The sequence below is a fragment of the Cobetia sp. QF-1 genome (genome assembly GCF_002213105.1).
Classification (GTDB): Bacteria; Pseudomonadota; Gammaproteobacteria; order Pseudomonadales; family Halomonadaceae; genus Cobetia; species Cobetia crustatorum.
In genome coordinates, this window is record NZ_NBVS01000006.1 from 173,014 (window position 1) to 226,529 (window position 53,516).

At 58.0% G+C, this 53,516-nt stretch carries 47 protein-coding genes (1 of these 47 running past the window's edge); 20 read left to right on the forward strand and 27 right to left on the reverse strand.

Going from position 1 to position 53,516, the window contains the following annotated elements:
• Positions 1–254, forward strand: the 3' end of a protein-coding gene (gene dapE, locus CFN46_RS12715; protein WP_035159090.1) for a succinyl-diaminopimelate desuccinylase. It extends 943 nt beyond the left edge of the window; 254 of the gene's 1,197 nt are visible here — the last part of the coding sequence; its start codon lies beyond the left edge, outside the window; it ends in the stop codon at positions 252–254.
• The gene (locus CFN46_RS12720) at positions 251–676 is read left to right on the forward strand and encodes a hypothetical protein (protein WP_024951239.1); all 426 of its coding nucleotides are present in this window, start codon (positions 251–253) and stop codon (positions 674–676) included. Before dapE ends, CFN46_RS12720 begins: the two co-directional genes overlap by 4 nt.
• A 131-nt stretch (positions 677–807) precedes the next feature.
• On the opposite strand, the gene CFN46_RS17815 is transcribed toward CFN46_RS12720, so the two are convergent.
• A complete protein-coding gene (locus CFN46_RS17815) occupies positions 808–1,272 on the reverse strand; it encodes a cold-shock protein (protein WP_024951238.1) in 465 nt (154 codons plus the stop codon).
• Positions 1,273–1,769: 497 nt separating this feature from the next.
• On the opposite strand from CFN46_RS17815, the gene CFN46_RS12730 reads away from it, so the two are divergent.
• On the forward strand, positions 1,770–2,027 hold the full coding sequence (locus tag CFN46_RS12730; RefSeq protein ID WP_051510737.1) for a SlyX family protein: 258 nt from the start codon (positions 1,770–1,772) through the stop codon (positions 2,025–2,027).
• A gap of 106 nt (positions 2,028–2,133) precedes the next feature.
• Here CFN46_RS12730 and trxB read toward each other — a convergent pair whose 3' ends face one another.
• From trxB to CFN46_RS12745, 3 genes are all read right to left on the reverse strand, one after another.
• Positions 2,134–3,090, reverse strand: coding sequence for a thioredoxin-disulfide reductase (gene trxB / locus CFN46_RS12735; protein ID WP_088743720.1), 957 nt, complete (start codon positions 3,088–3,090; stop codon positions 2,134–2,136).
• A 438-nt stretch (positions 3,091–3,528) separates the two neighbouring features.
• Positions 3,529–4,131, reverse strand: coding sequence for a peroxiredoxin (locus CFN46_RS12740; protein WP_024951235.1), 603 nt, complete (start codon positions 4,129–4,131; stop codon positions 3,529–3,531).
• Positions 4,132–4,374: 243 nt separating this feature from the next.
• Positions 4,375–4,740: a CPXCG motif-containing cysteine-rich protein gene (locus CFN46_RS12745; RefSeq protein ID WP_024951234.1), complete on the reverse strand. Its 366-nt coding sequence runs from the start codon at positions 4,738–4,740 to the stop codon at positions 4,375–4,377.
• 10 nt (positions 4,741–4,750) lie between these two features.
• Between CFN46_RS12745 and CFN46_RS12750 the strand changes: the two genes are divergently transcribed.
• Positions 4,751–5,008 carry a hypothetical protein gene (locus CFN46_RS12750; protein WP_024951233.1) on the forward strand — a complete coding sequence of 86 codons (258 nt, stop codon included), beginning with the start codon at positions 4,751–4,753 and terminating at the stop codon, positions 5,006–5,008.
• A 17-nt stretch (positions 5,009–5,025) separates the two neighbouring features.
• Positions 5,026–7,770 carry an aconitate hydratase AcnA gene (gene acnA, locus CFN46_RS12755; protein WP_176426472.1) on the forward strand — a complete coding sequence of 915 codons (2,745 nt, stop codon included), beginning with the start codon at positions 5,026–5,028 and terminating at the stop codon, positions 7,768–7,770.
• A 107-nt stretch (positions 7,771–7,877) separates the two neighbouring features.
• Here acnA and CFN46_RS12760 read toward each other — a convergent pair whose 3' ends face one another.
• From CFN46_RS12760 to radC, 11 genes are all read right to left on the reverse strand, one after another.
• Positions 7,878–9,557 (reverse strand): NAD-dependent malic enzyme, encoded by a 1,680-nt coding sequence (locus CFN46_RS12760; RefSeq protein WP_024951231.1) that lies wholly within the window; start codon positions 9,555–9,557, stop codon positions 7,878–7,880.
• A gap of 292 nt (positions 9,558–9,849) precedes the next feature.
• The gene (locus tag CFN46_RS12765; protein WP_254918487.1) at positions 9,850–11,094 is read right to left on the reverse strand and encodes a YeeE/YedE family protein; all 1,245 of its coding nucleotides are present in this window, start codon (positions 11,092–11,094) and stop codon (positions 9,850–9,852) included.
• Positions 11,095–11,371: 277 nt separating this feature from the next.
• The gene (locus CFN46_RS12770; protein ID WP_024951230.1) at positions 11,372–12,385 is read right to left on the reverse strand and encodes a tryptophan--tRNA ligase; all 1,014 of its coding nucleotides are present in this window, start codon (positions 12,383–12,385) and stop codon (positions 11,372–11,374) included.
• 151 nt (positions 12,386–12,536) lie between these two features.
• Complete coding sequence (gene ald, locus CFN46_RS12775; protein WP_024951229.1) at positions 12,537–13,652, reverse strand: alanine dehydrogenase; 1,116 nt, start codon at positions 13,650–13,652, stop codon at positions 12,537–12,539.
• Between the two features lie 219 nt (positions 13,653–13,871).
• The gene (locus CFN46_RS12780; protein ID WP_024951228.1) at positions 13,872–14,381 is read right to left on the reverse strand and encodes a thioesterase family protein; all 510 of its coding nucleotides are present in this window, start codon (positions 14,379–14,381) and stop codon (positions 13,872–13,874) included.
• The gene (locus CFN46_RS12785) at positions 14,378–14,746 is read right to left on the reverse strand and encodes a DUF2007 domain-containing protein (RefSeq protein WP_024951227.1); all 369 of its coding nucleotides are present in this window, start codon (positions 14,744–14,746) and stop codon (positions 14,378–14,380) included. Before CFN46_RS12785 ends, CFN46_RS12780 begins: the two co-directional genes overlap by 4 nt.
• Positions 14,747–14,890: 144 nt before the next feature.
• Positions 14,891–16,081: a class I SAM-dependent rRNA methyltransferase gene (locus tag CFN46_RS12790; protein ID WP_024951226.1), complete on the reverse strand. Its 1,191-nt coding sequence runs from the start codon at positions 16,079–16,081 to the stop codon at positions 14,891–14,893.
• A gap of 116 nt (positions 16,082–16,197) precedes the next feature.
• Positions 16,198–17,013, reverse strand: a complete 816-nt coding sequence (gene mutM / locus CFN46_RS12795; protein WP_024951225.1) for a bifunctional DNA-formamidopyrimidine glycosylase/DNA-(apurinic or apyrimidinic site) lyase — start codon at positions 17,011–17,013, stop codon at positions 16,198–16,200.
• A gap of 158 nt (positions 17,014–17,171) precedes the next feature.
• Positions 17,172–17,327, reverse strand: a complete 156-nt coding sequence (rpmG, locus tag CFN46_RS12800; RefSeq protein ID WP_024951224.1) for a 50S ribosomal protein L33 — start codon at positions 17,325–17,327, stop codon at positions 17,172–17,174.
• A 92-nt stretch (positions 17,328–17,419) separates the two neighbouring features.
• Complete coding sequence (gene rpmB, locus CFN46_RS12805) at positions 17,420–17,656, reverse strand: 50S ribosomal protein L28 (protein WP_024951223.1); 237 nt, start codon at positions 17,654–17,656, stop codon at positions 17,420–17,422.
• 397 nt (positions 17,657–18,053) lie between these two features.
• The gene (gene radC / locus CFN46_RS12810) at positions 18,054–18,728 is read right to left on the reverse strand and encodes a DNA repair protein RadC (RefSeq protein WP_024951222.1); all 675 of its coding nucleotides are present in this window, start codon (positions 18,726–18,728) and stop codon (positions 18,054–18,056) included.
• Positions 18,729–19,058: 330 nt separating this feature from the next.
• Here radC and coaBC point away from each other — a divergent pair, with 330 nt between their 5' ends.
• The 5 genes from coaBC to slmA all read left to right on the forward strand — a co-directional run bounded on the left by coaBC (position 19,059) and on the right by slmA (position 24,154).
• The gene (gene coaBC, locus CFN46_RS12815; protein ID WP_088743721.1) at positions 19,059–20,426 is read left to right on the forward strand and encodes a bifunctional phosphopantothenoylcysteine decarboxylase/phosphopantothenate--cysteine ligase CoaBC; all 1,368 of its coding nucleotides are present in this window, start codon (positions 19,059–19,061) and stop codon (positions 20,424–20,426) included.
• Positions 20,426–20,884 (forward strand): dUTP diphosphatase, encoded by a 459-nt coding sequence (gene dut / locus CFN46_RS12820; RefSeq protein ID WP_024951221.1) that lies wholly within the window; start codon positions 20,426–20,428, stop codon positions 20,882–20,884. The genes coaBC and dut overlap by 1 nt, the downstream gene beginning before the upstream one ends.
• 110 nt (positions 20,885–20,994) lie before the next feature.
• Entirely contained in the window at positions 20,995–22,377 is a 1,383-nt protein-coding gene (locus CFN46_RS12825; protein ID WP_024951220.1) for a phosphomannomutase/phosphoglucomutase, read from the forward strand.
• Between the two features lie 128 nt (positions 22,378–22,505).
• Positions 22,506–23,423 (forward strand): acetylglutamate kinase, encoded by a 918-nt coding sequence (gene argB / locus CFN46_RS12830; RefSeq protein WP_024951219.1) that lies wholly within the window; start codon positions 22,506–22,508, stop codon positions 23,421–23,423.
• 113 nt (positions 23,424–23,536) lie between these two features.
• Complete coding sequence (slmA, locus tag CFN46_RS12835; protein WP_024951218.1) at positions 23,537–24,154, forward strand: nucleoid occlusion factor SlmA; 618 nt, start codon at positions 23,537–23,539, stop codon at positions 24,152–24,154.
• 136 nt (positions 24,155–24,290) lie between these two features.
• On the opposite strand, the gene CFN46_RS12840 is transcribed toward slmA, so the two are convergent.
• The 5 genes from CFN46_RS12840 to ftsY form a co-directional block, all read right to left on the reverse strand.
• Entirely contained in the window at positions 24,291–26,921 is a 2,631-nt protein-coding gene (locus CFN46_RS12840) for a bifunctional diguanylate cyclase/phosphodiesterase (RefSeq protein ID WP_024951217.1), read from the reverse strand.
• 175 nt (positions 26,922–27,096) lie between these two features.
• Positions 27,097–27,972: an RNA polymerase sigma factor RpoH gene (gene rpoH / locus CFN46_RS12845; RefSeq protein WP_024951216.1), complete on the reverse strand. Its 876-nt coding sequence runs from the start codon at positions 27,970–27,972 to the stop codon at positions 27,097–27,099.
• Positions 27,973–28,220: 248 nt separating this feature from the next.
• Complete coding sequence (gene ftsX / locus CFN46_RS12850) at positions 28,221–29,249, reverse strand: permease-like cell division protein FtsX (RefSeq protein WP_088743722.1); 1,029 nt, start codon at positions 29,247–29,249, stop codon at positions 28,221–28,223.
• The gene (ftsE, locus tag CFN46_RS12855; RefSeq protein WP_024951214.1) at positions 29,246–29,914 is read right to left on the reverse strand and encodes a cell division ATP-binding protein FtsE; all 669 of its coding nucleotides are present in this window, start codon (positions 29,912–29,914) and stop codon (positions 29,246–29,248) included. The genes ftsX and ftsE overlap by 4 nt, the downstream gene beginning before the upstream one ends.
• Entirely contained in the window at positions 29,911–31,338 is a 1,428-nt protein-coding gene (gene ftsY, locus CFN46_RS12860; RefSeq protein ID WP_254918488.1) for a signal recognition particle-docking protein FtsY, read from the reverse strand. The genes ftsE and ftsY overlap by 4 nt, the downstream gene beginning before the upstream one ends.
• A gap of 394 nt (positions 31,339–31,732) precedes the next feature.
• On the opposite strand from ftsY, the gene rsmD reads away from it, so the two are divergent.
• Together rsmD and zapB are read left to right on the forward strand one after the other, a co-directional pair.
• The gene (gene rsmD / locus CFN46_RS12865; RefSeq protein ID WP_088743723.1) at positions 31,733–32,407 is read left to right on the forward strand and encodes a 16S rRNA (guanine(966)-N(2))-methyltransferase RsmD; all 675 of its coding nucleotides are present in this window, start codon (positions 31,733–31,735) and stop codon (positions 32,405–32,407) included.
• Between the two features lie 229 nt (positions 32,408–32,636).
• Positions 32,637–32,891 (forward strand): cell division protein ZapB, encoded by a 255-nt coding sequence (gene zapB, locus CFN46_RS12870; RefSeq protein ID WP_024951847.1) that lies wholly within the window; start codon positions 32,637–32,639, stop codon positions 32,889–32,891.
• 134 nt (positions 32,892–33,025) lie between these two features.
• Here zapB and CFN46_RS12875 read toward each other — a convergent pair whose 3' ends face one another.
• The 6 genes from CFN46_RS12875 to prfB form a co-directional block, all read right to left on the reverse strand.
• A complete protein-coding gene (locus CFN46_RS12875) occupies positions 33,026–33,520 on the reverse strand; it encodes a GNAT family N-acetyltransferase (RefSeq protein WP_051510841.1) in 495 nt (164 codons plus the stop codon).
• Positions 33,517–34,494: a hypothetical protein gene (locus CFN46_RS12880; RefSeq protein WP_088743724.1), complete on the reverse strand. Its 978-nt coding sequence runs from the start codon at positions 34,492–34,494 to the stop codon at positions 33,517–33,519. The genes CFN46_RS12875 and CFN46_RS12880 overlap by 4 nt, the downstream gene beginning before the upstream one ends.
• Positions 34,495–34,496: 2 nt before the next feature.
• On the reverse strand, positions 34,497–34,820 hold the full coding sequence (locus CFN46_RS12885; RefSeq protein ID WP_024951844.1) for a BolA family transcriptional regulator: 324 nt from the start codon (positions 34,818–34,820) through the stop codon (positions 34,497–34,499).
• A 181-nt stretch (positions 34,821–35,001) separates the two neighbouring features.
• Complete coding sequence (locus CFN46_RS12890; protein WP_035159577.1) at positions 35,002–35,385, reverse strand: hypothetical protein; 384 nt, start codon at positions 35,383–35,385, stop codon at positions 35,002–35,004.
• A 313-nt stretch (positions 35,386–35,698) separates the two neighbouring features.
• On the reverse strand, positions 35,699–37,237 hold the full coding sequence (gene lysS, locus CFN46_RS12895; protein ID WP_088743725.1) for a lysine--tRNA ligase: 1,539 nt from the start codon (positions 37,235–37,237) through the stop codon (positions 35,699–35,701).
• A gap of 168 nt (positions 37,238–37,405) precedes the next feature.
• Positions 37,406–38,504 (reverse strand): peptide chain release factor 2 gene (prfB, locus tag CFN46_RS12900; protein ID WP_141103657.1). Its coding sequence is split into 2 segments (ribosomal slippage): positions 37,406–38,428 and positions 38,430–38,504, totalling 1,098 coding nucleotides; the frame shifts between segments, so codons are not numbered across the junction.
• Between the two features lie 543 nt (positions 38,505–39,047).
• On the opposite strand from prfB, the gene CFN46_RS12905 reads away from it, so the two are divergent.
• From CFN46_RS12905 to CFN46_RS12930, 6 genes are all read left to right on the forward strand, one after another.
• Positions 39,048–40,682, forward strand: coding sequence for a peptide ABC transporter substrate-binding protein (locus CFN46_RS12905; protein ID WP_024951840.1), 1,635 nt, complete (start codon positions 39,048–39,050; stop codon positions 40,680–40,682).
• Positions 40,683–40,838: 156 nt separating this feature from the next.
• On the forward strand, positions 40,839–42,533 hold the full coding sequence (locus CFN46_RS12910; RefSeq protein WP_176426473.1) for a peptide ABC transporter substrate-binding protein: 1,695 nt from the start codon (positions 40,839–40,841) through the stop codon (positions 42,531–42,533).
• 119 nt (positions 42,534–42,652) lie between these two features.
• The gene (gene oppB, locus CFN46_RS12915; protein WP_088743727.1) at positions 42,653–43,579 is read left to right on the forward strand and encodes an oligopeptide ABC transporter permease OppB; all 927 of its coding nucleotides are present in this window, start codon (positions 42,653–42,655) and stop codon (positions 43,577–43,579) included.
• A gap of 12 nt (positions 43,580–43,591) precedes the next feature.
• Positions 43,592–44,515 carry an ABC transporter permease gene (locus tag CFN46_RS12920; protein ID WP_024951839.1) on the forward strand — a complete coding sequence of 308 codons (924 nt, stop codon included), beginning with the start codon at positions 43,592–43,594 and terminating at the stop codon, positions 44,513–44,515.
• 181 nt (positions 44,516–44,696) lie between these two features.
• Positions 44,697–46,280, forward strand: a complete 1,584-nt coding sequence (locus tag CFN46_RS12925; protein WP_035159586.1) for an ABC transporter ATP-binding protein — start codon at positions 44,697–44,699, stop codon at positions 46,278–46,280.
• Positions 46,281–46,551: 271 nt separating this feature from the next.
• Positions 46,552–47,766: a porin gene (locus CFN46_RS12930; protein ID WP_088743728.1), complete on the forward strand. Its 1,215-nt coding sequence runs from the start codon at positions 46,552–46,554 to the stop codon at positions 47,764–47,766.
• 113 nt (positions 47,767–47,879) lie between these two features.
• Here CFN46_RS12930 and CFN46_RS12935 read toward each other — a convergent pair whose 3' ends face one another.
• Positions 47,880–49,151, reverse strand: a complete 1,272-nt coding sequence (locus CFN46_RS12935; RefSeq protein WP_024951835.1) for an OmpP1/FadL family transporter — start codon at positions 49,149–49,151, stop codon at positions 47,880–47,882.
• Between the two features lie 435 nt (positions 49,152–49,586).
• Here CFN46_RS12935 and CFN46_RS12940 point away from each other — a divergent pair, with 435 nt between their 5' ends.
• Positions 49,587–50,042, forward strand: a complete 456-nt coding sequence (locus CFN46_RS12940; RefSeq protein WP_024951834.1) for a MerR family DNA-binding protein — start codon at positions 49,587–49,589, stop codon at positions 50,040–50,042.
• Positions 50,039–52,834: a heavy metal translocating P-type ATPase gene (locus CFN46_RS12945; protein ID WP_088743729.1), complete on the forward strand. Its 2,796-nt coding sequence runs from the start codon at positions 50,039–50,041 to the stop codon at positions 52,832–52,834. The genes CFN46_RS12940 and CFN46_RS12945 overlap by 4 nt, the downstream gene beginning before the upstream one ends.
• Positions 52,835–53,516: the final 682 nt, after the last annotated feature.

Sequence of the window (53,516 nt, forward strand, 5' to 3'; positions counted from 1 at the left end):
TGGTCGATGCTGCCATCCACGGCGTGGCGCGTGCACTGGGTCGCAAGCCAGTGTTGTCCACCTCTGGCGGCACCTCCGATGGACGCTTCATCGCAACCCTCGGCACTCAGGTCGTTGAGCTAGGCCCGGTCAATGCCACCATTCACAAGATTGACGAACGTGTGATGGCCAGCGATCTGGATCAACTCTCCAGCGCCTATGAGCACATCCTCGAATACCTGTTCGTCCCCACGACCCGTGAGGCCACGGCATGAGCCATACCATTGACACTATCGACGCCGATGCTGGCGATGAGCAGTATCCAGATATCGAAATCTATCTGAAGCCGCTCAGCCTCGAGGCGCTCGGTGCCTGGCTGAGCGAACTGTTCGGGCAGGTGGTGGTATTTCAACCCGCAGGCAGACTTCAGCATCGCACACGCCTGACACGTGATGGTGACGACATTGCATTGCTGGTGGTAGAAAAAGTGGCCAATGGCTTCGCTAGTCTATGGTTCGACAGTGCAGCAACACCATGGGCACGTGATGTGGACTGCGCCCGCGCTGTTGCCGCTGCCCTACAGGTAGAGAGCCGCTGCTCGCTAGGCAGCTGGCAGCCCGGCGATGAGCCAGACCGCTTTTATCGCATCTTGCCGGATGGTAGCGAAGAGGCCTTTACCTGGCCCGACAAGGGTTGAGCAAATACGCCGCTCTTGCTCGTTAGCCAATGCATCATCGCCAGATACAAGAACGCCCCGCAGACAGAGCCTGCGGGGCGTTCTTGTTTTCACCATGGTCTCCCGTACTGCTCAGGAGACCATGTCACTGATCAGGTGATGACAGTGACATCATCAGCCTGCAGGCCACGTTCATTACTGATGATGTGATAACGCACTTTCTGACCTTCAGCCAACGTGCGATGGCCCTTGCCACGAATGGCACGGAAGTGAACGAAAACATCTTCACCACTCTCACGAGTCACGAAGCCGTAACCCTTGTTGACGTTGAACCACTTGACCTCGCCGATCTCACGATCGTCGTCTTCGACTTCAGCCATGGCAGCAGTACGCGGTGACAGCGCCGGAATGGCTAGCGTCGCGACCAATAGCAGAATAAAGACAGCAGCAGCGGCAGCTGCATAAGCCAGCTCAAAACCCGGCACACTCAATGCATCGTTCAGCGTGGTAGCCAACTCGCCACCGGTCAGCGTAATGAAGACAGCAATCAGCAACGGTGCCGGCAGTGCCAGCAACACACTGATGATGAAACAACGGAAGAACGTCTTGGAACTCATCAAGATAAACTCTCTCAAGTAATGGATGTAGGTAGATCGCGACAGGGCAGAAGGCAGTGCTTCAGATGATCCGTATCAGAATATTCTGCCTCAGTCGCAGCAAGGACAGCGACCCGGATACCCGGCGGTGACTTGCAAAAGGCCCGCTGGGGTGTCGGGAAATCTGTCTGAACGCAGCGCCTCACGGCGGTGCCCGTAGCCCGCACTGACACAAGGAGTGACAGGTTGACCACGTCTTGGCTCGTGGTGCAGGTTACCCTGCATCAGTCGATGGAACCGGCAGTAGAAAGCTTCGAGGAGACCTCGACGCCATCTTTTACCGTCAACAGGTGCGTTACACGAAAAAGGAGTAAATCGCACCATAATCAGTCTATCACGGCTCACCCATGCACGCCTGATGCTACTCAGGTGCAATACTTCAACCCTTATCATTCTTCATGGCACGACAGCACTTCTGACTCGACGCCTTAACTATCACATCTCAGCGGAGCGCATTGATGATGCCAACCTCTCTCGATCCTGAGCTTGAAACCCGCTTGGAAGCTCTCGAGTCTCGTCTCGCTCATCAGGATGACTGGCTCGACACGCTAGACCGTACGGTGATCACTCAGCAGCGTCAGATAGAGTCACTTGAGCGTCTTAATGCATTGATGGCGACTCAGCTTCGCTCCCTACGTGAGCCAGTCAACGAGGGAGTCCAGAGGGAAAGCGAAGATCACACGCCGTTGCAAGACGAGCTGCCGCCTCACTACTGATCTTTTCAGGATCGAGTCAGGCAAACCCGCTCTGCAACGTAAACCGGCCCCGCAGCAAGGCCGCGGGGCCGGTCAGTCATTCTGTCGGGCATGAGCTAGTGGCTCATCAGGCGATCAGATCATCCAGATAACGTTCGGCATCCAGCGCGGCCATGCAACCAGTGCCTGCTGACGTGATGGCCTGACGATAGACGTGATCCATCACATCGCCGCAGGCATATACGCCAGGGATACTGGTCTGGGTAGCATTGCCTTCCAGACCAGACTGCACCTTGAGATAGCCGCCCTGCATATCAAGCTGGCCTTCAAACAGGCTGGTGTTCGGACGGTGGCCAATAGCGATGAACACACCCATGACATTCATGTCCTTGGTGGCACCACTCTCGACCTGACGGAGACGCACGCCGGTCACACCAGAGTTGTCGCCCAACACTTCATCAAGCGCGTGATGCCATTCGATGGCCATGTTGCCGTTTTTGACCTTCTCGAACAGCTTGTCCTGCAGAATCTTCTCAGCACGCAAGCTGTCACGACGGTGCACCAGCGTGACCTTGGAAGCGATATTGGACAGATACAGCGCTTCCTCGACGGCAGTATTGCCGCCACCGACGACCACGACTTCCTGATTGCGATAGAAGAAGCCATCGCAGGTTGCACAGGCCGATACGCCCTGGCCCATGAACTGCTGCTCGCTCGGCAGGCCCAGATACTGGGCACTGGCACCGGTGGCGATGATCAGCGCATCGCAGGTATAACTGCCATTGTCGCCCTTGAGCATGAACGGACGCTCGCCAAGCGTGACTTCATTGATGTGATCAAACAGCACTTCGGTCTCGAAGCGCTCAGCATGACGGCGCATGCGCTCCATCAGCTCTGGCCCCTGAACGCCAGCGTCATCACCCGGCCAGTTATCGACATCAGTCGTGGTGGTCAGCTGACCACCCATCTGCAGGCCAGTGATCAGCAGCGGCTTGAGGTTGGCGCGCGCAGCATAGACGGCAGCGGTGTAACCCGCTGGGCCGGAACCGAGAATGATCAGGCGTTCGTGACGGACATTACTCATGGATGACCTCGATAACAGATAAAACAGATGGCATCGGCTTGCCATCCGCGCGCGGGACAGCAAGCCAGTCAATGTACTGAGCGATGCAGGCCATCGAATGGCACACCACGTGATGACAGGCGATCAACATGGCTCAGTGCACTGCATGTAGTGATAAGACACCTGATGCTCGCGCAACAGGATTGGCAGGGTAGCGCAGACAGCGACGGCTTTCAGCATTGGCCTCAGACCGGCATGGCAGAAGCTTATGACTGACGCCTTCCTCCCTTGATATGCAGACCAAGCATTCAGATCAGAAATGCAGATCAGAAATGCAGATCAGAAATGCAGAAGCCGCCGCCAGAGGCAGCGGCTTCTGCGTCATCTACCTCGCGAGAGTGTCGAGAGGTAGATGACAAGTCGCTCGGCAATCAACTTACCGAAGGACAGCCTAGCGGCTTACAGGCTGCTGGAGTGGCCTGCCAGATACTTGGCGACGCCTTCAGCAGTATCCTTCATGCCTTCCTGACCTTCTTCCCAGCCTGCCGGGCAAACTTCGCCGTTGGTCTGGTGGAACTGCAGGGCCTTGACCATGCGGACCATCTCGTCGACGTTACGGCCCAGTGGCAGGTTGTTGACGACCTGGTGCTGAACGACACCATCTTCGTCGATCAAGAAGGAAGCGCGCAGCGCGACGCCTGCTTCCGGATGCTCAATGCCGTAGGCCTGGACGATTTCGTGCTTGACGTCAGCCACGATCGGGAAGCCGACTTCACCGATGCCGCCAGCGTCCGGAGAGGTCTTGCGCCATGCGTGGTGAGTGAACTGGGAATCGATGGACACACCGATGACTTCAACGCCGAGTTCCTTGAACTTCGCCAGACGGTTGTCGTGGGCGATGATTTCAGACGGGCATACGAAGGTGAAATCCAGCGGCCAGAAGAACAGCACGCGTAGCTTGCCCTTGGAATCGGACAGCTTGTAGTTGTCAACGATGGTGCCGTCGCCCAGTACTGCTGCGGCTTCGAAATCCGGGGCTTGACGTCCGACCAATACGCTCATGGTGATCTCCTGAGGAAATGATGATGTTAAAGGCAGCGGGCTGCCTTTGTGATGAATCGCCACACAGACTAATCGTCACACGTGGCGGATGCCAAATGTTTGCCACAATCAGCATCATAGAAATTGGCTATGGCAGCTCAATGACAGTGCTACCAAACACCTTCCGGCAAGGGTACTCGCACTATGAAGCCAAAGCACTGCATGACCAGAATATCCTGCTAGAGGAATCGTGCGGCGTCTGGATTATAGAACGTCGTCGTCCTGACCGATATCCAACCCCTCCAGCTCACCACTGACCGGATCGACATGCTGGCGTACCTGAATCGGCTGACAGCAACGTTCGCAATCGACAATATTCAGCAAGCTGCCTTCATCGAGATCAAGAAACAACGTGAAGGGAGTATCGCAGTAAGGGCAGTTGATCTCGGCTTCATGCAGCGCATCATTGGTCGCCTCCTCTCCTTCACTCTCGAGTAACTCATGCCCTGGCCATTCATCGGGCTGGCCAGCAGAATGCTCCGCCAGCCATTGCTCAACGGCAGCATCCAGCACTTCATCATCATCCGGCAGCCCCGTGGGCTCCGGGCGTTCAGTGGTATCATTACGCATGGCAACCTCCATGACTTCAGTATCGGCGACCGCCGACTCTCACCTGTATGGCAGCGAACGCGACGCGGGGTTCCTTACTTATACTGCGGCCAATGCGTTGCGAATGCTTGAATTCCTGTCACATGATGACCATAGCTTTAACTATGCCGACATTGGCGATTTGGATATCGCTCGCCTGCGACGCTTCGCATCCGGCCAGACAGCACCTGACATCGCTGTTCGAGATAGCTGCGTGATGAATCATCAGTTGTCGGACCGGGCAAGATAATGACAAGGAGGAGAATCATGGGTTCCCAGCACTCTCAGTCACTGGATTCGCTCAACACGCTCTCGGAACTGAAAGTTGGAGACAAGCAGTATCACTACTACTCGCTGAAGAAAGCGGCCGAGACGCTGGGTGACCTGACGCGCCTGCCCTTCACGCTCAAGGTACTGCTGGAAAATCAGCTGCGCTTTGAAGACGGCGAGACCGCTACCAAGGCTGACATCAAGGCATTGGCAGACTGGCAGAAGACCGCCTCCAGCACACATGAGATCGGCTATCGCCCCGCTCGCGTGCTGATGCAGGACTTCACCGGTGTGCCGGGCGTGGTTGATCTGGCCTCGATGCGTGATGCCGTCAAGAAGCTGGGCGCTGATCCAGAGAAGGTCAATCCGCTGACGCCAGTTGATCTGGTCATCGATCACTCGGTGATGGTGGATCACTACGGTGATGCCTCGGCCTTCAAGGACAACGTGCGTATCGAGATGGAGCGCAACCGCGAGCGCTACGAGTTTCTGCGCTGGGGCCAGCAGGCCTTCGACAACTTCTCCGTCGTACCGCCAGGCACTGGCATCTGCCACCAGGTCAATCTCGAGTACCTGGGACGTGCGGTCTTTACCCGTGAAGAAGACGGCAAGACATTCGCGTATCCCGATACCCTGGTCGGCACTGACTCTCACACCACCATGATCAACGGTCTGGGTGTACTTGGCTGGGGGGTTGGTGGCATCGAAGCGGAAGCTGCCATGCTCGGTCAGCCGGTATCGATGCTGATTCCCGAAGTGGTCGGCTTCAAGCTGAACGGCAAGCTCAACGAAGGCATCACCGCCACGGATCTGGTGCTGACCGTCACCCAGATGCTGAGAAGCCGTGGTGTGGTCGGCAAGTTCGTCGAGTTCTATGGTGATGGCCTCGATGACCTGCCGCTGGCAGATCGCGCCACCATCGCCAACATGGCACCGGAGTATGGGGCTACCTGCGGTTTCTTCCCTCTGGATGGCGAGACGCTCAACTACATGCGTCTGTCTGGCCGCTCCGACGAGCAGATCGCGTTGGTCGAGGCCTATGCCAAAGAGCAAGGCCTGTGGCGTGAGCCCGGTCACGAGCCGGTGTTCTCCGATACTCTTGAGCTGGACATGACTGAAGTCGTGGCCAGCCTCGCGGGCCCCAAGCGTCCGCAGGACCGCGTCGCACTGACCGACATCAAGCAAGTCTTCGAAAAGATTCTCGATGAGCAGCTTGGTGAGGTGCCGGATATCGAAGAAGGCAAGTGGCTTTCCGAAGGCGGCCAGACCGCCGTCGATGTCGAGCAAAGCTATGGCAAGGACGCCGGTTACAGTGAACTTGAGGGCGAAACCTTCCGCCTTGATCACGGTGATGTCGTCATCGCGGCCATCACCTCCTGCACCAACACCTCCAACCCCAGCGTAATGCTGGCCGCTGGTCTGGTGGCACGCAAGGCGCGTGAGAAGGGCCTGCGCAGCAAGCCATGGGTCAAGACCTCGCTAGCACCGGGCTCCAAGGTGGTCACCGAATATCTGACGTCCGCCGGTGTGCAGGAAGATCTCAACGCGCTGGGCTTCAATCTGGTCGGCTACGGCTGCACCACCTGTATCGGTAACTCCGGCCCACTGCCTGACCCCGTCGAAGCTGCCATCAACGAGCGAGACCTGACGATCGCCTCGGTGCTATCGGGCAACCGCAACTTCGAGGGCCGCGTGCATCCCAACGTGCGCACCAACTGGTTGGCGTCGCCGCCCTTGGTGGTCGCCTATGCGCTAGCCGGCACCGTGCGTACCGACCTCTCCAAGGAGCCGCTGGGCAAGGATACCGAGGGCAATGATGTCTTCCTCAAGGACATCTGGCCGACCCAAGCGGAAATTGCCACGGCTGTCGAGCAGGTGCGTACCGACATGTATCGCAAGGAGTACGCCGAGGTCTTCAATGGCGACGAAACCTGGCAGGCCATCGAAGTCCCGGAAGCCGAGGTGTATGAATGGAAAGACTCCACCTACATTCAGCATCCTCCATTCTTCGAAGGCATGGGCCGTGAGCCGGAACCCATCAAGGACGTCGAGAACGCCCGTGTACTGGCCATGCTTGGCGACTCGGTGACCACCGACCACATTTCGCCGGCTGGCGCCATCAAGCCGGATAGTCCAGCGGGTCGCTACCTCAAGGAGCACGGTGTCGAGGTCAAGGACTTCAACTCCTATGGTTCACGCCGTGGTAACCACGAAGTGATGATGCGCGGCACCTTCGCCAACGTGCGTATCCGTAACGAGATGCTCGATGACGTCGAGGGCGGCGAGACACGTCACGTGCCGTCCGGCGAACAGATGGCGATCTACGATGCTGCCATGAAGTACGCCGAGGACAAGACCCCTCTGGTTGTGGTGGCGGGCAAGGAATACGGTACCGGCTCCTCACGTGACTGGGCAGCCAAGGGCACCCTGCTACTGGGCGTGCGTGCGGTGATTGCCGAATCTTACGAGCGCATCCACCGCTCCAACCTGATTGGCATGGGCGTGGTACCGCTGCAGTTCCCTAAAGGCGAGAGCCGTCAATCGCTGGGGCTGACTGGTGACGAAGAAGTCAGTATCAGCGGATTGAATGATCTGAGCGCTGGCGGCAAGGTCAAGGTGACTTTCAAGGGCAAGAAAGGCGAGCAGAAAGTCGAGGCGCTGTGCCGCATCGATACCGATAACGAGCTGGAGTACTACCGCCACGGCGGTATCCTTCAGTACGTGCTGCGCGGCATGCTGTAATCCTCAATCCCATTGAAGGTGGTTGAATCTTAAGTACCAGAAAGACAAAAACCCCCGCAGGCTGAGCCTGCGGGGGTTTCTTTATGCGGCACTCTCATGATGAGAGTTTAGAATGCCTTGCGACGGTAGGAGCGATAGCGTGGCTGCCAGAAGTTCTTCTCGATGTTGGCGAGAACCACTTCTTCGCTGGAGGCCAAAGCCACACCATCGGTTTGTGCCTGACGCGCCACATCAAAGGCGATCTGGCGGCTGATGGACTGGATGTCGCCCAGAGACGGCAGCAGTGCACCTTCACCCTTCACGACGATGGGCGCGTTGTTGGCCAATGCATTGGCGGCGGCCATCAGCATGTTGTCGGTGATACGCGAAGCATTGGCTGCCAGTACACCCAGACCGATGCCCGGGAAGATGTAGGCATTGTTGCACTGGGCAATCGCATGGATGTGGCCGTTGTGCTCGACCGGTGCGAACGGACTACCGGTCGCGACCAACGCCTTGCCGTCAGTCCATTCGATCACTTCGGCCGGCGTTACTTCGACACGGGAAGTGGGATTGGACAACGGCATGACCAGCGGGCTTTCGCAGCCGGCATGCATGGCACGAATCACCTCTTCGCTGAACAGGCCACGCTGACCGGACACACCGATCAGTATCGTTGGATGTGTGCCTTTGACCACATCCAGCAGACCGCGATCGCCAAGTTCGGTAACGCTTGCAGCGTCATGTGCCAGACGATTCTGGAAGTCATACAGTCCTTCCATGTCGCTGGTCAGCAGGCCGAAGCGATCGACCATATAAACGCGCTTGCGTGCTTCGCGCTCGTCCATACCTTCCTTGACCATCGCCACGACGATCATCTCAGCGATACCACAACCGGCGCTACCAGCCCCCAGGAAGGTGACGCGCTGATCGGAGAGCTTCTCACCTTTGGCCTTGCAGGCCGCCATCAGGGTCGCGACGACCACGGAGGCAGTGCCCTGGATATCATCGTTGAAGCAGCAGACCTCATCACGATAACGCTCGAGCAGCGGCATGGCGTTGGCCTGCGCGAAATCCTCGAACTGGATCAGCGCTTTCGGCCAACGGCGCTTCACGGCAGTGATGAAGTCAGCGACAAAGGCGTTGTAATCATCGCCAGTGACACGCTCGTGACGCCAGCCCATGTAACGCGGGTCGTCGAGCAGCTTCTGATTGTTGGTGCCCAGATCCAGCGAGATCGGCAGAGTGTAGGCTGGGCTGATGCCGCCACAGGCGGTGTACAGCGACAGCTTGCCGATGGGAATGCCCATGCCGCCAATACCCTGATCGCCCAGACCCAGAATACGCTCGCCATCGGTGACAACGATGACCTTGACGTTGTCCTTGGTTGCGGAGCGCAGGATGTCATCCATGTGCTCGCGGTCTGGATAGGAGATGAACAGGCCGCGGTGATTACGGTATATGTTAGAGAATTCCTCGCACGCCTGACCAACGGTCGGGGTGTAGATGATCGGCATCATCTCTTCGAGGTGTTCTTCAATCACACGGAAGAACAGGGTCTCGTTGTCGTCCTGCACCGAGCGCAACAAGATGTGCTTGTCGAGATCATTGGTGCATTGCTGATACTGACTGTAGACGCGCGCGACCTGCTCCTCGATGCTCTCGACATTCTGCGGCAGCAGGCCCATCAGATTGAAGCTGACACGCTCTTCAAGGCTAAAGGCGCTGCCTTTGTTGAGCAGCGGCATTTCGAGCAGGCTCGGGCCGGCATAGGGAATATACAGGGAGCGCTTGGAAGTATCGGTCATGGCGGGACTCTTGAATCAGTTGGGACGACCTCACGTCCGACACTCACCGCAGAATGACTGCAGGCTGCCGTACGCCCGAGGGACCTGTCGACGTGCGACTACCACGTACGACCAAGGCCGGATGATAACATGCGCACCTTATGCTTCGGCAGTCTGGTCGGGGTTGCCTGACGTTGCGTAGCGAGGAGACCCTTACAACGCAAAACGCCTCGCTTAATCCATCACTGATGGCTCAAACAAGGCGCTTACATTGGCTTAAGGCACCTGATTTCATGCCTTTCTCGTGCGTTCTTTATGCGAGGTCAGCTCGCGAAACCGCCTTACGCGGTGCCAACGAGAAGAAGGGTCGCAGACGCACCCCCAGCATATTGCCAGCGAAGGCTGCTACCAACCACAACCAGCCGTGCAGGCTGCCGGAGGCGATGCCGCCGAAGTAGGCACCGATATTGCAGCCGAAGGCCAAGCGTGCGCCGTAGCCAAGCATTAACCCACCCAGCACGGCCGCGACCAGCGAACGTAGCGGAATGTTCCACTTCGGTGCGAACTTGCCTGCCAGTAGTGCCGCCGCCAGCGCACCGACAATGATACCGATATTCATGACCGTGGTGATGTCATGGTAAAGCGGTGCAGCCAGCGCCTTGGCATTACCTGCTGCTTGCCAGTAGCCCCAGTCGCTGACATCGAAACCCAGCGCGGTATAGGCCTTGGTGCCCCACAGCGCGAAGGCCGAGGTGATGCCCCACGGACGGCCAGCCAGCGCCAGCGTCGCAAAGTTGAGCAGTGCCAGTGCCACGGCCCCCGCCAGCAGCGGCCAGGGCCCTCGCAGGAAGCGTGACAGGCCGCGCGGTTGGCTATCAGTCACGGCTGCTTTCTCAAGCGAACCATGACGGCGCTTTTCCAGCGTACGCGTCACCACCACGATGATGGCGAACAGCACCAGGCTTACGATGATGCCACCCAGTGCGCCGAAGCTATCCACCAGCGAGACCGCCGGCAGTGATGGCAGGCTCTGCCACCAGCTGAAGTGCGCGGTACCGATCACGGAGCCAACGCAGAAGAAGATCAGGGTGATCATCATGCGTGCATTGCCGCCACCGACGGTGAACAGCGTGCCCGAGGCGCAACCGCCGCCCAGCTGCATGCCGAGCCCGAACAGGAAGGCACCGACCACCACTGAGGTGCCCAGCGGCGAGACGAAGCCAGAAACCTCCTGCCCCCACAGACTGCCCCCCGCCAGCACAGGGAAGAACAGCACTACGGCAATCGCCAGCATCAGCATCTGAGCGCGCAGGCCACGACCACGGCGATCTGTGATGAACACTCGCCATGCCGAGGTGAAGCCGAAGGCGGCGTGATAAAGCACCACACCCAGGGCACCGCCGATCAGTAGCAACAGGCCCTGACGCCAGCCAGACACCAGCGTCAGCAGCACTGCGGCAATCACTAGCAGGCCACCAGCCCAGATGGCCCGCGGACTGATGGTGGTAGAGGGCAGAGCAGGCTCACTGGCCTTGCCCGGCATCGCTTGGTGACTCATGTCTTGCTCCCCTTGGATATAATCATGTCGCTTTCCTTCAATGCGCCAAGCCTAGCGCGCCTCTTTATGCCTGTGAATGAATTTTAAGCGAGCTAATCATTCTTTTAAGATATATGGAGAGGCTAATACTTTCCCACAACCTCATCCACGATCCCGACCAACAGAAACGCCCGCCATTGAGGTCAATGACGGGCGTTTCACGCTCATGGTGCTGAGCTCATTCACGCGTAAAAGCGATGGAAGGAGGATGCACTCGAAGGCAACCTGACAGGTGGGCTTAGATGAAGTTGCCCAGGCCCACTGCACTCCGTAGACGCGTCATCATCGGCGCGGCCTCATCACGTGCACGCTCGGCACCACGTTTGAGAATGGCCTCGACATGCGCCGGATCATCCATCAGCTCGACGTAACGCTCACGCGGAGCCTTGAGATGATCGTTCAGATACTCGAACAGCTGATTCTTGGCATCGCCCCAGCCAATGCCGGCGGCGTACTGCTCACGCATGGCGGCGACTTCCGCCTCGGTGGCGAAGGCCGAATAGATCTGGAACAGGGAACAGGTATCCGGGTCCTTCGGCTCCCCCGGCTCCAGCGAGTTGGTCTTGATCTTGCGCACGCTCTTGAGCAGCTGCTTCTCGGTGCCGAACAGCGGAATGGTGTTGTTGTAGCTCTTGGACATCTTGCGGCCGTCGAGGCCCAGCAGCAGCTGGGATTTCTCGTCGGTCACCGCCTCGGGCATGGTGAAGTAATTGCCCTTGAAGAGGTGGTTGAAACGCCCTGCCATGTCACGTGCCATCTCGATATGCTGGATCTGGTCACGTCCGACCGGCACCTTGTGAGCATTGAACATTAGGATGTCCGCCGCCATCAGCACCGGATAGCTGAACAGACCCATGCTGATGCCGCGATCTGCATCCTCGATGCCCGCTTCCTCGTTCTCGGCCACGGCACCCTTGTAGGCATGTGCACGATTCATCAGGCCCTTGGCGCAGACACAGTTGAGCAACCACATCAGCTCCGGAATCTCCGGCACGTCCGACTGGCGATAGAAGATGGCGTTGTCGGTATCCAGGCCCAGCGCCAGCCAGGTCGCGGCGATCTCACGGCGCGACTCCTGCACTCGCTTCGGGTCCTGACACTTGATCAGGGCGTGGAAGTCAGCGAGGAAATAGAAGGACTGGACCGTTGGGTCCTGGCTGGCCTCAATGGCGGGCTTGATGGCGCCGACATAGTTGCCGAGGTGAGGGGTGCCGGTGGTCGTAATGCCGGTAAGAACGCGGGTCTTGGTCATGGATGCACTTCTTGGCCGTCTGTGTCGGGATAATCTTGCAAGCAAGTCGCATCGGGGCAGCCGCCTCTGACGGATGCCCCGATGCATGATGCCATTATCTTACCCCGAGGTGGATAGCCTTCGTAAGGGCTGCTCCGCCCTCCTCACCACCTTATCTCAGCGCCTCATCCAGTGGCGTGACAGGCATGTCAAAAGCTTCTCCCACTTCAGGCAGAATCAGGTGGCCATCGTGGACATTGAGGCCACCAGCAAAGTGGCGATCTTCACTTAACACCTTGCGGAAGCCACCATTGGCGAGGCGTACGACATACGGAAGCGTGGCACTGGTGAGAGCCTGAGTCGATGTACGCGATACGGCGCCCGGCATGTTGGCCACGCAGTAGTGGACGATGCCATCGACCAGATAGATAGGATCAGCATGCGTGGTCGGTCGGCTGGTCTCGAAGCAGCCGCCCTGATCGATCGCGACGTCGACCAGCACCGCCCCCGGTGTCATGTTGCGCAGATGCTCGCGCCGAATCAGCTTGGGGGCCGCAGCACCGGGCACCAGTACCGCCCCGATGATGAGCGCAGAGTGGCGTACCGCTTCGTCCAGCGCTTCTGACGTGGAGTAGACAGTGCGAATCTGACCTTGATAACGATGATCCAGCGTTTCGAGGCGAGCCAATGAGGTATCAAGAATCACGACTTCAGCGCCCAGCCCCAGCGCCATACGCGCGGCGTTCTCGCCCACGACACCTCCACCAATCACCGTGACGCGCGCTGGAGCGACACCGGGAACACCCGGCAATAGCACGCCCAGCCCGCCCTGGGCCTTTTCCAGCGCATGCGCACCGGCCTGGATGGCCATACGCCCCGCGACACGACTCATCGGTGCCAGCAGCGGCAAGCCTCCTGCGGCATCCGTCACCGTTTCGTAAGCAATCGCGGTCACGCCACTGGCCAGTAAACTCTCGGTCAGTTCACGCGCGGCGGCCAGATGCAGATAGGTGAAGAGCGTCTGTCCCTTCGAGAGGCGGGCCACCTCGCTCGGCTGGGGTTCCTTGACCTTGAGGATAAGCTCAGCGGAAGAGAAGACACGCTCGACAGCGGATTCCAGTCGCGCCCCAACGCCCTGATACTCGGCATCACTATAACCGCTGCCCTCTCCTGCGCCACACTCGACCGTGACCTCATGCCCATGGGCAATCAGCTCACGCACCCCCGCGGGAGTGAGTGCAACGCGATATTCATGGTTCTTGATTTCCTTCGGCACGGCGATCTGCATGGCGAATTCCTTGTACTGCTGGCGGAGTACTGCTGGCGGAGTGGAACTTGCAAAGTACTGTTGGCGAAGCACTACTAACGAAGTGCAGCTAGAGAATGCCGCACATTACACATGACACTCTCTAAGCACAGCAGACATAACGCTGTCTCGCCAGCCAGATGCTAGCGGCATCCACCAAATCACATCCTCTTCACAGAAGAATGCAGGGAATGTTGGCTACTATGCAGAATCCTCGCTCACCAACGCTGCCCCGTAGCACTCACGATAGGCAGCTGGCATCCGTCGCGCGCGCCCACTCGAGAGCTCAATACATACAAAACGTGTGCGCGCCGCCAATAATGTCAAGCCATCCGAGCAGCGTCGCAGTTGGAAGCGTCGTGTCAGACTGAGGCGACCATCACAGTCCACCAGCCAGGTCGCCAACATCAATGATTCATCAAGGCGGGCACTGGCCAGGTAATCGATCTCATGACGATGTACCGCCATGCCGCGATCATGCTCTCGGTAGTGCTCAATCCCGAGCCCAAGTGCCTCGGAATGCGCCCAGCTGATGCGCTCAAGCCAGCGCACATACTCGGCGTTATTGACATGACCATAGCCATCCAACGCTTCCCGGTTCACCGTGATGGGCAACAGAAAAGGACGCGGCAGCGCCCAGTCTCCAGCAGAGGGCTCCTTCAACGTATCAGGCCCGGTGGGCGCCTCAGTCGTCTGGCCATCAGCACTCATGCGACAAACTCCGGATCATCGTGAACATCACCATCGCGCTCCTCCTTGTGCCTTCCTTCGCCCAGCGGTGCACTGGCGCCACAGGCCCAACACTCACTGAAGCTACCTTCGAGCTGCTCTCCACACGCACACTGCCAATCCGGCTGCGTAGGCGCCGCCTCAATACGCGCCAGTAGACGTTTGGCACGCGACAGATTGTGCTCGGCCACCCACAGCTGAGGTTCGCAATCGTGCACCGGCAACTCACCCGCTGCCGCGCCAAGCAAACGGTTGCGCAATTCACAGGGAATCCCTTCACTCTCCAGCAGATTGCGCCAGTGATCGATGAGCACGAGATTGTGATGTGATGTCAGTCGTTTATACATGCTCTCAGACTATCAGAGTCCTTGGGCTGAAAACGACTGACTGAGCGCGATGTAATCAGAAACGGACAGGCCAGAACGAACAGGCCAGAAACGACAATGCCGCCCCGAGGGGCGGCATTGTCATGATCGAGCGGCAACAAGAGATCAGTCGCGATAGACCCGCAGACCAAGCGCCTTGAGATAGGACGTCTCGGGAATCGATGGATGCACCGGATGATCACTGCCCTGATGCCCCTGGAAGATGACCTGACCGTGGCGATCCTGATGGCGCACAGCACCACGTACGACATCCATCAGACGGTCCGGCGCCAGATGCATGGAGCAGGAACCTGACATCAGCAAACCGTCACGACCCAGCAGACGCATGGCTTCACGATTCAGACGCGCATAGGCACGCTCGCCGTTGGTGATGTCCTTGCGCTTGCGGATGAAGGCCGGCGGATCGACGATGATCACGTCAAACTGCTCGCTTTCAGCACGCAGTGCAGCCATGGCCTCGAAGACATCACCTTCCGCGGTGGAGACACGGTCTTCGACACCATTGAGCACGGCATTGTCAGAGACGCGTTGCAGTGCGGCAGCAGAAGAGTCGACACACAGCACTTCACTGGCACCATTCGCTGCTGCCTGCACGCCCCAGCCACCGACATAGCTGAATAGATCCAATACGCGCTTACCCTTTACCTGGCGATTGAGCCAGGCACGGTTGTCGCGGTGATCGTAGAACCAACCGGTTTTCTGGCCGTCGAGTACTGGCGCAGTGAACTTGACGCCATTCTCTTCCAGCATGACCTGGTCCGGCAGTTCGCCGTAGACAACTTCGACGCTACGATCGAGCTGTTCCTGACGACGACCGCTGGAATCGTTCTTGAATACGATGGCCGTCGGCTTGACGACCTTCAGCAGCGCATCGACGATCACTTCCGCCAGACGCTCCATGCCAAACGTATTCAGCTGACACACCAATACGTCGCCAAAACGATCAACGACCAGCCCCGGCAACAGATCACCTTCACCATGTACCAGGCGATAGTAAGGCTTGTCGTAAAGACTCTCACGCAGGGCCAGTGCCTGATTGAAGCGATGAACCAACAGCGAGCGATCGAGACGCTGCTCCGGGTCGCGCGACACGATACGTGCACAGATCAGCGAGTTCGGGTTGACGTATGCCACGCCCATCGCACGGCCATTGCTGGCCTCGATGATGGCCTGAGCGCCCGGCTCGAAATTCTTGAGCGGTGTCTCGACGATGTCGACTTCATTGGAGTACAGCCACAGATGGCCAGCCTTGAGGCGGCGATCAGCATTCTTTTTCAGGCGCAGACGTTCAGTCACAGGAAATATCCAGAAAGCAGAGAAAGGGGACAGGACGACGACAGGACGCGCCCGAACGGGCCTATTCTAGTCGTCAAGGCGACCCCGGTCACGGAGCCCCCCGGTCAAGCAGTGGTCTAGTGCTGGCAGTAAGGGCAAAAACAGCTCGCCCGCTGGCCTAGCACCAGACTCGTGATCTCATGACCGCATTCGCGACACGGCTCGCCACCACGTCCGTAGACATTGAGGCGTTGGGCGAAGTAGCCCGGCTTACCATCACCGCCAACGAAGTCACGCAGGGTCGTGCCGCCCTGCTCAATGGCCGCCGCCAGCACCGTACTTGCCGATGTGACTAGACGATCGCACTCTTCGCGGGTCACTTCACCCGCAGGTCGACGCGGATCAATACCGGCCATGAATAGCGCTTCGCTGGCGTAGATGTTACCCACCCCGACCACGTTGGCGTTATCCATCAAGAACGGCTTGATCGCGACACGGCGACGGCGCGAGCGCGTGAAGAAATACTCACCGGTAAATGCCGAGGACAGCGGTTCAGGCCCCAGCCGGCTCAACCGAATATCCGCATACGGATCGCCACTCACGAAATCCACGAAACCAAAGCGACGCGGGTCGTGATAGCGAAGTATCTGCCCGTTGCCCAGCACCACATCCACGTGGTCGTGAGTACGCGGCGGAGTGCCCAGCGGTACCAATCTGAGACTACCCGACATGCCTAGATGCCAGAGTAGATGGCCCTCAGCAATAGGCAGTAACAGATACTTGGCGCGCCGAGACAATTCACCAAAGCGATGTCCGACCAACCATTCGGCAAGCTCTCCAGGGACAGGCGTACGCAGACGTGGCTGACGAACGATCACCTCGGTAACTTCCTGCCCCTCAACCAACGGCGCGATACCGCGACGAGTCGTCTCGACTTCTGGTAATTCGGGCATGCTTTGTCCTCGACTTACGGCCAAACGCGCAACAGGGCGACGGCCAGTGCCGACACCCTGTTGCGGGATATGCCCAATCGGGCAGTATCCAGATACTCGAAAACCCGGTCAGGACCGGGTTTTCGAGGATTCCGACAGCACGCTGACGGGAAACAAGATCACTTGATCTTGGATTCCTTGTACATCACGTGCTTGCGAACAACCGGATCGTACTTCTTGAATTCAAGCTTGTCCGGAGTGTTACGCTTGTTCTTGTCGGTGGTGTAGAAGTGACCTGTACCGGCACTTGACACCAATTTGATCTTGTCACGCATTTTCAGTTTCCTTCCACATTCGCATTCACCGAACGGATGAAAGCATTGCTCTCGGTCCGGTTGCCATTGCTACAAGGGCTGTCTTCTAAAATTTAGAAGCGCTCGCCACGTGCAGTGAGGTCCTTGAGGACATCGTCGATACCCTTCTTGTCAATGATGCGCATGCCCTTGGTAGAGACACGCAGCTTGACGAAGCGCTGCTGGGATTCAACCCAGAAACGGTGGGTGTGCAGGTTCGGCAGGAACCGGCGACGAGTCTTGCGCTGGGAGTGAGAAACATTGTTACCAGTCACCGGGCGCTTGCCGGTAACCTGACATACTTTGGACATTGGAGCCTCCAACCGCTGCGTTGGCTAAGTTGTTCAAAACCTGTCGGGCAAACCGGAAGTGGCAGGCGCCGCCTCATGCCCTGATTTCAAAGTGTGTTACGTCCATTCCGGAAGACAAGCTTCAGGGTACTGGAACGTGCAGGCGCAGCATTTTACCCGAAGAGTGACGCGAAAGCACGCCCAAGTCGGATTTTTTTCGCCAACACGCCCGTGCCCGAAGTGTCACATCGGTACAGCCGCTTGCTTAGCCGAACGCTTCACTCAGCCAATGTCGGCCAGAGTGGTCGCGAATTCTGTGGTGGGTGATACGGGAGGCGCAACATTACCACAATCAGTGCCCTGTTTTGCAATCCCCCGTCATACAGCATGTCTCACATGACGCTGGCCATTCGCTCTTTTATAACCAGCCACGCTCCGCAAAAGAGATGACTTCACCGTCACCCACCACGAAATGATCCAGCACACGAATATCAAACAGGCCCAGCGCCTCTTCCAATCGTTGAGTGATTCGTCGATCGGCATCGCTGGGCTCAGCAACACCTGATGGGTGATTGTGGGCCAGAATCAAGGCGCCTGCATTAAGTGCTAACGCACGCTTGACCACTTCGCGCGGATAGACCGCAGCAGCATCCAGTGTGCCAGTGAACAGCGTTTCAAAGCGTATGACGCGATGCTGACTATCAAGGAAAAGCGCCGCGAAGACCTCATGCGGCAAATCGCGTAGATGCGATGACAGATAGCGCCTTACCAGGACAGGCGACGTCAGCGCTGCACCGCGCATCAACAAGCTTTCCAGATGTCTACGCGATAGCTCAAGCGAAGCCTGCAGTTGGACATACTTGGCATCACCAAGACCTCTGGCGGCACAGAATTCGTCTTTCGTTGCCTCCAACAACGGTCTAAGCCCACCAAAGGTGGTCAGCAGGTCACGAGCCAGATCAACGGCAGAACGCCCCTTGATGCCGACTCGCAAGAATATCGCCAACAGCTCAGCATCTGACAATGCCGCAGCACCTAGCGAAATCAACTTTTCACGCGGGCGCTCCCCGACTGGCCACTCCCGAATCCCCATGCCCTGCTCCTTCCGTGTTGCCCGAAATACGGCGGCGGATCAATATCCAGCGCAGGCGCCGACAAGTGCTTCACACCAGACTCACCTGGTCGTAAAGCATGAGAAGAGTGGTCACCTCACTCCAAGCCTGCCACCAGCACTCTCAACGCTTATTCCTTCAACGCAAGCCTTGAAAGCCAAGATGGAAGGGCAGGAGGGAAGGCCAGTCAATGCACTCGCGACAGCCGCCGTACGCTGCCGGAGACGCTACGCAAGGTTGCATCACGGTGATATGGTAGAGGGCAGACTCAAGCGCTTAAAAATCGACGAATCAGGGACGCAGGACATACCATGCACTCACTCACCGGACGGCGCATTCTGCTAGGCATTAGCGGTGGCATTGCGGCCTACAAAGCCGCCCTCCTCACTCGCCTTTTGAAAAAGGCGGGGTGTGAGGTACGTGTTGCCATGACGGAGGGAGCCCAAGCCTTCATTACGCCACTGACCCTGCAGGCACTGTCGGGCAATCCAGTGCATACATCATTGCTCGACCCTGAGGCCGAAGCCGGCATGGGTCATATCGAACTGGCACGCTGGGCAGAGGTCATTCTCATTGCTCCCGCCACGGCCGACCTGATGGCGCGGCTAGCCCATGGCCATGCTGATGATCTGCTAACTACGTTGTGCCTAGCGAATGATGCGCACTGGGTAATGGCCCCAGCGATGAATCAAGCCATGTGGGGGCACCCTGCGACACAGCGTAATGCTCAACAATTGGTCGCTGATGGATGGACACTGCTTGGGCCAGATAGCGGCGAACAGGCCTGCGGCGATATCGGTGCTGGCCGCATGCTGGAGCCAGACGACATCTTTAAAGCACTGAGTGAGCAGCTCACTTCAGGCACCGTCGTATCAAGCCACTCAACGGCTGCTTCAAGTGAGCTGCCAGCCAGTGGCCTACGCATCACATTGACTGCTGGCCCGACTCGTGAAGCGCTTGATCCCGTGCGCTACCTGAGCAATCACAGTTCCGGCAAGATGGGATACGCATTGGCCGCCGAAGCCGTGGCACTGGGTGCCAGTGTGCGGTTGATCAGCGGCCCTGTCGCCCTGTCAACACCAGCAGGCGTGGAGCGCATCGACGTAGAGTCTGCACTTGAGATGCAAGCTGCGGCGGAGGCAGCGTTCGAGGACAGTGATATCTTCATCGGTTGCGCCGCCGTCGCTGACTTCCGTCCGACCGAGGTCGCCACGCACAAGCTCAAGAAACAGGCGGGTGAAGAGCAGATGCAGGTCGTGCTGACACGCAATCCCGATATCATTGCCGGTATTGCGAGCCGCAGCCATAAATACCGCACCGCCGGACAGCCAGCGCCTCTGATAGTGGGCTTTGCCGCCGAGACGCGCGATGTAGCCCACTATGCTCGCGACAAGCTGACGCGCAAGCGCCTCGACATGATCGTGGCCAATGATGTCAGTACGCCGGGACTTGGTTTCGGCAGCGATTCCAATGCCGCCACCTTGTTGTGGCACGAGCGTGATTCGATCGCGCAGCAGGCCATCGACGCCTGCCCAAAATTCGCGCTGGCGCGTGAGATACTACTCCGCGCGCTGACGCTTCATCACCACAAGACAAGCATGAGTGCCGAGAGTGATGCCCAGCATGGCACCACTTCACCAACCTCACCTGCTGCCATTGACGATCAGGAAACACCTTGATGACCCGCCCTCAGCTCGAACTCAAGATTCTCGACGAGCGCGTTCGCGACTATCCGCTGCCGCATCACGCCACTCCCGGCAGCGCTGGAATGGACCTGCGGGCCCTGCTGGATACACCACTGACACTGGCACCCGGTGCCTGTGAGTTGGTCCGTACTGGCCTCGCAATTCACATTGCCGACCCGGCACTGGCCGGCATGATCCTGCCGCGCTCCGGTTTGGGTCACAAACACGGCATCGTGCTGGGCAATCTGGTTGGCTTGATCGATTCCGACTACCAGGGCGAACTGATGATTTCAGTCTGGAACCGCGGTACCAGCGAGTTCGTGCTGGAACCCGGTGAGCGACTGGCACAGTACGTGCTAGTACCTGTCGTGCAGGCAGAGCTGGTTGAGGTCACGGAATTCGACGCCAGTGAGCGTGGTGAGGGTGGCTTCGGCCACTCGGGCCGCCACTGAGCCCTTGCCACCCCAGGCACCTCAAACGCCTCAGGTATTCGCACCATTCATCACAGGTCAGCAAGCGACCGCACAGTCTTAATGATTGATTCAACCGACAGGGATGCACCATGAGCCAGGTACCCGCTTCAATTTTTCGCGCCTACGATATCCGTGGGATCGTTGACGAGACGCTCACCGAAGACGGCGTACGCGCCATCGGCCAATCCATCGGCAGCGAAGCCGCTGCACGCGGTGAATCCACCGTCGTGGTCGCGCGGGATGGCCGTCTCTCCGGACCACGTCTGTCCAAGGCGCTGATCGCGGGCCTGCGTGATGCCGGCCGTGATGTCATCGACATCGGCATGGTGCCGACCCCGGTGCTCTACTACGCCACCAACATCCTGGAAGGTACCCGTTCCGGCGTGATGCTGACCGGTAGCCATAATCCGGCCAATTACAATGGTCTGAAAATCGTTCTGGCGGGCGAAACCCTGTCTGGCGATACCATTACCGATCTATATCGTCGTCTCGCGGAGAATGACCTGAGCCAAGGCGAAGGCAGTCTGCGCGAAGAAGACGTGCGTGAGCGCTACCTGGAGCAGATCACCGGCGATGTGGTCGTCAAGCGTCCGCTCAAGGCAGTGGTCGACTGCGGCAATGGTGTGGCAGGTGAGCTGGGGCCAGAGCTCATCCGTCGCCTTGGCGTTGACACCATCGCTCTGTTCGATGAGATCGACGGCAACTTCCCGAATCACCACCCGGACCCGGGCAAGCCGGAAAACCTTCAGGACCTGATTGCCAAGGTGAAGGAGACCGGTGCTGATATCGGCCTGGCCTTTGATGGCGACGGCGACCGTCTTGGCGTTGTCACTCCCAAGGGGGAAATCCTGTATCCGGATCGCCTGATGATGGCGCTCTCCGAGGATTTGATCGAACGTGTGCCGGGCGCGCGCATCATCTTTGACGTCAAGTGCACCGGCAATCTGGCGACCGTGATCGAGAAAGCTGGCGGCACGCCGGAAATGTGGCGCACTGGTCACTCACTGATCAAGGCGCGCATGAAGGAAACCGGCGCGGCGCTGGCCGGCGAAATGAGCGGCCACATCTTCTTCAAGGAACGCTGGTTCGGCTTTGATGATGGTATCTATGGTGCCGCACGCCTGCTGGAGATTCTGGCCAAGCAGGATGTGGACGCTGACACCTTCTTCGATCGTTATCCGCAGGACCTCGGCACCCCCGAGATCAATGTCGAGGTGACCGATGAGACCAAGTTCGCTATCGTCGAGCGCCTTGCGCGTGAAGGCGACTTCGGGACTGATGGCGTCAAGACCACCCTCGACGGTATTCGCGTTGACTACACTGACGGCTGGGGACTGTGTCGTGCCTCCAACACCACACCAGTGCTAGTGCTGCGCTTTGAAGGCAAATCCGAGGAATCCCTGGAGCGCATCAAGGACAGCTTCCGTGCCGCACTCAAGCAGGCAGAGCCCAGCATCGTGGCGCCCTTCTGATCTGCATCTCTACAGTTTCAAATATGACATGATGGACAGATAGAACGTGCGGCGACGGAAGACCCCGTCGCCGCACATGCTTTTCCGACGACAATTTCCGGACCTAATTTCTGTGGAGTGATACGCTGATGAGCCACGCCAACCGCGACCCACATCAGGTGGTCGAGGTCCTGTCCGAAGCCCTGCCTTATATCCAGCAGTTCTCCGGCAAGACCGTGGTGGTCAAGTACGGCGGCAACGCCATGACCGAAGAAGCCCTGATCAACTCCTTTGCACGTGACATGGTGCTGATGAAGGAAGTCGGCATCAATCCAGTGGTCGTGCACGGCGGCGGCCCTCAGATCGGTGCTCTACTCGCCAAGCTCAACATCGAATCACGCTTCGTTGATGGCATGCGTGTGACTGATGCCGAGACCATGGATGTGGTCGAGATGGTACTCGGCGGCCTGGTCAACAAAGGCATCGTCAATCTGATCAATCAGTGCGGTGGCAAGGCCATCGGCCTGACCGGCAAGGACAACAGTCAGATTCGTGCACGTCAGCTCAAGGTCAGCGGACATATGCCGGGCATGAATGCCTCGGAAATCATCGACATCGGTCATGTTGGTGAAGTGGAGCACGTTTCTACTGACCTGATCGAGCTGCTGACACGCAATGACTTCATTCCTGTCATCGCGCCGATCGGGGTCGATGCAGAGGGCCGCAGCTACAATATCAATGCCGACCTGGTGGCTGGCAAGGTCGCCGAGGCATTGGGTGCCGAGAAGCTGATGTTGCTGACCAACGTAGCGGGCCTCTTGAATGCCGAAGGTGAAGTCATGACTGGCCTGACCACTGAAGCGGTAGACGCGCTCATTGAAGACGGCACCATCTACGGCGGCATGTTGCCCAAGATCAGCTGTGCCCTGGATGCCGTAAAACAAGGTGTCCGTAGCGCACACATCATTGATGGCCGCGTTCCGCACGCTACCCTGCTTGAAATCTTCACGAATGCCGGGGTTGGCACGCTGATCAGCAACGCTGAAGCGGACCCTGTTACGGCTTAAAGAGCCTAAAGCCGGGGTATGCCCCGGTATTTCGCGCGAGGCAGCCAACACGCCTCAGGACACGTACCCGCCCATAGCACATCGCTATAGGCCGCGAGAAACGACAAGATCCCATGACGCAGGCGAATCCAAAACAATCCCGTCGCGAACAGATCCTTCAGGCACTCGCATTGATGCTGGAAGAGGACAGCGGCAAACGTATCACTACCGCGGCATTGGCACGTCAGGTCGGCGTGTCAGAAGCGGCACTTTATCGTCATTTCCCCAGCAAGGCGCGAATGTTCGAGGGGCTAATCGAGTTTATCGAGACCACTCTATTCGAGCGTATCGCATTGATTCTTCAAGACAACGACACAGCTCATGCTCGGGTGCACCATATCCTGAGTCTACTGCTGGGTTTTGCCGAGAAGAACCCGGGCCTGTGTCGATTGCTCAACGGTGATGCACTTACCGGTGAGACGGCACGCCTGCGCGTTCGCATGGCGCAGCTGTTCGAGCGCCTCGAGACCCAGCTCAAACAGGTGCTTCGCGAAGCCGAACCTCGCGAAGGGCTGCGACCGGCAATTACTGTCACAGCGGCTGCCAATTTGCTGCTGGCTTGTGCAGAAGGCCGTATCGGTCAATATGTGCGCAGTGATTATCGAAAACGCCCGACAGAGCATTGGGAAGACCAGTGGATGCTGTTGAGCCGTGATCTACTGCTGAGCAGTCAGGAGCGTATCGCTGTCTGATGAAGCACATCGCTGATTGATCCCAATAAGCTAGACCAACCAAAAAAGCCCCGCCTGCAATGATTGCAGGCGGGGCTTTTTTGCACCTAGAGCTTTTCTCATGTCCACAAAATGCAGGGCGTGCTAGAGCGATACATCAACTTACTGTCATGAATCGCTCGACAATGGCGTCTGCTGACATCGGGCGTGCCAGCAGGAAGCCCTGATAGGAATCACAACCCAACTGCTTCAGTCCCTCAAACTGTGCTTCGGTCTCGACACCTTCCGCCACAATTTCATGCCCCAGCGAATGTCCCAGGCTGATGATGGCCCCTATGAGTTGAGTGGCTTGATGATTGGGGCAACGATTACCGCTGTCTACTATCGCAAGCGCATCCATCTTCATGACAAAACTGCGATCCACCTTGAGGACATCCAGTGGTAACGATGAGAGGTAGGAGAGCGAGGAATAACCTTGCCCGAAGTCATCCAGCGCCACTCTCACTCCCAGCTCACGCAACGCATTCAATACAGCCAACCCGCCTTCCATATCCTGAATCAGCAGCGTCTCGGTCACCTCAACCTCCAACCGCGTCGGCGAGAGATTCTGGCTTTCCAGTACGCTGATCACCTCATGCTCATATCCAGATGTCAGCTGCCGCGCCGAAAGATTGACGGCCATACGCGGCATGTGAAGCCCCACTTCTTGCCAGCGCACCATCTGGGCACAGGCCTCCTCCAGCACAAAGCGCCCAAGCCGGAAAATCAGCCCTGTCTCCTCTGCCAATGGGATGAACTGCGCGGGCGAGATCATGCCTAGCTCTGGATGCTGCCAGCGCAACAGCGCCTCAACACCTAGCAACTCGCCCTCTGCATTCAATTGAGGTTGGTAGTGAAGGTATAGCTGATCACGGTCAATGGCCTGACGCAGGTCTTGTTCCAGCGTCATGCGTGATGCCACATGCTTGTCCAGCGACGACTCCCAGCACAGCGCATGATCGCCACGCGACTTGGCGTGATAAAGCGCTACGTCAGCATTCAGCATCAGCGCCTGTGCATCACCACCCGATTCCGCCAGCGCGTAGCCTGCTGTCAGGCTGATGATCAGCGGCCGCCCTAGAATCGTAAACGGACGCTCAATCTTTTGCTGGAGCTCTTCTACTACCTGCGCCGGATGCTCATTGCCATGAGGGAGATAGAGACCAAATTCATCTGCCCCAAGTCGTGCCACTAGCCCACCGGGGGGCAATAGACGTCGCAGTCGCTCGCCCATTGATACCAACAGTTGGTCACCAGCTTCATGACCCAACCCATCATTGACGGTGGAAAAGCGATCAATATCGGCATAGATCATCAGCCCGCCAACCGCGACATTTTCATCGGCCGCCGCCATGAAGGCTTTACGATTATGGAGGCCGGTCAGAGCATCGTGTCGCGCAAGGAAGTCGAGCTGCCGCTCGGATTCCTTATGGGCGCTGATATCGAGCAGCAAGCCCTCCCAGTAGCGCACTCCGTCCTCGCCCTCGATCATCACACTACGTTCCAGCACCCAACGCTCGTGGTCGGCGATAATTCTGAATACCTGCTCATGGCGCATCTGGGCGCACATTGCCCAGTGACGCGCCGTGCTGACAGCCTGACGATCTTCCTGATGGATCAATTCGGACAACGTGACGCCGGCACCCACCAGCGACTCGGCAGAACGTCCGAATAGTTCCGCGGCACCGCTGCTGATAAACGTCAACACACCTGTATTGACCTCAATGCGATACACCACGCCTGGCAAGTTATCCATCAGGGTAATCAGGGTGCGTGAGCGCGCGGTCATGGATTCCAGCGCCCCTTCAAGCTCATCATGACGTTCGCCACGCTGACGTTCAGCACGGGCCACAACGACGACGAGAACTACCAGAAAGATACCGCCCAGCAATAGACCGAACCAAGTACGCTGCCACCAGTACCACCATAGAGTGGACACTGGCTGACTTACCACGCTGAATAGCTTGAGAGGTGCGATATAACTGCCTGCGGCCATGCGGGGGCGTCCATCAAAACCCGGCACATGATAACGACGCACGCCACGCTCCGAGATGTACTTGCCCATGCTGGCCAGAGAAGACAGCGGCAGCTTCCCTGTAATGCCTAGCGCATGTTCCTGAGGACTGGAGAACAACAGCAAACCGTTGGTCGAGAACAAACGCAGGCGCTGACCTTCATCAGAGCCAGGATTGGCCAGTAGGCTACGAGACTCAGAGAAATCCAGGCAACCGATGATTAGCCAAGGCATGCCTTCGACATCCATATATCGATAAAACGGGAGACCTGGTTGCCCGGATGCCAGCGGTAACGCTGACCCAAACAGCAGGCTGCTGCGCCCCGGCAATGCCTGAGCCTCGGACTGAGAAAGCTGCCAACTGCAGCTGCGCCCGACACCAATCTGGCGAAGACTACTTCCGCGATAATCAGCGAACGGTACCGCTATCAAGGAGACTAACGAGGGGTGCCGCCCCAGCGCACTTTCAAGCGAGCCACGCCACTGATCATCACTCTCCCCCCGCAACACTCGTTCCAGCACCATCATTTCGCGAGCGACATCTGAAATCAGCTGCTCAGTGGAGATGTGTAGTTGAGTATCCAGCGCCTCAAGTCTTCGCATCTCTTGCTCGCGCACATCGAACCACTGGCTGGCCAGATAGAGCCCCCCAAGCACCACCAGCAAGGCGGCATTGATGCCAAAGATCCGCCATAGCGAATGTGTACCACCGTCACGGGGAGAAATTGGGTCCACAGAGCCACCAATAAAGGAATGAAATATATCGCACTGTAACAGAATGAAACATTATGTTGCACTGTTCAACTGATAACTGCTTCCCTATTAGTATCGACCCTGCCTCAACGAAGATACCCCGCCGAGATTCTCGACGGGGTATCTTTATTCATCGCAGCATTATCCAAGAGTGAACTTAGGCAGCGAAGCCTTCACTCATATCACCCATCGATTCACGCAGCTTCTTCATGGCATTTTTTTCAAGCTGGCGAATACGTTCAGCAGACACGCCATAGATATCAGCAAGCTCATGCAAGGTTGACTTGTTATCGCTCAACCAGCGTTGCTGCAGGATATCGCGAGAGCGCTCATCCAGCGCAGCCAATGCTTTCAGCAAGCGACCATGGGAGTCGTTTTCCATGTCCTGCTGCTCAACCCGAGCGGCCGGGTCAAGGCTATGGTCTTCGAGATAGTTGGCCGGCGCCTGATAAGCAGAACTTTCATCGTCGCTGGGCCCTGCATCAAACCCCGCATCGTGTGCAGAGAGACGGCTTTCCATCTCACGCACTACTGTGGGCTTGACGTCCAGATCACCCGCAATCGCGTCTACTTCATCATTGTTCAACCACCCCAGACGCTTCTTGGCACCACGCAGGTTGAAGAACAGCTTACGCTGAGCCTTGGTGGTCGCGACCTTGACGATACGCCAGTTACGCAACACAAACTCGTGGATTTCGGCCTTGATCCAGTGCACAGCAAAGGAGACCAGACGAACTCCCTGATGAGGATCAAAGCGCTTGACCGCTTTCATCAGGCCGACATTACCTTCCTGGATCAGATCTGCCTGCTGCAAGCCATAACCGCTGTAGCTGCGCGCGATATGTACAACGAAGCGCAGGTGCGACATGACGAGACGACGTGCCGATTCCAGATGATTTTCTTCATGCAGACGTAACGCTAGCTCATGCTCTTCTTCCGCAGTAAGCACAGCGATACGGTTCACCGACTGAATATAGCCGTTTAGATCTTGACCCGGTGACAGATGGCCAAGTGGCTGAAGACTGGTGCTCATAATACAGATGTCTCCATGGTTGCCTAATTCACGCATGCAAGTAGTAAGACTGTGAAGGTTGCAACAGGTTCCCGTCAAGGGCTGTACATGACGTGTATAAATGTCATGTCACGTTGCGCGGCGTAACATGACAGAGTGAGCAAAACGTTTAATCGCCCACCCTCCTTTCACTGCCACTCGGTAAAAATGTTGCCGGGGCGTAATCGTTGCCTGCCGTCATGACAATATCGACAGCTGATCGCCAATAATTAACGTGGGGATATGCTGGCGAGATGACGCCCTACCGCAAACCAGGCACCGACCCAGCCCAGTATTGTACTCGAAAACAGCAGTGCAGCGCCGCCTGAAAGCCCCAGTGAAGGCAACACATAGTTGCCGCCATAGCTTTGTACAAGGCCCGTCACAGGAGCTGCCAGCCAGCTACCTCCTAGCGCCAGAATCCCGCAGGCCAGCAACCCGCCCCCCAGCCCATACCAAGCGCCACTGTACAAGAAAGGACGTCGCACAAAGGCATGCGTTGCTCCAATCAGTGTCACCACTTCAATTTCCTGCCGGCGGCTCTCTACGGATAGGCGAATGGTATTGCCCACCACTAGCAGAACACCAAGACCAAACAAGACCGCCAATCCCAGCGTCACTTTTTGGCCTAGCTCACCCAATTGGCGAAGACGCTCCAACCAGGCCAGATCGAGCCGCGCGCTCTCCACGCCCGGTTCACTTTCCAGTCGAGTCGCCAGCTGATGCACAGACTCCGGCGTCGTATCGACAGGTGTAATCATGATACTGGCGGGGAGTGGATTATTATCCAGCAAGCTTAAGGAACGCTTGAGGTCCAGCGCCTGAGCGAACTCTTCCATGCCTTCAGCCGCAGTGATCAGACGCACACCGCCGATGCCCTGCTCGTCTCGCAATCGATCTGCCAGGTCCAGCGCCCGCCCTTCACTGACGGAGGTATCAAGATACAGCGTCAACTGAGCACTGTCGTTGAGCTCATTATCCAACAACCGCGCACTATCCAGCGCCAGCCATAATGCCGCCGGTAATGTCAGTGCGATGGCGATAGCAAGCATGGTGAGAAGACTGGCAATCGGTGTAACGAGCAGTCGTCGAGCACTATCACGCGCCATGGCGCCATGATGGCGCAACCAACTACGATAGCGACTCTCGACGGAGACTCGACTGGAGCGTGCCCCCTTGCGTGCGCGACGCTCAGCAGCATCGGCAGATTCTACTGCTTCGGGCGTCGGCTTGCGTGTGCGAAGGCGAGAAGAACTCATCGAGCATCCTTGTCAGCAATCAGGCGGCCATCGGCGAGTTCAAGCGTGCGATGGTGCAGGCCCGCAATCAGCGCCAAGTCGTGGCTGGCAATCATCACCGTGGTACCGATGCGATTGAAATCCTCGAACAACCGCATTATGTCTGCGGATAACGCCGGATCGAGATTACCAGTAGGCTCATCTGCCAGCAGCAACGCAGGCTTGTTGACCACGGCGCGCGCGATCCCCACCCGCTGCTGCTCACCACCGGATAACTCAACCGGCAGTGCCTTTTCTCGGTGTAGCAAACCCACCTTGTCGAGCGCAGCCCGCACGCGCCGAGCCTGTTCACGTGGTGTAACACCCTGAATCATCAGCGGCAGTGCCACGTTATGGAATATATTGCGATCGCTGAGCAGCTGATGATCCTGAAAGACCACGCCAATCTGGCGGCGGTAATACGGTACCTGGGAGACGTGCAGTCGGCCGATATCATGGCCGGCCACCAGTATGCGCCCCCGCGAAGGCCGCTCAAGGAGCATGATCAGCTTGAGCAGTGAGCTCTTTCCTGCGCCGGAATGCCCAGTGAGAAAAGCCATTTCGCCTCGCTCGACCGTGAAGTCGAGCCCGGCCAGTGCATCAAAGCGCCCACCATAACGCTTGCCTACATGCTCGAATGCGATCATGCCTCGCGCTGCTCCTCGTCGACCTCTTCCCCACTACGGGCAAACAACGCACTGACGAAATCATCGGCTGCGAAGGGACGCAGATCATCCACACCTTCACCGACGCCAATATAGCGAATCGGCAGATTGAGCTGCTTGGCCAACGCGAAGATAATGCCGCCCTTGGCAGTGCCATCAAGCTTGGTCAGCGTCAGGCCAGTAATATTGACCGCCTCATGGAAGGTGGTCGCCTGCGCCAGTGCGTTCTGCCCGGTACCCGCGTCCAGTACCAGCATCACTTCGTGCGGCGCATTGACGTCCAGCTTGGCCATCACGCGCTGCACCTTCTTGAGCTCTTCCATCAGATGGCTCTTGTTGTGCAGACGCCCAGCAGTATCAGCAATCAAAATATCGACGTTACGTGCCTTGGCTGCCTCCAGCGCGTCATAGATGACAGATGCGCTATCAGCGCCGGTGTGCTGCGCGATGACCGGCACCTTGTTGCGTTCTCCCCAGACCTTGAGCTGCTCGACCGCTGCCGCGCGGAAGGTATCGCCAGCCGCCAGCATCACGCTGCGGCCCTGGCTCTGGTAGCGCTTGGCCAGCTTGCCGATGGTGGTGGTCTTGCCGACCCCGTTGACCCCGATCATCAGGATCACGAAGGGACCACTGCCCTTGGGCGGCAGCTCGATGTCACGTGCAACCGGTGCCAGCATCACGCGCAGCTCTTCCTGCAACGCCTGATAAAGCGCCTCCGGCTCTTTAAGCTCCTTGCGGGAGATACGTGCCGTCAGGTTATCGATGATCTCGGTGGTGGCCTCGATCCCCACATCTGCCATCAGCAGCTGGGTCTCGAGATCTTCCATCAGTTCATCGTCAATCTGCTTCTTGCCGAGGAACAGGCTAGCAACGCCCTCTGTCAGGTTGGCGCGCGTCTTGCCAAGCCCTGCTTTCATGCGCGCGAAGAAACCACGGCGCGGCTTCTCACGGCCATCACGAGCAGTATCCCGCTCATCTTCCGAGGCATTGGTTGATGCGTCAGCCTCCAGCTCCTCGTGAATAGAGGCAGCGATGCCTTCAGCGGCACGTACTTCAGCTTCCTGGCGAGCCTGCTCCAGTGCCGCACGCTCCTCTTCCTCGATGGCCGCAAACTCGGCTGCGGCTCGCGCTTCGGCAATGCGCTCTTCTTCCTGACGCGCAACAACACGTGCGTCTTCTACACGTGCGGCTGCAGCGACTTCTTCTGCAATCGCTTGTGCTTGGATTTCAGCCGCTTTTTCGGTGGCAATGCGATCCGCTTCAGCCTTGGCGACCTGCTCAACAGCAATGCGATCGGCTTCAGCCTTGGCGGCCTGATCAGCAGCAATGCGTTCGGCTTCAGCCTTGGCGGCCTGCTCAACAGCAATGCGATCCGCTTCAGCTTGGGCGGCCTGCTCAACAGCAATGCGATCGGCTTCAGCCTTGGCGGCCTGCTCAACAGCAATGCGATCGGCTTCAGCCTTGGCGGCCTGCTCAACAGCAATGCGATCGGCTTCAGCTTGGGCGGCCTGCTCAGCAGCAATGCGATCAGCTTCAGTCTGGGCGGCCTGCTCAGCAGCAATGCGATCAGCTTCAGTCTGGGCGGCCTGCTCAGCAGCCGGCGCCTGTTCAAGAGCCTGTTGCTCGAGGGCCTGCTGTTCAGGGGCTTTCTGCTCCTGAGCCTTATGTTTCTTGCGCTTGAAAAAACCGAACATGGCGAGACAGTCCTGAACTCGTGAAAGTGGCGTCATCCTACCATCCCTTGTGGGCTTAAGGTACGCACCACGCGGCATCCGACGTCGCACATGGTAGACTCGCGGCATGAAAAAACGCGCAACCTCCAAAGGCCCCACACGGGGTAAATCCTCAGCGCCCTCGCGTTCCGATATGCAGAGCGGCAAGCAGAGTCAGTCGACTGGTGGTGCCGGCCGCCTGCGCATCATCGGCGGGCGCTTCAAGCGTCGGCTGTTGACCGTGATCGATGCACCGGGCCTGCGCCCGACACCGGACCGTGTTCGCGAAACACTTTATAACTGGTTGGGCGTTCATGTCGGAGGCGCTCGTGTGCTCGACCTCTTTGCCGGTAGCGGCGCGCTGGGCCTTGAAGCCCTGTCTCGCGAAGCGGCCCACGTGACCTTCGTGGAGCGTGACAGCCGTGTGGCCCGCGCTCTTCAGGCGAATCTCGCTACGCTGGCGAGTGACGAATCATTACCCGCCAGCGTGATGAGTAATGAGACCATACACTGGCTCGATACAGCTCAGCCCCCTCAAGGCGGCATGGACCTGGTGCTACTCGACCCGCCCTTCCGACTTGATCTCGCGGCCCCCAGCTGTGCCTTGTTGGAATCACGGCACTGGCTCAGCGATAGCGCCATGATCTATCTGGAAGTCGAAGCCAGCCTCGACCCTGTCGTACCGGCCAATTGGCAGCTACACCGCGAAAGCCGTGCTGGCGATAGCCATGGCCGCCTGTATCAACGTCATCCGCCAGCCTGATTCGTGGAGAAAAAGGCTTACCGATCGACAGCCAAAGCGATCGCAGTACGGTTTTCGCTCTTGTGTCGGCTCAGGCGGCGTCGTAGTCTGCCTGCAGGCGGGTATCGCTGCGCCATCCGGCAAGGACTTCCGGAGCGGCTGATCTTCATCGCACCAGCATTCACCGCATACGTTTACCGCCCTTAACGAACATCCTCGAGCCGCCAACGTGGCTCGACAAGGAGATAGCATGAGCACCGAACTCTTTACCCAACTTGAGCAGAAAGTCGGCCAGGCCATCGACACCATCGAAATGCTGAAGATGGAAGTTGATGAACTCAAGGAAGAGAACCAGCGTCTAAGCGAAGCCAAGAATGGTCAAGGCGAAGAGCTTGAGCAGCTGCGTCAAGTCAACACCCGTCTGCAAGAAGAACGCGACCAGTGGGCTGGCCGTCTGGAATCTTTGGTAGCACGCTTCAGCGAAACGGAAACCCAGGACGCCTAAGCGCTCTGGAAACTGCAGCATCTGAAGACTGCAGCGCCTGACAACAACAATGCCGCCGACAGGAAACTGTCGGCGGCATTGTTGTTTGTGATGGTACGCAAAGCATGTCTGCAAGACCTAAACGTCGCATCGCATCAGCTCAGCGGACAGGACATCAGCACGGCATCCTCACGTCTCCCATCAGTGGCAGGGTAATAACGCTTACGAATGCCGTCCTCACAGAATCCGGCACGCACATAAAGTGCCCGCGCGGAGACATTGTCTGCGCGCACCTCCAATAACAGCCGCTCCAGGCCTGACTCGCGATGCCAGTCACCCGCGCGCAGCAGCGCACCTTTCAGCAGCTGCTGCCCGATGCCCCGTCCACGTTGCTCAGCATGGACAGTGATCGCTTCGACTTCCGCTTCAAAAGGGCCACGCGCCACCACCACGAATCCCGTCAACAATTCAGCCTGCTGCGCCGTCGCTGGCAGATACACGCCCAGCACACAACGAGTGGTATCGCTGAGCACGCCCACTAGCTGATACTTGCTCATACCGTGCGGCTGACTCGCCTCAATGACGAGCAGCGCAGCCAGAGTGGCATCATCGAGCACCAACTCACGTAGCACTCCTGCCATCCGATTCATGCTGAATCGCCTGGAGTGGCACTCTCACTCTTCCAATCACGCCCCCAGCGTGCCAACAACGGCCATAGTGAGCGCTTGGCCTCACTGGAATGCGCCAATGCCGCCAACGAGGGGCCGTGCCAAACAGGAATGTTCAGCAGACCCGACTCGCCAATGCCATTCATCGATGACGTGACGCCCAATACCTTGCAGAGCGTTTGGCTGCCCTCGTCGTTGCCGAAGACAAGTAGACGTTCTGGCTGCCAATCGCGCCGCGCTGGCCCTGACAGGAAAGCTCGCAGTCCTTCCTGAGCTTCTTCCAACGGAGCACTGGCCTTGAGATTGGGCAACAACGGCCAACGGAAATTACTGAACGTGAGCTGAGTTGGCTCAGTGATGCCTGCCGCGCGCCATAACGCCTTCAGCAGCGCCTCACCTTGCAGATGTGGTGCCTCATCGCCGGGCAGCACTACCAGCCAACGCCCGTCGAGCGCAGCGATCTGCAAACTGAAGCGCAGCGGAGACTGATCAGCCGGCGGCGCAATAGCCGCTTCGTCAGCTACCTCAACTGGTGCAGGCATCTTGTCAGGCGGCGTCCCCCAAGAGGCGGTACTACCCTGCTCCGAAGGCAGTGAGGCCGACGCCGCGGGAGCTGACAAGGCCGACGCCGCCTTGGCGACTGACGCTTTCGATGGTTGGACAGACTCTGCCATGCCCAGCAAGGCACGTGCACTCTGTGACGGCGGCGGACCCGCGGGACGAGCGGGGGTGTCATGCGCGAGCGCAGCCAAAGACACCGCCGGCGGTGTCGTCGGACGTGGCGCCTCATCAATCAAGGCATGCAAGCGCGCCTGGGGAGCCACGGCCTCGGGCGTGATCGGTTCCGGCCATTCACATGCCTGAGTGGGGAGTGCATTGGGCAGTTGATAACGGCCAACCCAAGCCGTCAGTCCCATGGCATCCAGATATTGCAGGCGTTGCGGTTCAGGAGTCATGGTCAATGCTTACCGTCGCTCTTCCCGCCACCCAAGCAGTTGGGAGAATCAGGGATCTCGCCGCCACGCGCTGTCCACTCAACCGGCGTATAGAGATGTAGCGCAAGTGCATGCACAGGTCCCTCGAGCTCTTCCTTGAGCAGTGCATATAGCAGCTGATGGCGCTTGACGCGCATCAGGCCGGCAAAACGCTCACTGACCAGCGTGACCTTGAAGTGCGTCTCGGAATTGGCCGGAACGCTGTGCATATGGCTCTCGTTGACCACCTCGACCATCAGGGGGGCGAGTGTCGTGAGCTTAGTGTCGATCTGGGTCTGGATGCTCATGCGCGATCTCCTTGAGGGTGGCGGCCGCACGATAGGCATGCGGACAAAGGCGTTGGCGTCGACGGTATGATAGAACGCAAATGGCCCCGGACACATCGCCCGGGGCCATTGTAACGTCTGTCACCATGACTGACAGCGGTCGCTATCAGTGGAAAGACAAAGACGTTGCTAAAAACGTCTCTCAGTCGAGATCGGCGAGTAGCTCGTCATCCACTTCGCAGACTTCAAGCGGCGCCTCGTCATCGAGATCCACTGCCAGATAGCTGTGCTCGACGGTGATAAAGCTATTGAACAGCGCCTTATCCAACGGCTGGGGCCAATGGCGGGTGTCTTCTTCCCAGGCACGTAGCTCACTTTCGAGCACATCCAACCAACGCTCGGACACGAAGCCATCCAGCGCCTCACGAGTATCCATCTCGGGAATCAGGTAGACGGTGCTCTCCTGATTGACATCCTCCAGCGCTAGATCTTCGCCTCCCTCACCATCGGACTCCAGCGAGTTGATCCAGTCGACAAACGCCTGGGTCGGCTTGACGCTCAGGGCGGAACGGTTAAGCAGCTTCATTCTGCACTCTCCAGGACATTCAGGGACAATTCCCAAGATAAGACACACCGCTCGCCTGCCGTGCGTGACATGCCACACGCACATAAAGGCCGGTGAATCTCGGGGCGCTGCTGTCGGATATCATCGTGTAAAAAGGCCGACAGACAAGACGCCGACCATTATGGCCGCTCGCAGGCGACAAAGCCAAGCGTCGCCGCGCCTCGTCGTTCATGACGCGACGCAATGTACCGGCTCACGCACACGAAAAACGCCCTCGATCATGAATCGAGGGCGCTGAGGAGCAGCGGTGCTGTTCGTCACTCCGCCAAGCGACTTAGTCTTGCTGCGGACGCATCGCCGGGAACAACAGTACGTCACGAATAGAGGCACTATCCGTCAGCAGCATCACCAGACGATCAATGCCGATGCCTTCGCCAGCTGTCGGTGGCATGCCGTATTCCAGCGCGCGCACGTAGTCAGCATCGTAGAACATGGCTTCGTCATCACCAGCATCCTTCTCGGCCACCTGTGCCTGGAAGCGTTCCGCCTGGTCTTCTGCGTCGTTGAGCTCCGAGAAGCCATTGGCGATCTCACGACCACCGACGAAGAACTCGAAACGGTCAGTGACGTGCGGGTTGTGGTCATTACGACGCGCCAACGGACTGACTTCGGCCGGATATTCAGTGATGAAGGTCGGCTGGTCGAGACGGTGCTCGGCGACTTCCTCGAATATCTCGGTCTCGAGCTTGCCCAGCCCCCAGATCGGCTTGACCTGAATACCCAGACGCTCGGCCGTGGCGCGCGCTGCCTCGAGAGTAGCCAGATCATCATCGCTGATGCCATCGCTGTACTTGATGATCGACTCACGCATGGTCATCTGAATGAAGGGCTGGCTAAGATCGTACTCGCTGCCCTGACAGGTAATCTGCATGGTACCGAGCACTTCCTGTGCCGCCGTGCGAATCATGTCCTCGGTGAGGGCAATCAGGTCACGATAATCGGCATAAGCCCAGTAGAACTCCAGCATGGTGAATTCGGGGTTGTGTCGTGTGGACAGCCCTTCATTGCGGAAATTGCGATTGATCTCGAACACACGTTCGAAGCCACCCACCACCAGACGCTTGAGGTACAGCTCCGGCGCGATACGCAGATACATCTGCATATCCAGCGCATTGTGATGCGTGATGAACGGACGCGCCGTCGCACCACCCGGAATCTGCTGCAGCATCGGCGTCTCGACTTCCATGAAGCCACGGCCGCTGAGGAAGCGACGGATGGAGGCGACGATACCGGCGCGCATGGCGAAGGTGCGACGCGACTGCTCGTTCATGATCAGGTCGACATAACGCTGACGATAGCGCATTTCCTGATCAGACAAACCGTGGAACTTGTCCGGCAGCGGGCGCAGGTTCTTGGTCATCAGTTGGGCAGTTTCGATCATGACGTACAGATCGCCCTTGCCGGACTTGTGAACCGGACCGCTGGCGCCAACGATGTCGCCAATGTCCCAGCTCTTGATATCTTCGAGCAGCGCTTCCGGCAAGCCTTTCTTGTCGACGTAGAGCTGAATCTGGCCGGAGACTTCCTGCAGCACGATGAACGGGCCACGTTTACGCATGATACGACCAGCGACGGCCGCCTTGCGATCGAGGGTCTCGAGCTCGGCCTTGTCTTTCTCGCCAAGCTCGGCCAGTAGATCAGCGGCGAGGCTGTCACGGCGGAAATCATTGGGGAAGGCGCTCTTGCCTTCGGCAGCAGCCTGCTCGCGACGAAGGCCAAGTTTGGCGCGACGCTCGGCAATCAGGTGGTTTTCTTCCTGGGCCTGTTCGGTGGCCTGCTGCTCATCAACGGCGGGGGTCTGCTCTGTCGACATGGAGGTGCCTGTCTCGTGTCAAAGGGTCATGGCCAACAGGCCACGACAGATCATGATCAGACTGAGAGGAGTCTCCGCCAGCTCTGATCGCGATACGGGAATTCATGGCCTCCACCGCACTGAGCGGTGGAGGCGAGGGAAGCCCCAAGGGTCAGCGAGTGCCGAACCTTAGAGCCCCATCTTGAGGCTGGCGACGATGAAATCATCAAGATCGCCATCGAGCACCTTGTCACAGTTGCTCGACTGGACGCTGGTTCGCAGGTCCTTGATGCGCTGGTCATCGAGGACATAGGAGCGAATCTGGCTGCCCCAGCCGATATCAGACTTGGAGTCCTCGAGTTCCTGCTTGGCCGCGTTGCGCTTTTGCATCTCGGCTTCGTAGATACGCGCCTTCAACATCTTCATGGCACGATCACGGTTGGAGTGCTGGCTACGCTCGGTCTGGCAGGCCGCCACGATGCCCGTGGGGACGTGGGTGATACGTACCGCCGAGTCAGTGGTGTTGACGTGCTGACCACCTGCACCCGAGGAACGATAGGTATCGGTACGCAGATCAGCCGGATTGATGTCTATCTCGATGTTGTCATCGATTTCCGGCGATACGAACACGGACGCGAACGAGGTGTGACGACGGCCGCCGGAGTCGAAGGGGCTCTTGCGGACCAGACGGTGCACGCCAAGTTCAGTGCGCAACCAGCCGAAGGCGTAATCACCTTCAACATGAATGGTCGCGGACTTGATACCGGCCACTTCACCGGCACTTGCCTCGACGATTTCAGTCTTGAAACCGTGATGCTCAGCCCAACGCAGGTACATGCGTAGCAGAATATTGGCCCAATCCTGCGCTTCAGTGCCGCCGGAGCCTGACTGAATATCGAGATAAGCGTTGTTGGCATCCATTTCACCGGAGAACATCCGGCGAAACTCGAGTTTCTCGAGACTGGCCTTGAGGTGGTTAAGCTCGCGGACAACTTCGTCCACGGTGCCTTCGTCCTCTTCATCAACCGCCATTTCCAGCAAGTCGCTGCAATCGGTCAGACCGTTGCTCATGTCGTCGAGGGTCTTGACGACCAGCTCCAGCGACGCGCGCTCCTTGCCAAGCTTCTGAGCGTATTCCGGGTCGTTCCAGACGTCCGGGCTCTCGAGCTCGCGGGAGACTTCCTCTAGCCGATCCTGCTTCTCGGCATAGTCAAAGATACCCCCTCAGGACTTCTGCCCTTTCGGACAGGTCCTTGATGAGGTTCGTGATCGGATTGATCTCTTGCATGGTCGTCCTGTCTTGAGGCGATGATGCGTGAATGGGTGCGCGGCGGCCCTGTCATGAACAACAGGTTGCAAGACGTGCGTGCGAAGATGCACGCGCAAGCCGACGACGCGCAAAGCCCGATATTGTAGCCATTTCCCTGCGTGGCGACCATGCCCGCCCCATGATCCGTGGCCAACTTGCTGATTACACGTTGGCCTCCGTCACACTTGCAGCCAAAGGCTCTCTGCTTCTCTGAGCTTCCAGACGCAGGCCCAGCAATGCTCAATCCTCGAGAATGTCGCCACTCTCCTCTCACTTTTCGCGAAGCTGTCGACCTCTTGCACGCTTTTTGCGCGACTGCGACCAAAGTCATTCAAACGACTGTAAGTCATCAAATGCCTTGTTTTCCGCGTCTTGCATGATGCTTATCGAATACATGCATAGCCTATCCATTTTTTAACATGGACAGCATGACGTCGAAGGCTCAATGGTAAAGGAAGTAGGCTCATTGATAGAGCACGACTGGTTAGACCACTAACAACAATAGCGAGAGACTCCCTGACTATGGCATTGCTGCGCACCCCATCACATCACACTACATCCCATCGCACCGCTCCTCGCCTACCGTTATCGCGGCTGGCGGCCTCTCTGCTGCTGGCAGGTGGCCTTGCAGCCTCAAGCGGCGTACTCGCTGACACTCTAAAACTGGCCATCATGGGCGAACCGGCCTCGCTGGACCCACAGCAAATCTCAGGCACTTGGGAAAATGACGTGGTAGGCGACCTGTTCGAGGGACTGGTCACCGAAGGCGCCGATGGTGAACGCATCCCCGGCGCGGCGAAATCCTGGACAGTGTCTGATGATGGCACCACCTACACCTTCTCCCTGCGCAAGAATGGCAAGTGGTCTGACGGAAAACCCGTCACTGCCGAGGATTTCGTGTTCGCTCTCCAGCGCATCATGACGCCATCCAATGCCTCGGATTACGCCTACATCCTGTATCCGATCAAGAATGCCAAGGCCATCAACAGCGCGAAAGCAAAGCCTGAAACACTCGGCGTGCGTGCCGTGGATGACTACACCCTCGAGATCACGCTAGAGCGCCCAACACCTTACTTCCTGGATCAACTGTCGCATTACACCGCTTACCCGCTGCCCAAGCATGTGGTCGAGAAGTACGGCAAGGACTGGACCGACCCGGGCAAGATGGTCTCCAACGGTGCTTTCGAGCTGACCGATTGGCAGCCGCAATCGAAGATCGTCGCGGCCAAGAATCCTGAATTTCATGATGCCAAGGATGTCGCGCTGGATGAGGTGATCTATTACCCCATCGAAGAACGCAACAGTGCTCTGAAGCGCTTCCGTGCCGGCGAGATAGACATCGCACGTGAATTCCCGACCCAGAAATATGGCTGGCTGAAGGAAAACCTGCCGGAAGCCACCCACGTTGCACCCTATCTTGGCATCTATTACTACGTGCTCAACTCCCGTGATGGTCACGCCACTGCCGACCCGCGCGTGCGTGAGGCGCTCAACCTTTCCATACGCCGTAAAATCATCACCGACAAGATTCTCGGTACTGGTGAAGTTCCGGCTTACAGCTTCGTGCCTACGGGCGTGAACCACTACGAAGTTCAGGAGATGCCCTTCAAGGACATGTCGATGGATGAGCGCATGCAGAAGGCCAAGGCGTTGATGGCGGAAGCGGGGTACGGGCCGGACAATCCGCTGGAACTGACGCTGCGCTACAACACCAGTGAAGACCACAAGAAGGTGGCCGTCGCTGCCGCTGCCATGTGGAAGCCGCTGGGCGTCAAGGTCAACCTGTTCAACTCTGAAGTCGCGGTGCACTACGAGGACATGCGTCAGGGCAAGTTCGATGCAGGCCGTGCTGGCTGGATTGGCGATTACAACGATGCCCAGAACTTCCTCAATCTGCTGGAAACCGGCGTGCCCAACAACTATGGCGCGTATTCCAACCAGGCGCTGGATGACGACATGAGCAAGGCCGCCAACACGCTCGACATGGATGATCGCGAAGCGCTGATGCAGGACGCTGAGCGCAAGGCACTGGATGACTATGCCGTGCTGCCGATCTACTACTACGTGTCGCGCAATCTGGTGAGCCCGAAACTCAAGGGTTGGCAGGACAATATCGAGGATATCCACCGCTCGCGCTGGGTCTCGTTCTCCCAATAACGCTTCACGCCCAAGCGTGAATGCGCTCCCGACCTTTTTGCGTCGGGAGCCTCCGCCCTCTCGCTATCCATGCTTCATGCAGCGATAGCCAAGAGAGTGACGTCCGCCATGGATGGCAATGACGCGTCGCCCTACTGGCGACAAGGAGCCTGCAGCATGAACCGTTTTCCCCCTGTCGATCGCCTTGCTGGCGCTCGTCTTGGCGTGGCCGCGCGTCACGTCTCGCGCCAATCACTACCCGCGATATTCGTAAGTACCGGCCTATTACTGTCAGGCCTACTTCCTTTCTCACCGGCACAGGCAGCTGACACCGAGCCGCTCTCACCTCAGCACGCCCCGCAAGTATTGCGCATCGCCAATGGTGCCGAGCCCGGCTCACTCGACCCCCAGCGGACCAATGGCACTTGGGAGACGCGTATCACGCGCGACCTGTTCGAGCCGCTGATTGCCTACGCAGCTGACGGGACGCTGATAGCGGGACTGGCCGAGCGCTGGGAGGTCTCCGATGATGGCCTACGCTGGACCTTCCATCTGCGCGAAGGTCTTGAGTGGTCCGACGGTACTCCGCTCACTGCACAGGATGCTGTCTTTGCGTTACGTCGTTTGATGACACCCGAAACGGCGGCGCATAACGCCACGCTCTACTATCCGATCATCAATGGTCGTGCGGTCAATACTGGCGAGCTACCACCGGAAAAACTCGGTGTCTCGGCACCCGACGCACAAACACTAGTCATCTTGCTCAGCCATCCTTCCGCGACGCTCGAACAGACATTGGCGATGAGTGAAGCCGCGCCACTGCCCCGCCATATCATCACTGCCAGCGACAGTCAGTGGACGCGCCCCGCGAACATGGTCAGCTCTGGTGCCTTCGTCCTGAAGGAATGGGCACCGCAGTCACATATAGAACTGGCGCCGAACTCGCACTATTACGCTGCAGGCAAGGTCGCGCTCGACACGGTGGTCTATCTGCCCATCGAGGAAGGCCACGCCGCGCTCAATCGCTTTCGGGCCGGTGAGGTCGATATTGCCTATAGCGTGCCCGCCAGCCACTTCGCATGGATAAAGAAGCACCTGCCTGAGGCACTGCATACCTACCCGATTCTCGGGGAGTACTTCTACGCATTCAATCTACGCGACGGCTCACCCGTCGCAGACCCACGTATTCGGCGTGCGCTGAACCTGGCCACTCGTCGTGACGTGATCACCGAGCGCATCCTTGGCATGGGGCAGATCCCCTCGCTGCACTTCGTGCCAAATGCGCTCACTGATCACACCGGTGGCCGGTTTGATTTTGCTGACTGGCCAATGGAAAAGCGCATGGCACGTGCCCGCGAACTGATGGCAGAAGCCGGTTTTGGTCCAGAACATCCTCTGGCACTGGAGCTGCGCTACAACACGCTGGAAGACCACAAGAAGATCGCGGTGGCATTGGGCGCAATGTGGAAGCCACTCGGCGTTGCCGCCACCCTGACCAATACCGAGGCTGCCGTTCACTATCGTGATTTAGCACAGGGCAATTATCAGGTGGGCCGCTACGGCATGATCGCAACGATTGCCGATGCCTACGACTTCCTGAACGCCTTCACTTCCGATAACACCTCGAACGCACCCGGCCTGCATTCACCGACTTATGACGCGCTGATCTCCGCTGCTGCGAGTGAAGGCGATGCCCAGGCACGCCGCCAGCACTTGCATGAAGCCGAACAGTACCTGCTCGATAATGACGTGGTACTGCCGCTTTACGACTACGTAACTTCGAGTCTGATTACGCCGCGCCTAGAAGGCTGGGCACCCAATGCACTGGATGTGCATCCTAGCCGCTTCATGCATTTCGAGGCCTCACCATGACGATCCTTCAGGGCCCATTGCTGATGGCTTGATTGCTGACAGTCCATTACCGCGACGAATCATCCCTACCAACAACAACGACGACCTACAGCCGGGCCATTGCCCGGACGGAGCACGCGATGCTGATCTACACACTCAAACGACTACTGCAGGCGGTCCCCACCCTGCTGATCGTGATTACCCTGTCGTTCTTCTTGATGCGCGTTGCCCCCGGTGGGCCATTTGATGGCGAGCGACGGCTGCCGCCCGAGATCGAACAGAATCTGCGCGCGGCCTACCATCTCGATGAGCCGCTACCAATGCAGTACCTGCGCTATCTCGGGGATCTGGTGCAGGGCGATCTCGGGCCATCCTTCAAGTACAAGGACTTCGATGTCAGCGAGCTGATCAGCCAAGGCTTCCCTGCGAGTCTGGAACTGGGGATGTGGGCAATCATCGCCGCATTGCTGGTCGGTGTGCCATTGGGGGTGATCGCTGCGCTCAAACGCAATTCGACGGCGGACTACGTAGTAATGAGTACGGCACTGGCCGGCATCGCGGTGCCCAATTTCGTGATTGCCCCGATGCTGGCGCTGGTCTTTGGCGTACTGCTGGGCTGGCTGCCTGCCGGCGGCTGGAACGATGGTGCCTGGCAGAACCTGCTACTGCCGGTCGTGGCGCTATCCATTCAGCAGATTGCGTATATCGCCCGCATGATGCGCGCCAGCATGATCGAGGTATTGGGCAGCCACTACATTCGTACCGCGCGCGCCAAGGGCCTCAGCGAATGGAAGGTGATTCTGCATCATGCGCTGCAACCCGCGATGCTGCCCGTCGTCTCCTACCTCGGCCCGGCGATCGCCGGCATCATCACTGGTTCGGTCGTGATCGAGCAGATCTTTGGTATCCCCGGCATCGGTCGCTACTTCGTACAAGGTGCGCTCAACCGCGACTACACCCTGGTCATGGGCACAGTGGTGTTCTACGGCGCCTTGATTCTGGTGCTTAACCTGATCGTCGACCTGCTTTACAGCGCGCTCGACCCACAGATTCGCTACGACGACTGAGACGAGGCCAACATGTCCCACACTACTCCAACGCCTCACGGCCACGCCGCTGCCAGTATCCTTGATGGCAAGCCACCTGCTGCACCAGCCGGCGACAGTCTGACTCGCGATGCCTGGCGCCGTCTCAAACAGAACCGTGCTGCCATGTGCAGCCTGGTGGTAATGGCCGTGATCATACTGGCCTGTCTGGTCGGCCCTTGGCTGACACCCTTTGAACTCGACGAAGTGGACTGGGATGCCATTGGTACTGGGCCAGACCTTGCCTCCGGCCATGTGTTCGGCACTGATGTCAACGGTCGTGATCTGCTCACTCGCACCCTACACGGCGGCCAGATCTCACTCTCGGTGGCACTGGTGGCCACCTTCGTCAGCCTGGTGATCGGTGTGCTGTACGGCGCGATTTCCGGTTACTTCGGTGGGCGGGCCGACAACCTGATGATGCGCTTCGTCGACATCATGTATTCGCTACCGTTCATGTTCTTGGTGATCCTGCTGATGGTGGTCTTCGGCCGCAATATCTTTCTGATCTACGCGGCTATCGGCGCGGTGGAATGGTTGGACATGTCGCGCATCGTGCGCGGCCAGGTACTGGCACTCAAGAAGCGTGAGTTCGTCGAGGCAGCCCATGCGCTGGGAGTGCGTGACCTACAGGTCGTGACCCGTCACCTGATCCCCAATGCGCTAGGCCCGGTGATCATCTACGTCACCCTGACGGTGCCCAAGGTCATTCTGTTGGAGAGCTTTCTGTCGTTCCTCGGCCTCGGCGTACAGGAACCACTGACCTCATGGGGCGTGCTGATTTCCGAAGGCAAGGACATGATGGAAACCGCACCCTGGATGCTACTGGTACCGTCGATCTTCCTTGCCGCCACCCTGTTTTGTCTCAACTTCCTCGGCGATGGCCTGCGTGATGCCCTCGATCCCAAAACTCGCTGATACCGGAGCGCTGCTGATGACCACTTCCCACTCCCTCTCCGGTACTGATCACCCTGTCGATGGCGCTTCGCGTCCTTCAGAAAACGCCGGCAATGCACCTCTCAGCGCTGGCGATCAGGCGCGTGCCGACACTCTCTCCCGCCTTGGCCTTGAGGCCGAGGTACCAGGCACACCATCTCTGATGGAAATCGAAGATCTACGTGTCGACTTCCAACTACCGGACGGCCCCGTCCCTGCGGTCAAGGGCATAAGTTTCACCCTCAACAAGGGTGAGACACTGGCACTGGTGGGCGAGTCGGGCTCCGGAAAGTCGGTGACATCTACGGCTATCCTGCGCCTGTTGCCGGAACTCGCCGAGGTGCAGGGCACCATCCGCTTGCGTGGCGAGGATCTGCTGACTGCCTCGACACGGCGTATGCGCGAACTACGCGGCAATCGAATCGCGACCATCTTTCAGGAGCCGATGACCTCGCTTAATCCGCTGCACCGCGTTGGGCGCCAGATTATCGAAGTCCTCTCTCTGCATCGTGACCTCAAAGGCCGTGCAGCGCGTAACAAGGCTCTGGAACTGCTGGAGCAAGTCGGTATCCCAGAGCCCGCGCGGCGTATTGATAGCTATCCCCATGAGCTGTCCGGTGGCCAGCGTCAACGCGTGATGATTGCCATCGCGCTGGCCTGTGAGCCGGACCTGCTGATCGCCGATGAGCCCACTACCGCGCTCGACGTCACGGTGCAGGCTCAGATTCTTCGTCTGCTCAAATCTCTGCAGAAGCGCTATGGCATGGCGATTCTCTTCATCACTCACGATCTCGGTATCGTGCGCCACTTCGCGGACCGCGTATGCGTGATGCGCTACGGTGAGCTGCTCGAAAGCGGCACGACACACGACGTGTTCGACAACCCTCAGCATGACTACACCCGCATGCTGATCGATGCAGAGCCTAGCGGTGAAAAGGCGCCCGTCGCCAGCGATGCTCCCGTATTGCTCTCGGCACGCGATGTACGCGTCAGTTTCACGATCAAGCGACCGCTATTCGGACCCAAAGTGGCCTTCGAGGCCGTGCGCGGCATTGATCTGGATGTTCGTCGCGGCCAGACCATCGGCATTGTCGGCGAGTCCGGCTCTGGCAAGTCGACCCTCGGACGCGCCCTGCTGCGCCTGCTCAAGAGCAAGGGCCAGATCAATTTCGATGGTATCAATCTCTCACCGCTGGATGCCGCAGCGCTGCGTCCGCTGCGCTCACGCATGCAGGTCGTCTTCCAGGATCCCTTCGGTTCGCTGTCGCCCCGCCTGACCGTGGGCGAGATCATTAGTGAGGGCTTGCGTGTACATCATCCTGAGTTCAATCGCGCCCAGCGTGATGCCAAGGTCTGCGAGGCACTTGACGAAGTCAGCCTCGATCTCTCCATGCGCAACCGCTATCCCCATGAATTCTCAGGAGGTCAGCGCCAGCGCATCGCTATTGCGCGGGCACTCGTGCTCAAACCCGAGTTTCTGCTACTGGACGAGCCAACCTCGGCGTTGGACCGCTCGGTGCAGGTCACGGTGATCGACCTGCTACGCGACCTGCAAGCGCGTCACGGGCTGACCTATCTGTTCATCAGCCATGATCTGGCAGTGGTACGCGCACTTTCCGATCACCTGATCGTGATGAAAGACGGTGAGGTAGTAGAGAGCGGCAGTACGCGCGCCATCTTCGAAGCGCCTAGCGAGACCTATACACGTGAGCTGATGCAGGCTGCTTTCGCGCCAGATCTCGGGTAAGCGCTCATTCGTTGACTGAAGACAGGATTCATCACGCTTGATGGGCGCCACGCGCGCCCATCAAGACCCCGTTTTGCCTTGAGGAAGGTGTGCTACATGCCGCTGATGCCTGAGAGATAGCAGTAAGCGTCCAGATACCTTCCAAGAGTCAATGGAACCGGCCATGACAATAAAACGAACGTCGGTTTTATACAGAGTGCCAACACTCTGACACGTTCCGAAGCAGGAGGCTTCGGTATAACCACCACCCCTTGGGTAATCAAGAGAGACGATGATGCACAACACAACAAAAGCCAGCATCCCGACCCTGACGCTCACCCCTTCACGTTTGCGCCGCATCTGGCAGACAGGGCTTCTCGGCACAGGGCTATTGGCAATGGCAAGCCCCAGCCAAGCCTTCGATGTCTACAAGACAGACACAGACCGTGTCGAGTTCAGCGGCCGTTTATCAGCCTACGCCGTCTTTCAGGATGGCAAGGACGATGAGATCTACAATGGCGGTTCGCGCGTGCGATTGATCCATGAACATCAGTTTCAGCAGGGCTGGAGCTCGATCATTCGAGCCGAATGGGGCGTGGACCCCTGGTTCAAGGATGGCACCGATGCCCACTACAAACGCATGCTCTACGCGGGGGTCGCGCACGATAAATGGGGCAGATTCACTGCCGGCAAACAGTACGGCCCTTGGTACGACATGATCGCGGTCAATACTGATTGGTTCTGGATCAATGGCGGTGAGGCTTCCGGCACCTTCGAAGGCAGAAATGGCGATGGCGGCCTGCACGGCACCGGTCGACCGGACAACTCCCTCTACTGGAAGAAGGACTTCGGTCAGTTCACGACAGGTGTAATGTATCAGCTAGGGCATGACGGCAAGCATGGCAATGACTCACCCGTTTTCCAGAACGGCGTGATCGTGACAGATGACAACGGCCTTCCTGTCATGGAGCGCGAACTCTCCGGATATGAACGCGACTACAGCTACGAAACCGCTCTCAACTGGCAGCCCAATGAAGACGTGACGATCGGTGGGGTCTATCACCATACCGAGCTAAGCGATTACGACAATAACGGCGCCAGCGAAAACGGCGATATCGATGCCTGGCTATTGGGCGGGCACTGGTCGCCAGGCAATTGGTATATCGCCCTCGTAGGCGGCGAATATCGCAATCACATTGCCGGTAGCACCTTGGACTCTTCAGAGGCGTTCGTCGACAAGGCGCGTGGCGTCGAGTTCATTACCCACTACAGCTTCAAGAATCTCGTGCCCGGCAGCGATGCCATCGAGGTCTACGCCGGCCTCAACCACCTGAAGGATACTGATAGCGAAGCTCGCTACGCCTATCAGATTCTCGGCAGCGCCTGGCTGATCGATGACTTCGTTTTCTCTGCCGAGTACCGTTTCGACAATAGCCGTCAGTCAGATGGCAGCAAGTACAGCGAAGAACGTGACCAAGTCATGGTTCTGGCACGCTATGACTTTTAGATAACGTCAATCATCAACAAGATAGACAAAAAAATGCCCGGTCATGTGACCGGGCATTTCTGTATCAAGCATGGCGCTCAGCAGCTCATGAAGCGGCGCCATTCAAGCTCGCGTTAGAAGCGATATGTCGCACCCAAACCAAAACCATGCGCTTCGTTTTCATATTCAGCTTCATATGTACCGCGATTGGGCTCGCTCAGGTTGACAGTCGCTGTATCTTCCCAAAGATAGGTGTAGGCCATATCGATGGTCAGCTCAGGCATCGGTGTCCAGCCAGCACCCACAGAGAAGATGGTGCGGTCACCGGATGGGATACGCGCACTGCGGTGCTCATCGACAGTCGGGCTATCATCGAAGGCCAGGCCCGTGCGCAGAAGCCACTGCGGATTGAGCTGATAGCTGAGACCCACGGCATATTGCCAGCTATCCTTGTAGCCCTGCTCCTCGACAATATCATTCATGTTGTCGACTTCCACCGCAATTTCATCGAAGCGGCTCCAGTGCACCCATGTCACGCCTGCCATCAGTGTCCAGCGGTCATCCAGCTGATGGGTCATGGATAGATCGATGCTTTCTGGCAGCGTGACATCCAGTGATGCATCCTGCTTGGTGCTGAAATTGCCAGTACTGCCGTTGAAGACATTGTTGTATTTGGCATCACCGTCGAGGCTGTAATCCACCTTGGAGCGATAGGACAGCCCGAGGCGCGTGCTCTCGACCGGCTGGAAGATCACGCCAACGTTATACCCCCACGCCGTATCATCCCCCTTGATCTTGACCTTGCCATCACCTGTGCCAGTGAAGTCGGCCGTGTTCGACGTCAGCTCCCCCTTGACACTGTTGTAGGTCACGCCAGCACCCACCGCCCACTTATCGTTGATGCGATAGGAAACCGTCGGCTGAGCGGTGACAACCTCAACCTCACTGTAGTTGGCAAAGTAGCGCCCCTTGAAATCAGAGCCGTAATCAGTGATGACACCGAAGGGTGCATAGACCCCGAAACCTAACGTGACACGATCATTGACTGGCTGAACATAATAAAAGGAGGGGATAGCAGTCCCCGGCACCATGTCGCCATCATTACCACCCGAGACAGGTCGTCCAGCGGCATCCGTGGCAGTCGTAACATCGATATCCGTATTCACATCGAGATACGTCACGCCACCCGTGATCTGGGCACGATCAAGGAAGGACATACCGGCGGGATTACCAAAGACAGTAGAGGCATCATTGGCATTGGAGGCGCGGCCAGCGAATGAGGTGCCCTGAGAACTAACGCTTTGTTCGTTTAGCTGGAAAGCACCGGCTTGGACGCCACCAGCATAGGCAGTGGCAGCAGCTGCCAGTGCAACTCCGAGGGTTAGTTTATTGATGTTGTTTTTCATTATTGATGGCGTCCCATTGCAGATGGCTTGGAGAGCTGCATGTTGTTGTTATCGTTCGTTGATGCATAGCCCTGTCACATACGTTGTGGGCGAGTCGCGCGCCCAAGTCAAGGCCGAACGTTTGTTTGAATGTGGAGATTTCTAGTATTCGGGGAACTTTCAGTCACAACGGTAATAGCGCTAGATCGCTAAGCCTATGTCCTGCGGCCTGTTTGCACGTTTAATCGTAGCGTTTAAAACACTCGGCTCCGCGCAAGATCTTCTCTAGCCTATTGGTCGAATATCAGATTTATTGTATGTAGATGATCGCTTGACCTATGTGCAGCACATAGGTCTTACACTGATGATCGACATCAAAGGCATATGCCTGAAAGGCCTGATGACAGACTTGCCAGATACGTTTCAGGCCTCAAGAATCTAAAGGGAGGTTGTGCAATGAAAGTCGCTGAGCTGGCCCACGCCGGTGGCGTCACTGCCGAGACGGTTCGCCACTACACCCGCCAAGGTCTGATTACCGCGCAGCGTGATCCTGATAACAATTATCAGCGCTTTGATCAGCACGCACTGACACGTCTCAAATTCATCAGCCAGGCACGCCAACTGGGCTTCAGTCTGGCTGATATCAGCCAGATTCTGGAGCAGGCGGATCATCAAGACTCACCCTGCCCGCTAGTACGCGACCTGCTGAAGCAACATCTACCAAGAGTCCGTGAGCGCATTCGCGAGCTGGAAGCGCTGTCCGAACGCATGGAGTTAGCGCTTGATAGCTGGCAGAAAATGCCCGACGGCGTACCAGACGGTAATAGTGTCTGTTGCTTGATCGAGGGGCTTCCTCAAGAAGCTCTTAGCGATATTTCTACCACTGAACATTCTGACGGGAGCACATCATGAGTCAGGTAACACTCCCCGAAAAACGCCTACTACGCACACAAGGCCTGAGCTGCCAAGGATGCATCAGTGGCATTCGTCGTACGCTGCTGACGCAGGATCCACAGGCTGAATTGATCGGCTCACCCGATGATCAGTTGTTACTGATCCATAGCCAACTGAGCGAAGAAGCGCTGCAGAAAGTCGCACAAGAGAGTGGTTATCCACTCGAGCGGGCTACACTACCTGAGAGTCGCACAGTGTCTCTGGAGGTGCATGGCATGCACTGCCAGAAATGCGTGGCCAAACTACGCACAGCCCTCCAGCACTGGGATGAGAGTGCCGAGGTCAGTGGTGTTCCGGCTGACAATGCCTTGCAGGTAGACAGCGCTCTACCGCGAGCACTACTCGAACGCATAGTGCTCGATAGTGGTTACTCGCTAGAAGCCGTTGAAGACTCTGATGCTGCTGTCGAGACCGTGGCTACCACTACGCAAACGACGGTTGAGGACAATCCGGCGCCGGTAACCAGCGCCGCTTCCGGGAACAAGGAGTTCTCGCTGACGGGCATCACGTGCGCCAGCTGCGTTGCCACCATTCAAAAAGCGCTGGATGGGCTCGAAGGGGTGGAAAGTGCAGAGGTCAATTTCGCCTCGCGCAGTGCTCAAGTGAAAAGCCAGCTTGATGAACAAGAGATCATCAAGGCGATCGAGGGCGTCGGCTACGGCGCTAGCCCCGTAGCCGACCCTCAGGCCAGCGATCAGCAACAGCAAGAGGATGCGCAGGACGAGTACCGCACGCGGATTCGCGACAGCGTGCTGTCACTCGGGATCGGTATTCCGTTGATGATCAGCATGTTCTTTCATCATCCCGGATTCGAAGGAGCGGAGCGCGGCGTCTGGCTTGCCATCGGTGCCGCTGTCTTCGCGGTGCTGGCAACAGCAGGCCGCGGCTTCTTTACCAGCGCATGGAAGGCGTTCACCCATCATCAGGCCAACATGGACACCTTAGTGGCGCTGGGTACCGGTGCCGCGTGGTTGTACTCGATGGGCGTGCTGCTGTTCCCCGAAATTGTGCCCGAGGCGGCACGCGGGCTTTATTTCGAAGCGTCGACCATGATTGTCGGTTTGATCAGTCTGGGGCAGGCACTGGAAGTCCGCGCACGTGGTCGCACTCAGCAGGCGCTACGTTCGCTGCTTGACCTTCAGGCTCGCACAGCTCGAGTGATACGCGAAGGTGAAGAGCGCGAAATCGATGTCGATGACGTGCGCAGTGGCGACAAGGTACGTATCCGCCCAGGAGAGCGTATCCCTGTCGATGGCAGCGTGGTCGAGGGCCAGAGCCACATCGATGAATCGATGCTCACGGGTGAGCCTTTGCCTGTCTCGCGCGGCGTCGGTGATGACGTTGCCGCTGGTACGCTCAACACACGCGGTAGCCTGGTATTCGAAGTCAGCCGCATCGGCAGTGATACACGTCTTGGTCGCATCATCAGCCAGGTGCGTCAGGCGCAGAACTCACGCCCTCCCATCGGACGACTCGCGGATACCATTTCCGGTGTCTTCGTTCCCAGTGTGATGATCATCGCGATCATTGCTGCGCTGCTCTGGTTCAATTTCGGGCCTGCTCCGACCGGTGTCCACATGCTGGTGGTCGCAACAGCGGTGCTGGTAATCGCCTGCCCATGTGCCTTGGGCCTGGCGACGCCCATCTCAACCATGATCGGTGTCGGCAAGGCTGCAGAACATGGTGTGTTGGTGCGTAGCGGCGAGGCATTGCAAACAGCCAGCCGCCTCACGGCCCTGGTCGTGGACAAGACCGGCACGCTGACGCGCGGCAAGCCAGAAGTCACTGAAACACATATCGTGGCAGGGGAAGACGAAAGCAGCGTACTGGATGCTGCTCATGCTCTGGAGCGCGGCTCCGAGCACCCGCTGGCTGCTGCACTTCTGACGCATATTGAAGCTCAGCGGCCACAGGCATCTCGCGCCAGCACCTTCAGCGAGTATCACACGCTCAGTGGACGCGGTATCAGCGCCAAGGATGATGAAGGCCGTGTCTGGCGGATGGGCAATGCTGCAATGCTGGAAGACGCCGGGATCAGTCTCGCACCGCTGGCCGACGTTATCTCAGTGCTTGAGGACAATGCGCGCACCTTGATACTGATGGCTCGTGATGAGGCATTGATTGCCGCTTTCGGCCTGGCAGATCCGCTCCGTGAAGATAGCCGCGAAGCAGTGGCTCGCCTGCATGCCATCGGACTGAAGGTAATCATGCTGACTGGCGACAATGCGCACACTGCAGCAGCAGTCGCCCGTGAAACAGGCATCGATGATTATCGTGCGGGTGTCTCGCCTGATGACAAGCATGATGAGATAGCACGCCTACAGCAGGCAGGGCACGTGGTCGGTATGGTCGGTGATGGCATCAATGATGCACCGGCGCTGGCGCTGGCAGATGTTGGCTTTGCAATGGGAGAAGGTACCGATGTCGCCATTGAGACCGCCGGGATCACACTGATGCAGCCGTCATTGGGAGGCATCGCCGATGCCATCTCCATCAGCCAGGCCACATTGCGCAACATCAAGCAGAATCTGGTCGGCGCGTTTGGCTACAACCTGATTGGTATCCCCATTGCCGCCGGCATTCTCTACCCATTCACAGGCATCTTGCTCTCGCCCGTCATTGCCGGACTGGCCATGTCACTGTCATCCGTCACCGTGGTGACCAATGCCAATCGTCTGCGTGGGTTTACACCACCTAGCGGCACTCAGACACGCACTGAATCCAACACCTCGCAAGGAGACTCAGCATGATGTGCATACTCGTCAACGTGATCGGTCTAGCCCTGATGGCAGCGATTGTCTGGTGGTTCTGGCTCGCCAAGTCATGAACCACGGCTCTGCCATTGATCCGTAGCGTCTTCACTCGATCAGTGAAGGCATCTCAAGACGCCCTGCCACACAGTGTGTGGCAGGGCGTCTTCATGTCAGCCTCTAGCGGGTCCGATATCCGCAATACCCTGCGGCTCTCCCGGGACAGCGCCATGTAGCAGCGACAATTGCCCCGGAAGCCGGACGCTCTCACACCTCCAGGGGGTGTGGACAACTTGTCTTCCTGGTTGGCGTCCACCTATCCACACCCGCTCTCCCGGCGGTTCTGCATATCGGTGCGTCACTACCTCGACGAAGCGCTCTCCCGCTTTACCTTCCTCTTGCCCACCTCGATGCCCAAACGCAGACCGCCCCTGCAGCGGGGCTACAGGGGCGGTTCAGTACAAGTGCCTGACGAGCCTTGCATGACGCTTCGTGGGGCAGCCATCCGCTACTCTTACATGGAGAAACACTGTCCTGGCAGAGCTATCTCCCCTCTCACGAAGTGCGTGCACCTCTTCCTGCGCACTGACTTTTTCTGCGCACAAAGAGAACCGCCCCTGCAGCAAGGCTACAGGGGCGGTTCAGTATAGGTGCCTGACGATGACCTACTCTCGCATGGAGA

Excerpts from the sequence above, each read along its gene's own strand:
- ftsX (WP_088743722.1), bottom strand. The coding sequence starts at position 29,249 with ATGAGTTCTTCTCGCCTTCGCACACGCAAGCCGACGCCCGAAGCAGTA.
- mutM (WP_024951225.1), bottom strand. The coding sequence starts at position 17,013 with ATGCCCGAATTACCAGAAGTCGAGACGACTCGTCGCGGTATCGCGCCG.
- CFN46_RS12875 (WP_051510841.1), bottom strand. The coding sequence starts at position 33,520 with ATGAATCGGATGGCAGGAGTGCTACGTGAGTTGGTGCTCGATGATGCC.
- zapB (WP_024951847.1), top strand. The coding sequence starts at position 32,637 with ATGAGCACCGAACTCTTTACCCAACTTGAGCAGAAAGTCGGCCAGGCC.
- CFN46_RS12940 (WP_024951834.1), top strand. The coding sequence starts at position 49,587 with ATGAAAGTCGCTGAGCTGGCCCACGCCGGTGGCGTCACTGCCGAGACG.
- CFN46_RS12730 (WP_051510737.1), top strand. The coding sequence starts at position 1,770 with ATGATGCCAACCTCTCTCGATCCTGAGCTTGAAACCCGCTTGGAAGCT.
- coaBC (WP_088743721.1), top strand. The coding sequence starts at position 19,059 with ATGCACTCACTCACCGGACGGCGCATTCTGCTAGGCATTAGCGGTGGC.
- rpoH (WP_024951216.1), bottom strand. The coding sequence starts at position 27,972 with ATGAGCACCAGTCTTCAGCCACTTGGCCATCTGTCACCGGGTCAAGAT.
- CFN46_RS12880 (WP_088743724.1), bottom strand. The coding sequence starts at position 34,494 with ATGACTCCTGAACCGCAACGCCTGCAATATCTGGATGCCATGGGACTG.
- oppB (WP_088743727.1), top strand. The coding sequence starts at position 42,653 with ATGCTGATCTACACACTCAAACGACTACTGCAGGCGGTCCCCACCCTG.
- CFN46_RS12885 (WP_024951844.1), bottom strand. The coding sequence starts at position 34,820 with ATGAGCATCCAGACCCAGATCGACACTAAGCTCACGACACTCGCCCCC.
- CFN46_RS12825 (WP_024951220.1), top strand. The coding sequence starts at position 20,995 with ATGAGCCAGGTACCCGCTTCAATTTTTCGCGCCTACGATATCCGTGGG.
- CFN46_RS12720 (WP_024951239.1), top strand. The coding sequence starts at position 251 with ATGAGCCATACCATTGACACTATCGACGCCGATGCTGGCGATGAGCAG.
- argB (WP_024951219.1), top strand. The coding sequence starts at position 22,506 with ATGAGCCACGCCAACCGCGACCCACATCAGGTGGTCGAGGTCCTGTCC.
- rpmB (WP_024951223.1), bottom strand. The coding sequence starts at position 17,656 with ATGTCCAAAGTATGTCAGGTTACCGGCAAGCGCCCGGTGACTGGTAAC.
- CFN46_RS12925 (WP_035159586.1), top strand. The coding sequence starts at position 44,697 with ATGGAAATCGAAGATCTACGTGTCGACTTCCAACTACCGGACGGCCCC.
- CFN46_RS12905 (WP_024951840.1), top strand. The coding sequence starts at position 39,048 with ATGGCATTGCTGCGCACCCCATCACATCACACTACATCCCATCGCACC.
- acnA (WP_176426472.1), top strand. The coding sequence starts at position 5,026 with ATGGGTTCCCAGCACTCTCAGTCACTGGATTCGCTCAACACGCTCTCG.
- rpmG (WP_024951224.1), bottom strand. The coding sequence starts at position 17,327 with ATGCGTGACAAGATCAAATTGGTGTCAAGTGCCGGTACAGGTCACTTC.
- radC (WP_024951222.1), bottom strand. The coding sequence starts at position 18,728 with ATGGGGATTCGGGAGTGGCCAGTCGGGGAGCGCCCGCGTGAAAAGTTG.
- CFN46_RS12760 (WP_024951231.1), bottom strand. The coding sequence starts at position 9,557 with ATGACCGATACTTCCAAGCGCTCCCTGTATATTCCCTATGCCGGCCCG.
- CFN46_RS12765 (WP_254918487.1), bottom strand. The coding sequence starts at position 11,094 with ATGAGTCACCAAGCGATGCCGGGCAAGGCCAGTGAGCCTGCTCTGCCC.
- CFN46_RS12770 (WP_024951230.1), bottom strand. The coding sequence starts at position 12,385 with ATGACCAAGACCCGCGTTCTTACCGGCATTACGACCACCGGCACCCCT.
- ftsE (WP_024951214.1), bottom strand. The coding sequence starts at position 29,914 with ATGATCGCATTCGAGCATGTAGGCAAGCGTTATGGTGGGCGCTTTGAT.
- CFN46_RS12745 (WP_024951234.1), bottom strand. The coding sequence starts at position 4,740 with ATGCGTAATGATACCACTGAACGCCCGGAGCCCACGGGGCTGCCGGAT.
- CFN46_RS12740 (WP_024951235.1), bottom strand. The coding sequence starts at position 4,131 with ATGAGCGTATTGGTCGGACGTCAAGCCCCGGATTTCGAAGCCGCAGCA.
- CFN46_RS12935 (WP_024951835.1), bottom strand. The coding sequence starts at position 49,151 with ATGAAAAACAACATCAATAAACTAACCCTCGGAGTTGCACTGGCAGCT.
- CFN46_RS12785 (WP_024951227.1), bottom strand. The coding sequence starts at position 14,746 with ATGTATAAACGACTGACATCACATCACAATCTCGTGCTCATCGATCAC.
- CFN46_RS12910 (WP_176426473.1), top strand. The coding sequence starts at position 40,839 with ATGAACCGTTTTCCCCCTGTCGATCGCCTTGCTGGCGCTCGTCTTGGC.
- lysS (WP_088743725.1), bottom strand. The coding sequence starts at position 37,237 with ATGTCGACAGAGCAGACCCCCGCCGTTGATGAGCAGCAGGCCACCGAA.
- CFN46_RS12930 (WP_088743728.1), top strand. The coding sequence starts at position 46,552 with ATGATGCACAACACAACAAAAGCCAGCATCCCGACCCTGACGCTCACC.
- CFN46_RS12920 (WP_024951839.1), top strand. The coding sequence starts at position 43,592 with ATGTCCCACACTACTCCAACGCCTCACGGCCACGCCGCTGCCAGTATC.
- ald (WP_024951229.1), bottom strand. The coding sequence starts at position 13,652 with ATGCAGATCGCCGTGCCGAAGGAAATCAAGAACCATGAATATCGCGTT.
- CFN46_RS12780 (WP_024951228.1), bottom strand. The coding sequence starts at position 14,381 with ATGAGTGCTGATGGCCAGACGACTGAGGCGCCCACCGGGCCTGATACG.
- CFN46_RS12750 (WP_024951233.1), top strand. The coding sequence starts at position 4,751 with ATGACTTCAGTATCGGCGACCGCCGACTCTCACCTGTATGGCAGCGAA.
- dut (WP_024951221.1), top strand. The coding sequence starts at position 20,426 with ATGACCCGCCCTCAGCTCGAACTCAAGATTCTCGACGAGCGCGTTCGC.
- CFN46_RS12945 (WP_088743729.1), top strand. The coding sequence starts at position 50,039 with ATGAGTCAGGTAACACTCCCCGAAAAACGCCTACTACGCACACAAGGC.
- CFN46_RS12890 (WP_035159577.1), bottom strand. The coding sequence starts at position 35,385 with ATGAAGCTGCTTAACCGTTCCGCCCTGAGCGTCAAGCCGACCCAGGCG.
- CFN46_RS17815 (WP_024951238.1), bottom strand. The coding sequence starts at position 1,272 with ATGAGTTCCAAGACGTTCTTCCGTTGTTTCATCATCAGTGTGTTGCTG.
- trxB (WP_088743720.1), bottom strand. The coding sequence starts at position 3,090 with ATGAGTAATGTCCGTCACGAACGCCTGATCATTCTCGGTTCCGGCCCA.
- rsmD (WP_088743723.1), top strand. The coding sequence starts at position 31,733 with ATGAAAAAACGCGCAACCTCCAAAGGCCCCACACGGGGTAAATCCTCA.
- slmA (WP_024951218.1), top strand. The coding sequence starts at position 23,537 with ATGACGCAGGCGAATCCAAAACAATCCCGTCGCGAACAGATCCTTCAG.